Raw genomic sequence first — 48733 nt, 5'->3', positions numbered from 1 at the left:
AACTGGGGGTTTTGTCATGCCTAATCGGCGCACAATAAAAATACACCGCCAGAAAACTGACGGTGTATGGATGTTGCGTATGGTTTCAGCCGGGACCTTCGATCCAGGCTTCGGCATCGAGGATGACGTCGGGGTCAGCCTCTGCGACTTTGTAAGCCGAGGCGGGTGTGCCGCGCTGCTTGAGGTGTTCGATGATGATGGCACCATCCTTGCCTTTCTGCTGTGCGCCGGACTTGGCTGTCTGTTGTGGCGCTGTGGTCTTGCCCGTTTTCTTGCTCAGCGGAGAGAAACGGACGGCAGACAGCTGCACAGTGCCGTCCTGGCTGCGGACGAGCCCGTCTGCTTCCTGAAGGCCGTCGCTGTTGATGACGGTGCCGACGAGTTCACGGACACGCCGCTGCGTCGTGATGACGATGGCATTCTCCGCCTGCAGCGCACTGCGGTTCAGGGTATTTTCCTTGGCGAGTTCTCCGTTGACGCTGATGCCGATCTTGCCGGCGACGTCAGCGGACAGGTGGATGTTTTGCGCATCCGCCAGCGTACTGCCGCCCTCAGGGATTGCCCGCAGGGCGATGAGGCCGCCTTCATCCGAGATTTCCTGGCTGGTCAGCGAGACGTTGCCGATATCAGCGGCCAGGTCTGCCTGGTCCACGCCCGGCACGGATACGAGCAGCCGGCGGTCGTAGAGACGCGGGCGCACCGAGGTCAGGGTTCCTGCATCAACACCGGCTTTTTCCACGGACTCAGGCTCGGCGTGAGAGCCATGAACCTTCGTCAGCGGCATGGCGTCGGCTGAAGTCATCGGGCTGGCTGCCAGCAGGGCGAGTCCTACGGCAGCAGCCAGTCGCAGGCTGCGGAAATCAGATATGAACTTGCCCATTGCTTTCACCTTCTTTACTGGAGGTTTGCCTGGAGCAAACTCCTCGGGAGAGGCCCGGAACTGCCTCGCCGTTTATGATCGTGTAGAATGAGATTCGGGGCTGCGGATCAGAAGTAGACGCCGCCGCGGATCCAGAAGTGGCCGCCCGTATGGCTCGTATCGCTCGTGGGTTCTTCCGAGCCGAGCTTCCACGCATAGTCGAGGCGCAGGAACCAGTCTTCCCAGCGGGACCAGATGAGGCCGAGGCCAATGCCCTGGAGGTTGCGATGGTTCTTCGGGTTACCAATGGCATCATTGTCTTTGTTCATCCAGACACCGCCATGCTCGAGATAGGTCGCGAGATGGAGCTGCTGATCCTGTGCGCCGAGCGGCAGGAGCCAGCGCAGTTCGGCACGCGTCAGATAGCCCATGTCGCCCGAAGCTTCACTCGTCGGATAAGCGCGGACGCCATAGGGGCCGCCGAGGGAGAAATGCTCCGAGGAGTCGAGATTGTTGAACGCGTACTGTCCGCGGGCGGAAAGCAGCAGATAGAGACGATTGTTGAAGTTCTGGCGGCGCAGGATGTTGGCACGGATCTTCTGGTAAGTGCCGAGCGTGGTCGGTGATGCATCAAAAGCGCTGAATTCTGCATCATTGCCAATATGGCCCCATTTGTATTCGACGCGCCAATCCGTGGCGCCCTTGCGGTCCTGTTCGTCGCCGTAGAGCGAGAATACGGCGGCATTGCCCGTCTTGTCCGCATACGTCATGTTCAAAGCACGATATTCATCCTGGATATCGCTGTGCTCGTAGCGCAGGCCCGTGTAAAGGTTGTGGCGCTGGCTGCGCTGGATGGCGTAGTCGAGGCCGAGCGAAGCGATGCGGGAATGACCAACGGCGTCGAGGCCTTCGAATTCATCGCCGAGCTGGTACGTCAGCACGTTGTAGCCGGCCGTGAGGCGCATGCCGTCGCGGATGACCGGGATCGTGTAGTTCGCGCCCCAGTTGAAGAGCTCGTTGCCCGTCGTCGTGATGCCGACGGCCAGATGGTCGCCTTCACGTGCGAGGTTCAGGAAGTCGTAATCGAGACCGTATTCGTTGTAGCCGGTCGAGCGGTTGCCGTAGTTGTCGATGGAGAACAGGCCCTGCTTGCCGTTGTGCGGGTTGAGGTCGAGCGTCACATGGACGGTACCGGGGTTCTCGCCCGTCGTCAGCGTCGCCTTGGCGTCAGCACCCGCGAGGTCGGAGAGCAGCCAAACGGCACGCTCGAGGTTTTCCTTCGTCAGGTAGTCGCCTTTCTTGAGGAACTGGATTTCACGCTGGACGGCGCTGTCGTGGATCTTCGTGTTGTTCCGGACGGTAATTCCGTCGAAACGGCCAACCACCACGGAGTACTCCACGACACCACCGGTGATTTTCTGAACAGGCAGATAGGCGTGCGCGGCGATATATCCCTTATCGCGGAAATATTTCGTCAGTGTATCGGCACCATCCTGCAGGTCCTTGAAGGTCAGGAGTTTGCCTTTCTTGTCGGCCAGCAAGGCTTTGAGGGTGTCTTCGCTGTAGATGTCCTGGCCCGTGATCTTGAAATCGTTGACTTGTACTTTGAGGCTTTCCGGCAGATTGAGGCTCGGACGCTGTTCCTGCTCAACGTTGATATCCGCCGACCCCAGCGATACATCGCCCGGCTTGCCGAAGTCATGTTTATTCTGCTGTTCTCCCATCAGAGTACCAGCGTCCGGCGTAGTGGCAGCTTCAACACTTGCAAAATTGGAACCAGCCAAGCCGATAGCCATGGCTGCGGCAATCAATCCCCACTTCTTTCCCATTTTCTTCATAAGACCACTCCTATCGTTCTACTATTCTACACGTATAGCATAACAAGCCCATTAGATTCTGTCCCTGTCGTTTATGACAGGTCAGATGTTTTTCTAATGTAGGATGCCGTTTTCTTAAAAAACGACGCAATAGAAAAAAATTATTTATAGCATAACTTTTTTTGTTCTTTATTCTGCATGCTTACAGAGAAATCCTGCCTCTTTTGCAAAAACAATTGTTTCTACTAAAAATCTCCCGGTTTTCGCCGGGAGATGGCATGAACCGTAATGCTGTTTAGCGAATTACTTACGGCTGGATATTCGTAATGATGCGGCCGAGGCGCGTGCCCGAGAAGAAGTTCCAAGTCCACTTGAGTGCAACCGTGAAGTTGGCATGTGCACCAGCCAGGCGGAGAAGATGGACAAACATCCATGCGCACCAGGCGATGAAGCCCGTCATCTGCGGGTTGATCTTCGTCTTATCGACGACGGCTTCGCCGCGGCCAATCGTGGCCATGGCACCAAGATCCTTGTAGTGGAAGTCTTCGAGGTTCTTGTCGCCGCGAATCAGGCGCATGATATTGTTGAAGGCAATCTGTGCTTCCTGCATGGCAACCGGCGCAACCGTCGGCAGCGGGCGTTCCGTGCCGTGCTGGAAGTGTGCGCAGTCGCCGATGGCAAAGACGTTCTCGCTGCCTTCGACCTGCAGCTTCTCGTTGACGATGATGCGGCCACCGCGGTCAACTTCGCCGCCGCAATCAGCGATGAACGGCACGGCCTTGACACCGGCTGCCCAGATGACGGTGTTCGTCGGAATCGCAGAGCCATCCTTGAGCTTAAGATCCTTGCCATCGTAATCCACGACCTGCGTGCTCAGCATGACATCGACGCCTTTATGGCGCAGGACCTTGACGGCATGCTCGCGGAGGTTCGGCGCGACCATCGGCAGGACGTTCGGCGTAGCCTCGATGAGCTTGACGCTGACTTCGCTGAAGTCGAGATGATGGAATTCTTTTTTCTGGATCTCGATGAGCTCGGAGAGAGCACCGGATTCCTCGATGCCCGTCGGGCCGCCGCCAACGACAACGAACGTCAGCATGCGGCGGCGTTCTTCCGGATCCTTGCTCTTGTTGGCACGCTCGAACATGTGCAGCACGTGGTTGCGGATGTGCAGGGCTTCCTGCAGCGTCTTCATGCCGTAGGAATTTTCCTCAACGCTCTTCATGCCGAAGAAGTTCGTCGTGGCGCCGGCCGAGAGGATAAGGTAATCGTACGGAATCTCGCCATGGTTCGTCTTGACGACCTTGCGGGCCTGATCAACGCCCTGTGCTTTCGCCATAAAGAATTCAACGTTGTTGTTCTTGCGGAAGAACGTGCGGATCGGATAAGCGATTTCGTCCGTGGAGAGGACAGCCGTCGATACCTGATAGAGCAGCGGCTGGAACAGCTGGAAGTTGTGGCGGTCGATGATTGTGACATTTACATCCTGCTTGGCAAAGAGCTTTGCCGCTTTGACGCCGCCAAAGCCTGCACCGACGATTACGATTCTTGGTTTCTGATCTGCCATGATGATTTCCTCCCTAAGATACCGGAACGAGAATGGTGCAGAGTTTGTGAAAGTGAAAACATGAACTTTTATGTCCAAAAAAAAGGGATGATTCCGTAATTCTCTTTCACGCATTCCCGCTACATACACATACACATAGTCATAGAACGTGCTTTTTTTAACTTACTCGGCTAGACGATGGTCTTAACTTGCCTACGGCTATTATCATATCACTTTTCTGATGGTTTTCAAGCCTTTTCTATCATTTTTGCGAAATTTATTATTGTGTACGGGGTTTTTGATACGTTTTTCACTAGTTCCCTCTATGTTCGTCTTTTGTATGCAGTGCGCGTATATAAGGTATACAGGGTTAGGGTTCGATTTTCATGCCAAGGACCTCTTCCGCCCCTTCGGGGCACCTTCTCCGGGGATGCCACCGGCATCCCGCGCTTCGCGCCCGTGCACGGGGCTGCGCCGCATGCAAAAACTCACAGTCAGGCATTGTTCTTTCCCGCCAGCTCAAGGACCTCTTCCGCCCCTTCGGGGCACCTTCCCCGTGCGCGGGGAAGGCTGCGCGCTTTGCAAGGTTTGCAGGTTCTGCCGAAGGGCTCAAGCCCAAAGCCTTCCCCATTGGGGAAGGGGGACCGCGATAGCGGTGGATGAGGTCCTTGAGCTCAATAACGTTTGCGTTTGACGGAGGAGGCGTAGCCGAGCTGTTCGCGGTATTTCATGACGGTGCGGCGCGAGAGGTCGAGGCCCTGGTTCTTGAGCAGGGTGCAGAGTTTCTGGTCGGACAGGGGCTTTTTTGAGTCTTCTTCCTTGATGAGTTTCTCGATGGCGGCCTTGGCCTGGCTGGCGGCGAATTCTTCGCTGCCGGCACCGGGCAGGCGTGCGGTAAAGAAGCTGCGCAGGGCGGCGATGCCGCCGGGCATCTCGACGTATTTGTTGGCCACGGCGCGGCTGACAGTGGATTCGTGGACGCCGATGGCGTCGGCGACTTCCTTCATCGTCATGGGATGCAGGTATGCCCTCCCCTTTTCAAGATAATCGTGCTGACGGCGCACGATTTCCTCGACGACATGGCAGATCGTCTGGCGGCGCTGCTCGATGCTGTTGATGAGCCAAGCTGCTGCATTGAGGCGTTTCGTGATGTACTTACGCGTCGAGGCATCGAAGTTGTCGGCCTGACGGTAGAGTGCCGAAATCTGCAGATGCGGCACGTACTGATCCTCGATCTCGACCTTGTAGCTGCCATCTTCGGCGCGGTGCACGACGACATCGGGCGTGATGGTGACGGGCGAGCCTTCGCCGTACGCGCTGCCCGGCTTCGGGTCGAGGCGGCGCACGATGTCGATGCCGACCTGCACATCGGCCGGACGGCAGTGCTCAGCTGCTGCGATTTCCTTGATGCGGGCCTCGGCCACCTCGTCAAGATGGCGATCGATGATGGCCGCGACGAGCCCTTCATAGATGCCCTGCCGCTTGGCCTGCAGGCGCAAGCATTCCGCCAGGTCACGGGCCGCGACACCAGCGGGATCAAATTCCTGGACGCGCGCGAGGACCTTTTCCACCAAGGCAACATCCGACTGCGTGGCCCGCGCGATTTCCGCCACGGGTACGGTCAGATAGCCCTGGCTGCTGATGGAGCCGACAATGAACGTCGCGATTGCGCGTTCCGCCTCGTCTTTGAAGGTGAAGTTGACCTGTTCGAGCAGTTCATCCTCAAGCGTCGTGTACTGTGGCGCAGCGGCCTCAAAATTCTTTTCTTTATCGTCGACGAAATACCCGGGCTGCTTGCCGTCGCCGCCGAGATAATCGGAGAGCGCGGCAATGCTCGTATCCTGCGGGGCGTCGGGAGCGGCCTGCATCGCCTCGTCGTGGTAATCCATCTCGAGTACGGGATTTTCCAAATATTCTTTTTCAATGGCAGCACGCAATTCCTGTGCCGAAAATTGCAGGATCTGGATGGCCTGCTGCAGCTGCACCGTCATGGACAGGCGCTGGGACAGGTTCATTTGCAAGGACGTTTCGATGGTAAGCCCCTCCTTTCTCACGCTGCGGGATGCACCGTGAATTTCTCAATTCCGAATACGTCAAAGGACGGCTCACAATATCCTTTCTGATATTGTGGCCGTCCTTTGATTATACCGCATATCGGTGTGTTTTTACACCATTATTTTGTCCGATTTATTTCTGGGACATGGCTGCCGCAATGGCTGCACCGAGTCCGGAGCCGCCGTTTTCGAGGACTGTGTCGACGACGGCAGCGTCTTCACCGAGCAGCTCAGAGAGGGCGCGCATGATGTTTTCCTTGGCCAGCGGCATCTTCTCATAGACGGAGCCGTCGATGGCGATGTGCTGCTTCTCAATCTTCTTGTCGCCGGCAAGCTGCCAGATGATGCCGACGTACGTAGCCGTCACGAGGCGTGCCGAACGGACGACGATGGCGCTGGCAAGCTGCTGCACGAGCTCGCAGTCTGCCGTCTCGAGTTCATGGCCCGTCTTGGCTTTGACGATAGCCTTGACCTCTCCGCGCTCCGGCGTCTCATCGAGGATGGTGTTGCTCATGTCGATGCTCGTGAAGCCGTATTTCTTCCCCTGCTCGCCGAGGAGCTCAGCAATGGCCATGCCAAAAAGCTCGCCCATGTAGCGGCCCGAAACCATCTTCTCGAGGCGCTGCTCGCCCGGTTTCTCGGACTGCGCGTCAAATTCCGCGTCGAAACGGTTCGGTGCGAGCTTCATGAAGCCGCCGGATTCGAGGTTCAGGATCATCGGGCGTTCTGCCTGGTCAGCAAACGGCTCGAAGTAGCAGGTGTTGTGGCCCGTCGCATAAATGGAGCCGATGTAGGTGTCGGCCTGCTTATAGGCCGCTGCGAGCAGGACAGCAACGGTGTCGTTGATAACGGCCGTCGGCTCGACGTTGTCGATGCCCTGACGGTGCAGTGCTTCCTTGAGGAGGTCGTTTACGACCTTGCCCTCAACGCCCTTCGTCGCGAATTCCTTCGTCCAGATGATGAGCTTGGCGTTGTAGAGGTTCGTCTGCTCCGACGGGAAGGAGAAGGTGTGCCCGAGCAGGTATTTCGTCGTATGGTCGCCTTCGATGGCCTCGTCAACGAGCTCGGCGATGAAGTCAAACTGCTGCTCTGCCGTCGAGCCCTCGCCGACGAAGTCGTAGACGCCTTCGACGCGCAGCGGCTTGGCAACTTTCTTGAGCACCTCGAATTTGCCGTGGCCGTCGAGGCGGATGCGCAGCACGCGCACGTTCGTGCCGCCGAAATCGAGTGCCAAGTACTCGCCCGTTTCCTCACCCGTGGGCAGGCCGACGTACGATTTGAGCATGCGCAGGGAGGATTCTGCCGGGTCCTGCAGGCCCTTGCGCAGGTCGTAGCGGAAATCGGCTGCAACCTCGTGCAGGCGGCCGCCGTCGACGGTGAATTCGTTGATGATGCTGTCAAACTGATCCTTGTTGAATGCCATGTCAAACTTCCCCTTTTCCAATTGTTTACCCGGTACCCAAAAGATACCCCGATGAACGTTGATCTGGATGTATCAGAATCCCCCTGCGGGGAATATCTTACTCATTTTCGGCAATCTCCTCGAGGTACGCCCAGCGCTCCATGAGGTGGTCGAGCTCTGCAGCCAGGCGTGTCTCCTCGCGGCCGAGCTCAGAAAGTCGCGTGTAGTCGGAGGCGTTCTGCTGCATCTCGAGGCGCACGACCTTGAGCTCGCCTTCCTTGCTGGCAATAACGCCCTCGATTTCTGCATACTCCTTCTGCTCGCTAAAGCTCAGCTTCTTCTTCGCGGCGCGTTCCGGGCGGTCCCGGCGCGCGGCCCTCTCCGCCTCCTCTTTATCACCCGAAGGCTTGGCCGCCTTGGGCGCGGCTTCGGCGCGTGCCGCCTCTTCCTCGGCTTCCCTGGTCTTGTAGTAGCTGTAGCCCCCGGCATACATGCGCAGGCTGCCATCCGGCTGGTAAACGAAGACTTTGTCAGCCAGGCGGTCGACGAAGAAACGGTCGTGCGAGACGAAGAGGATGGCGCCGCTGAAATCGTCGATGAACGATTCGAGCACGGACATCGTCTCGAGGTCGAGATCGTTCGTCGGCTCATCGAGCAGCAGCACGTTTGGCTCCTCCATGAGAATGCGCAGGAGGTAGAGGCGGCGCTTCTCACCGCCTGACAGGCGGGCGATTGGCGTCCACTGCAGGCTGCCCGGGAACAGGAAGCGTTCCATGAGCTCGCTCGCGGAGATGCGCGACCCATCGGCCAGCGTGATGGCGCGCGCGGCCTCCTGGATGTACTCGATGGCCCGCAGGCGCTCATCCATCTTGACGGCACGCTGCGTGAAGTAGCCGATTTTGACAGTCTGGCCAATGGTGACCGTGCCGCTCGTCGGCTGGCGGCGTCCGGCGAAGAGGTCCAGGAGCGTCGTCTTGCCCGTGCCGTTGCGGCCGAGGATGGCCACACGGTCATGGCGCAGCACCGTGTAGGAAAAATCTCTGACGATGGTGCGCCCGCCCGCCTCGTACGTCACGTGGTCGAGCTCGATGACGGTACGGCCGAGGCGGCTGCCCGCGAGACCGATTTCCACCGTGCTGCGGTCAAGGTCGACCTTCCTGTTCTTGACTTCCTCGTAGCGCTCGATGCGGGCTTTCTGCTTCGTCGAGCGGGCCTGAGCGCCGCGGCGCAGCCACTTGAGCTCGTTGCGCAGGAAGTTCTGACGCTTCTGCTCGCTGGCCGTCTCGCGCTCGATGCGCGCTTCCTTCTGTTCGAGGAACGAGGTGTAATTGCCCGTATACGTATAGGCAGTGCCCTTGTCGAGCTCGAGGATCTTCGTGGCCGTATTGTCGAGAAAATAGCGGTCGTGCGTGACCATGAGCAGGGCGCCTTTCTGCGCCTTGAGGTATTCCTCGAGCCAGGCGATTGTCTCGCTGTCGAGATGGTTGGTCGGCTCGTCGAGCAGCAGCAGATCGCAGGGCTGGATGAGCGCCGTCGCGAGAGCCAGGCGTTTCTGCTGGCCGCCTGAGAGCGTCCCCACCTTCGCCGTGTAATCGCCGATGCCGAGCTTCGTCAGGACGGTCTTGGCCGTGCTCTCAACCTGCCAGCCGTCAAGCGCGTCGATCTTTTCGGCATACTGCATGATGCGGCGCTGCACATCCTCGTCATCGGGCGCCTTGGCTGCGGCCGAGAGAGCCAGCTCATAGCCGCGCAGGGCATCCATCAGCGGCGTCATGCCGCGAAAGACCTCCATGAGCACGGTGTTCTCGGGCTCAAAGACCTTGTCCTGCGCGAGGTACTCGATGCGCAGGCCGCGCATGGTGACCATCGTGCCGTCGTCGACGGGCACGAGGCCTGCAATGGCCTTGAGAAAGGTTGATTTGCCCGTGCCGTTGATGCCGACGATGCCGACCTTGTCGCCCTCATCCATGCTGAGGTTGACGCCGGAAAACAGGCATTTCTCCCCGTAGCTCTTGGTGAAATTTTCAAGGGTTATAATCATGCTTCTCTTCCTATTCGTATCCGACGTTGTATTTATTATAACGTCTTTTTATCAAGAATCATAGTACAGGAGATGAAACGATATACAATCGTTCGAATCCTTACGAACAACAAACAAGCCGCCGCACGAAAAAGGTGCAGCGGCCCGCCTGACGGCAGCAGAGCGCCCGTACGCCCCGGCTGCCGTCAGCAATATCAGAAGGTCAGACGATCTCGTCATGTTCTTCCTTGAGGTCCTGGCCGAGATGGATGAGCACGCGCGTGATGCGCACGCCGTCAATTTCCTCGACGTAGAAGGTGTTGCCGCCGCTTGCGGCCATCTGGCCGACGCGCGGAGCCGTGCCGATCTGATCGTAGAGCCAGCCACCCACGGAGTCGACGTCTTCATCTTCAATGCAGACCTCCAGAATATCGTCGAGTTCCTCGAGAAGCATCTTGGCGTCGACGGAGAAAACGCGGCGGCCACGGCGCTCAGCCGTCGGACGCTCTTCATCGAACTCGTCCTGGATGTCGCCGACGATTTCCTCGACGATATCCTCGATGGTCACCATGCCCGAAGTGCCGCCGTACTCATCGACGACAATGGCCATCTGCGAGCGCTGCTTCTGCATGGTCTTGAGCAGCACGCTGACATCCATGCTTTCCGGCACGACGAGAGCCTTGCGGGCCAGGCGGCGCAGATTGGGCTTGCGGCCTTCCGCCATGACCTTCATGAGGTCCTTGACGTGCAGGAAGCCGACGATGTGGTCCTTGTCCTCGTGACAGATTGGGTAACGCGTGAGCTGTTCCTCAAGGATGGTCTTGAGATTTTCCTCCATGGTATCTTCGAGGTAAACGCAGACCATGTCCGTGCGCGGCGTCATGATTTCGCGCACATTGAGATCCGTGAAATCAAAGACATTGTCGACAAAGTCAACTTCGGTATCATCGATGAGGCCCTTGCGATGACTTTCCTCCATGAGCAGGCGGATTTCCTCCTCGGTGTGTGCCTCCTCACCTTCCGAGGCCACCTCAAAGCCCAGCTGGCGTGCCACCCAGTTGGCCACATGGTTGAGCAGCCAGACGAAGGGATACATGACGCGATGGAAAATGAGCATCGGCAGCGCCACCGTCAGCATGATTTTCTCGACATTCTGGATGGCCATGGTCTTTGGCGTGAGCTCACCGAGGATGATGTGCATAGCCGTGATGATGGAAAATGCCACTGCCAGTGAGACCGTGTGACCAATGGTGTCGTCAAGGCCGAAGAAGCGCGTGACAGGCAGGATCAGCGTCGCGACGGCCGGTTCGCCGACCCAGCCCAAGCCCAGCGAAGCCAGCGTGATGCCGAGCTGCGTCACGGAAAGCGAGGCGTCGAGATGATCCGTGAGGCGCTTGGCGTATTTGGCCTGGCGGCTGCCTTCCTGGATGAGCGTCTCAAGGCGCGAGGGCCGGATCTTGACGCAGGAAAACTCCGCGGCCACGAAAAAGCCATTCATGAAAATCAAGAAGAGCACGAGTAAAAGCTGAAATAATATGGGGACAATGTCCACGATTCAAGAACCTCCTATAAATCAATGCGAATGCTGCGGTCTGGGCTTGGACTTTGGCTGCTTCTTCACAGCCTTTGCTGCCTTGCCGGCCGGGGATTTCTGGCGCGGCAGCCGCTCGAAATGGATGCCCAGCTTACGTTCGAGCTGTTCGAGCTTGTAAGCCTCTTTCAGGTCAATCAGGGTGATGACGGCGCCCGTCGCGCCGGCTCTGGCCGTGCGGCCCGCGCGGTGCTGGTAGACCTGCGCGCTTTCCGGCAGATCGAGGTTGATGACGTAGTCGATCTGCGGAATGTCGAGGCCGCGCGCCGCGAGATCGGTCGAGAGCAGAAGCTGTGCCGCCCCCTTTCTGAAGTCGGCGATGGCCGACTGACGGGCCTGCTTGCCGTCGCGGCCGAGCAGGGATTCGACGCGCAGGCCCTCGTAGCGGAGCTTCGCGAGCGTCTGCTCCGCGGCAAACGTCTTGTTGATGAAGACGAGGCCGCGCTTGATGGGCAGCGTGCGCGTGAGCTTGCGCAGCCGCTCTATTTTCTCGCGGAAGGGTACGGTGACGAAGTAGTGCTCGCAGGCGGCAAGGCCGGCGGCATCCTGCTCCACCCGGATTTCCACGGGGCTGCCGAGGAAAGAGGCACGATCGCGCGCTTTTTTCGGCGCCGTCGCCGAAACCATCGCGACCTGGCGTTCTGCCGGCAGCAGCTTGACAACATCGGCCGTGCTTTCGGCATTCTGGTCATCGAGCAGCCGGTCGAATTCGTCGAGGACGAGGAAGCGAATGCCACCGAGCTTGAGCTTGCCCTTGTGCGCAAGCTCGAGGATGCGGCCGGCGGAGCCGACGATGAGCTGCGGCTTTTCCTTGAGCTTGTCAATCTGGCGCGCGATGTTGGCGCCGCCGATGAGCCCCTGGATCTTGAGGCCGAGAGACGCGTCTGCGTTCAGCTGGCGCGCTTCGCCGGCAATCTGCATGGCGAGCTCATACGTCGGCGCGAGGATCAGGGCCTGCGCTTCGCGGCGGCTGGCCTCGAGCCCCATGAGGATGGGCAGCAGGTAAGCAAGCGTCTTGCCCGTGCCTGTCGGAGCCTGTCCGATGATATCATGGCCGGCCAGAAGCTCGGGGATGGCTTTTTCTTGGATGGGCGTCGGCGCCGCAATGCCTTTGGCCGCCAGTGCGGCGGCCAGGGATTCAGCGATACCGAGGTCTTGAAAACTGGTCATAAAAACTCCTTTTATCCGTTACTTGACTTAAATCTTGTCCATGGACCTCTTCCACCGCTGACGCGGTCCCCCTTCTCCCTGCGGAGAGAAGGCTGGAGCTCGCGCCCTTCGGTAGAGCGTACGAATGTAGCAAGTCGCGCAGCCTTCCCCGCGCACGGGGAAGGTGCCCCGAAGGGGCGGAAGAGGTCCAGGACCTCAGTTCAAAGAAGAGGTCTGCCCTTTTCGTCGTCGAAGGTGGCGGTGCAGCGAGGGTAATTCGAGCAGCCCCAGAAGACACCGTTGCGGCCCTGGATGCGGCGCAGGTGACCTTCGCGGCAGCGCGGGCACAAGTATTTCTTCTCCTTCGCCTCTGCGCCTTCCTTCTGCAGATGCTCCATCGGGCTCGCGGAAAACTTCGGCTTGTCGCTCCAGGAAGACGGCGCCTGACGGCGTTCCGGCACGTAGCTGGCCATGTCGGCAGCCAGATTGGCCTCGTAGTCCGCCGCGGAAAAGAGCTGGTTGAGCGCCGCGATCTCATCGCCGACCGAAACGGAACGTTCTTCATTGCGGTAAACGGCAGCGGGCTGTGCCGGCCGGTACGGGGCAGCTCCCGGCGAAGCATTTTCTGCAGCACCGGCCGCCATGTCGCGCGGCGCACGTGCGAGGCGGCGTTTGGCATCTTCAAGATCCGGCTTGCCGTTCTTGTCGTTGCAGGTCATGCGGCACTTCGGATAATTCGAGCAGCCCCAGAAGAGGCCGTTGCGTCCCTTGCGCTGCAGCAGGACGCCCTTGTGGCAGCGCGGGCAGATATTTTCGCCCGTGACCTTGATTTCCGCCTGATAGGCCTTCTGGCAGAGGGTGCGTGTAAAGTCAATCTGTCCCTTGAGGAACTCCTCGAGCGTCCCCTCTCCTTCCGACATGGAATGCAGCTTATCCTCCCAGATAGCCGTGGAATCGGGGTACGTCATCTCATCCGGCAGGGCATCGACGAGGAGATACGCGGCCGGCGTCGGCACGAGGTACTTTTTCTTTCCCTGTGTCTTCATGAATTTGCGCCGGATGAGGTCGTCGATGATCGTCGCGCGCGTGGCTTCCGTGCCGATGCCATAGACATCCTTGAGCTGTTTCTTGGCCTCGGGATTCTTGACGTATTTATGGATTTCCTTCATGCCGGCCAGGAGCGACGAAGGCGTGAAGCGCACGGGCGGCTTCGTGACGCGGCTGACGATGCGGCCGCGTTTCCAGCTGGCCGGGTCGTGCTTCTTCATGGCAGGCAGCGTCTTGCCCGACTCGTCATCCTTCTCCTCCTTGTCATCCTTGTCGTCGTCATCGGCTTCCTGGCGCCGCTTTGACTGATACATGACTTTCCAGCCGAGATCGCGCTCCGTACGGCCGCTGGCCGTGAAGAGCTCATCCTTGTAGGTGACCTCGACTTTCGTCTGGTCATACGTATGCACGGGATAGAACTGCGCGATGTAGCCGCGGCCGATCAGGTGGTAGAGATTGCGCTCCTCCTCCGTCATCTTCGTGACATCGGCCTGCACCGTCGTCGGAATGATGGCATGATGTGCCGAAATCTTCTTGTCGTTCCAGGCCCGGCTTTTCTGCTGCGGCTTCGCGGCCGGCACCCACGCGGCGAGTTCGGAATCGCCGGCCTTTGAGAGGTGCGAGAGGATTTTTGCCGCATCGCCGTGCTGGTTCAGCGGCAGGTATTCGCAGTCGGAGCGCGGGTACGTCGTGAGTTTCTTCTCGTAGAGTTTCTGCGCGGTATCGAGGACGAGCTGCGGTGCGTAGCCGTACATCTTGCCGGCGAGGACCTGCAGCGTCGACAGAGAGAACGGCAGCGGCTGCGGCTCCTGCTTCTTTGCCTTCTGGTAAGCTGTGATCTCACCGTCATGCGGTGCCGCGGAAAATTCCCTGAGCTTCGTTTCGGCGAGGGACTTGTCGATGAGGCGGTTCTCGCTGTCGAGGCCAGCCATCGTGTCCTTCGGCTTCCACTGCGCCGTAAAGCTGCCGTTCTCATGCTGGAATGTCGCCTTGATGTTGTAGTAGTCAACGGGCTTGAAATGTTCGATCTCGCGCTCGCGGCGCACGACGAGCGAAAGCGTCGGCGTCTTGACGCGGCCGATGGGCAGCACGAGGCCCTCGTGTCCGGCACGGCGTGCAGCCAGCGTGTAGGCACGCGAGAGATTCATGCCGATGAGCCAGTCCGCCCGCGCGCGGGCCAGTGCCGACTGCTTGAGGTTAAAGAAATCCTTGTTGTCCCGCAGATGCGCGTTGGCCTTCTTGATGCTCGTCTCATCAAGGGCATTCAGGAGGATGCGCCGCACGGGCTTCTTGTTCCCGAGATAGTCGAGGACTTCGTCGACGAGCAGCTGGCCTTCGCGGTCCGGATCGCCGCCATGGACGATCTCATCGGCCTTCGCGATGAGGGATTTGACGATACCGAACTGCTTCTCGCAGTCCTTGTCCACGTAAAGTTTCCACTGAGCGGGAATGATGGGCAAGTCTTCGGCCCGCCAGCGCTTGTACTTCGGGTCGTATTCCTCCGGCTCCGCCTGACGCAGGATATGGCCGAAGAGCCAGGTGACGACACCGTCCTGGGTCGTCAGATAGCCGTCATGGCGTGCAACGGGCCCCCTCAGGCATTTGGCCAGTTCCCGGCCCACACTCGGTTTCTCGGCAATATATAAACGCAATGTATCTGGCACTCCTTATATTATGCAATCAATTTATAGATTCCCCAGACCAGCAGAACGGCCCAGCAGATGACGAAAACAGTCACGAGTGCGCCGAAGAGCTTGGCATGGCGCAGGACGTAGTCTGCCTGCTGTTCACTGCGGCTGCGCACATGCGGCGGCAGCAGATGCATGAGGCCGCAAATGGCCGTCGGCACGATGACGGCGTCGTCAAGAAAGCCGAAGAACGGCACAGCGTCGGGGATGATGTCAATCGGGCTGATGAGGTACAGGATGGAGAGTAAGAGAAGGCCTTTTACCTTGCCCGGCGTATCGCGTTCCTTGAGCGCCATGAGCATGACGATGATATCGCGCCGGAACAGGCGCAGGAGTCCTAAGATTCTTCCCATGTGGTTTCCTCATTTTTCTTCATAATACAACAGTAAAACAGGATAGAAAATAGATTTCGTTTCTATTCTATCATATTCTTCCAAACAGCGTCATGAAATCCTACTGGATGGCAAAATATTTTTATTCATTTTCTTTATAGTAATTGACAGTAGTATTCCTGTTTGTTATAATTTACTTACCTTTTTAAAGATAATAATTCTCTCTGCATGAACAAGCATTACAGGAGGCAATTTTATGAGTCAAAAGACCTTCCCACTCAACAAGGAACAGCTTGAAGCTGTCATCGCAAAATATCCGACCCCGTTCCATATCTATGACGAAAAGGCCATCCGCGCCAATATCCGCGCTCTGCAGCAGGCGTTTGCCTGGGCACCGCGTTTCCGCGAGCAGTTTGCCGTCAAGGCCCTGCCAAATCCGCGCATCCTGCAGATTCTCCATGAGGAGGGTGCTGGCACGGACAACAGCAGCCTCGCTGAGCTCGTGCTCTCCGAAGCGGCGGGCTTCAAAGGAGAGGAGATTCTTCTGACCTCGAATGATACACCAGCCGATGAGTTCCAGAAGGCCATCGAACTCGGTGCGATCATCAACCTCGACGATCTCTCCCATCTCGATTACCTCGAGCAGAACGCCGGCCTGCCGCAGGTGCTCTGCTTCCGCTACAATCCGGGCGACCTCATGGAAGGCAACGATATCATCGGCAAGCCGACCGAGGCAAAGTACGGCCTGACGCGTGAGCAGCTGTTTGAGGGCTATCGCCGCGCACTGGAAAAGGGCGTCAAGCGCTTTGGCCTGCATACGATGGTCGCTTCGAATGAGCGCCGCACGGAGGCCTTTGTTTTCACGGCGAAGCTCATGTTCGAGCTGGCCATCGAGCTCAAGCGCCGCTTCGGCATCCATGTCGAGTTCGTCAACATCGGCGGCGGCATCGGCATCCCGTACCGTCCGGAGGAAGAGCCGGTCGATCTCAAGGCGGTCGGTGAGGGCATCCATGCGCTCTACGACGAGATGATGGTACCGGAGGGCCTCGGCGATGTGGCCATGATGACGGAGAGCGGCCGCGCGATCACGGGTCCTGCCGGCTGGCTCGTTTCTACGGCCATCCACGAGAAGAAGACGTACAAGGATTACATCGGCCTCGATTCCTGCATGGCCAATCTGATGCGTCCGGCGATGTACGGCGCTTACCATCACATCACGATTGCCGGCAAGGAGAACGAGCCGTGCGATCACGTTTATGATGTGACGGGTTCGCTCTGCGAGAATAACGATAAGTTCGCGATTGACCGCAAGCTGCCGAAGATCGATATCGGCGACCGCGTAATCATCCATGATACGGGCGCACACGGCAGTGCGATGGGCTTCAATTACAACGGCAAGCTCTGGTGCGCGGAGCTGCTGCTGCACGAGGACGGCAGTGTGGAACTGATCCGCCGTGCGCAGACGCTCGACGATTATTTTGCGACGCTGAAGTATCCGGGAAGCGTCATGTAACATCCTGCCGTTTAAAAATCAAAAGCGGAGACTGTTGCCAAGTGCGGCTTGGCAACAGTCTCCGCTTATTTTTTTATGTTCAGGATCCCTTAGGCCAGAACGCGGGCGAGGCGCACGAGTTCGGGGTTGAGAGTCTTGGTGTTGTTGACGGCGTCGAAGAGATTGACGCTGACGACTTTGCCTTCGTTGAAGCCGAAGACGACATCGGAAGCACCAGAGATGATGGCAAGGGCTGCCTTTTCACCGAGCATCGAGGCTTTCATGCGGTCTTCGACCGACGGGGAGCCCCCACGCTGGATGTGGCCGAGGACGGATACGCGCGTGTCAATGCCGGTCTTTTCCTCGACGACTTTGCCAATCTCGATGGCCGAGCCTGCGCCTTCAGCAACGACGATGATGCTGTAGCGTTTGCCCTTGGCATACATGTCCTTGATTTCCTGGCACATTTCTTCCATGTCGAATTTGACTTCCGGGACGAGGATGAATTCCGCACCGCCGGCGATGCCGCTCATCATGGCGAGCCAGCCGGAGTTGCGGCCCATGACTTCGACGAGCATGATACGGCGGTGAGCCGAGGCCGTGTCGCGCAGTTTGTTGATGGCGTCGACGATGGTGTTGGCCGCCGTGTCGCAACCGATTGTGTAGTCCATGCCCCAGACATCGTTGTCGATGGTGCCCGGCAGGCCGACGATGGGCAGACCCGTTTCCTTCGAGAGCAGGGAACCGCCCGTGAGGCTGCCGTCGCCGCCGATGATGACGAGGCCTTCAATCCCACGCTTCATGAGGTTGTCGAAGCCTTTTTTGCGGCCTTCCGGCGTCTTGAACTCCGGGCAGCGAGCCGTGCCGAGGAACGTGCCGCCACGCTGAATGAGGTCGCTGACGCTGCGGCTCGTGAGCTGCACGATGTCATCGTCGAGCATGCCCTGGTAGCCGTTGTTGATGCCATAGACTTCTACGCCTTCATAAAGTGCTGTACGAACTACGGCGCGGGCCGCAGCATTCATGCCCGGGCTGTCGCCGCCGGAGGTCATGACAGCAATCGCTTTTTTGATCATGGGAACATCTCTCCTATTCCACGAGAATACTTAATTGATAGTTTCCTATTTCTTTTTTTATTTTACGTAATTCATCAGCAAAAGTAAAGGGTTTCCGCAAAAGAAGAACCGTCAGCACAAAGCTGAAATACAGACTTCCTGCTTTCTTCACCAAACGCGGCGGATGCGCCGCTCCACAACAGAAAAGGACTGCATGCCACAGGGGCTGCAGTCTCTTTCCTGGATGTATGATATGGGATTACTTGACGTTCATGATGCCCAGGCCATAGAAGATGATGCCGATGGCGAAGAGGCCGAAGATGATCCAGATGGCGTTGACCTTGCGTTTGAGCAGTGCCATGCATGCAAACGTCATGAGCAGCGGGATGAGGCCTGGCATGAGCTGATCGAGGATGGTCTGTACCGTCGTCGTGACGACTTCACCTTTGGCATTGGTGATCTGCGAGACGACGACCGGGATGTTGACGCTTGTCCACTTGTTGACCAGGGCGCCCATGACGAAGAGGCCGAGGATGGAAGCACCTTCCGTGAGTTTCTGCAGGCGGTTGCCAGCGACATCCTGGACGATGTCCGTGCCTTTGGCATAGCCGTATTTGATGCCGTACCAGCGTACCCAGAGGCGGACGGCGTTGAAGAGCACGAAGAAGATGATCGGGCCGAGAATGCTGCCGGAGATGGCGAACGAGGCGCCGAGTGCTGCGGTGATTGGGCGCAGCGTGCCCCAGAAGATCGGGTCGCCGACGCCGGCCAGTGGGCCCATCATGCCGACCTTGATGCCGTTGATGACGCTGTCCGGGATTTCTGCACCATTGGCGCGCTTCTCTTCCATGGCTGCCGTGATGCCGATGATCGGAGCCGTGACGAATGGATGCGTGTTGTAGAATTCGAGGTGGCGCTTGATGGCCTGCTTGAGCTCATCGCCCGTATAGAGGCGTTTAAGGATTGGCACCATGCCGAAGCAGAAGCCCAGGGCCTGCATGCGTTCCATGTTCCAGGAGCCCTGCAGGAAATTCGAACGGATAAATGTCCAGAAAAAATCGTTTTTCGTGATTTTCTTTTCCATGATGATCTTCCTCCTCACCAATCAGTCGAGTTCGTCGTCCAAATCGTCATCCTTATCCGAAGAGGAAGCGGCGGCGGGTGCTGCGGCCAGCTCTGCATACTTCGGGTTAAGCTGCAGATAGACGATGGCGAGGACGAGGCCGATAACGCCGAGAGCAACGAGGTTGAACGTCGTAAAAGCTGCAACGACGAAACCAAGGAAGAAGAACGGCATGAGGTATTTTGCGCCCATCATGTTGATGACCATTGCATAACCTACGACGACGATGAAGCCGCCAGCGACCTGCAGGCCGCCCGTGATGACCGGCGGGATGGCGTCGAGCATGGCCTGTACGGCGCCCGTGCCGACGGAAACGGCGACGATGAGAGCCGGGATGCCAACGCGCAGGCCCTGAAGGATCAGTGCGCCGTAGTGGCAGAGGTCGATGCCGCGCAGGTCGCCCTGCTCTGCATAGTGGTCAGCACGATGCTGAAATACGACGGAAATCGTTTTACAGAAAATTGCCAGGACCTGGCCGGCAGCTGCGAGCGGCATGGCGATACCGATACCAGTAGCCACGTCCTGATGGCCGGCGACGACCAGGATGGTGGAAATGACGGAAGCCAGTGCCGCATCCGGTGCAATCGCTGCGCCGATGTTCATCCAGCCGAGAGCCATGAGTTCAAGAGTACCACCAATGATAATACCTGTTGTGATATCACCTAAGATCAGGCCGGTCATCGTACATGCAATAAGCGGGCGATGCGTCTGCAGCTCATCGAGGCAGGATCCCATGCCGGCAATCGTGCCAAAAATAAAAATGAGCAGCACTTGAATTGTACTGAGTTCCATGATTATCCCCTCCATTGTGAATTATTCCATAACCCCCCATGTGAGCGGCCAAAGCCGCTCACTTCCTTTATGAAATGGATTACTGCTTGTTCAGCACATCCATCATCATCACTTTCTTATCGGAGTCCACCTTGCGGATCTCAAGCTCAATCCCCATTTCATTGAGCTTTTTGAATGCCGCAATGTCTTTGTCGTCAACCGATACGGCGCTCGTGATCTGATGCTTGCCCTCGTGGAAGCTCATGCCGCCGATGTTGACACTCTTGATTGGCACGCCGTGCTCGATGAGGTACAGGACACTCGCCGGATTCGTAAAGAGCAGCAGGCAGCGGTCGTTCTCATACTTCGGATTGTTGTAGACACGCACGGCCTTCGCGAGGTCTACAACGTGGCTCTTGATACCAGCCGGTGCAACCTGTTTCAGGAGCGTCGAACGGATCTTGTCCTTGGCGACTTCATCGTCACAGACAATGATGCGCTGGCAGTTCGTTGCCTTCGACCACACGGTTGCGACCTGGCCATGAATCAGGCGGTCATCAATTCTTGCCAATACGATTTTCATTATAAATCATCCTCCTCATCTTCTGCGATCTGACTCGCATGGAATACCTGCAGGCCGCTCTTGCCCGCTTCCACGGCTTTTGCCATGATATCCTGGATCGTAAGGGATTTATCATCCATCATCTGAAGACTGCACATCTCGATGAGCATCGGCAGGTTGACACCCGTCACGATGCCGTACGATTCATTGCTGATGACGAGACGGCAGGCGGCGTTGTACGGGCTGCCGCCGAACAAGTCGTTGAGGAACAGCACGCCATCCGTGCAGTCCAGTTCCTTGATCGCAGCCTCGTACTTCTTGACCACGTCATCTGGTCCTTCACCCGGGACGAGCGTTACGGCGCGAACATTTTTCTGCTCACCGCAAATCATCTCACAGGATTTGACAAGTTCCTCGGAAAAACGGCCATGCGTGCCAACAAGAATAGCAAACATCCAACATTACCTCCTTGAATGACCTCGAATGATTTCATAATATTTTACGCTATGTTCTCACGCCCTTTTATATTGCAAGATTCATACCAACTTTGTGTATCAAGATTTCTGATATTCTCGAACGGCCTGATTTCGTAACTTTTTGCTTTCGATACAGATAAAACAATACTATTACTGTTCAAATAATACTCTTTTCTATTATTTTCTACGCGTTTTGATACAGTATCAAGGATGTTTATGCGAAAAAAATACACTATCGCGCACATCCAAGCGATAGCGTATTCAGTGTATCAAAAGTCAGATCATTTCTGCCATAAAGCAGAGTTCGTCCTCAGGGACATGCAGCTGCAGGCTTTCCTCAAAGACTTTTGCCGCGGCCTGCAGTGCGGCCATTTTTTCGATGGGAAGCTCGCTGCGGTCGGCCGTATACGTCAGGGAACTGCGCGTGACAATGCGTTCAAGCGCGCAGCCGCAGTGAACGAGCAGGCGGATGCGCATTGGGTTCGGCAGTTTCTTCTGCAGGCGTTCCTCCAGCCGCTGGTCAAAGGAGAGCAGCAACGGCAGGACCTTGGCGGGGTTGAGATACGTCAGGAATTTCTGCAGGGATTCCTCGCAGAGTTTCTTGACGACGGGGCTGCGGTTTTCCGGTGAAGGAATCGTATGGCGGCGGCCCGTGACGAGCTCGCGCAGGATGGCTTCGCCTTCGCCGTCGATGAGCTGCTCGAGCGGGATGAAGGGAATGCGCATCTTCGGCTTCTTCATGCCAACGGCCGCCACGATGCGATGGTCTTCAGCGATTTCCGCCAGACGCTCCTCGAGGTTGACGAGACCTACGGGAATGACTTCCATGACGCAGCCGGCCTGACGCAGGATATCCTTGACGAGGGCCTTGAGTTTCAGCGCCGTTCCCTGCCCCGTCGAGCAGATGGTCACGATGACTTCGTGAGCCTGTTCGGCCAGCCGTTCTCCTTCGGCCATGTCGACAGCTTCATAGCCGTGGAAGCTGCGCAGCGAATCATAGACCGTATCAAGATCCATGCCCGCGACATCCACCTTGCGCAGAGCCTCGAGGATCAGCGGCGTCGACACCATGTCGATCGTGCGCACGGGAACCTTGAGGCGTTCGGAGAGCAGCGGGCCGAAGTTGCAGAGCGAGCCCATGTCCGCGAGGATCAGGATGCCCTTCTGGCAGCGCACGGCACGCAGCATGGCCGTGATCTTGTCGAGAACCTCCTGCGGATTGACGTCGAGCGGCATATCGACGGCCAGCGTGCTGTTGTCGGTATTGCCGAAGAGGCGCTGGGCGACCTCGAGCATCGAGCTGGCCGTGCCTTTGCCGTGCGCCAGCACGAGGATGACGATCTTGTCCTCGAGGTCATCGTCTTCGGCTGATTCGAGCAGCAGCGCGATGTATTCGATTTCGACGCGCGGCACCTTGATGTGATAGTGCTGCTCGATGAGGCCACCGATCTCCATCGCCACGGCCAGACACAGGGAATTCTGCGGCACCGCACCTTCAATCTCCGTGTACGGGATGGTTTCCTTGGCTTTGACGCGCTTGAGGAAGGCGGAAAGATGCAGGCTGAACGCATAGAGAAATCGATCCCGGTAACTTCGGTTCATGCGCTTCTGCACATAGAGCGAAATCTGCTCCGAGAAGTCCACGAGCGAAGCATCAACGATCTTCAGCAGGCGTTCCCGCGTCGTCATGTTGACGGAGTTCTTCTTATTGTAGAGATTCTTGACGTAAACGTTGACGTCCGTGGCCACGATCTGCTTGATGAGGTCGCTGCTGATGCCCTCCTCCTTGAGCAGATCGACCTTGTCCTCGACGACCTGGTAAAGATTGAAGGGTTCCCGCGCTTCATCGTCGTCCTCGAGCTGAAGCTTGCGCCCCGGCGGCAGGATGACGAGGAATTGTTCGCCGCCAAGCCGTTTCGTCAGTTCCATCAAGGCCTGGCGGTTGGCCGAGAGCGTCAGGAGGCCCTCCTTGAGCTGCGTCGGCAGGATCTTGAAATCCACCTCCATGCATTTCGGGTTGTCGATGCCGTTGAGGAAGGCCTGCGCGCAGAGCAGCTTGATGTTCGATTTGAGCTGGCCCACATTGCCGTTGCCGATGCTGCCGACAAGCGCCTTGACGGATTCGACGCCGACGCGGATGGGCTTCTTGACGCGCTGCGCTTCATCCTGGAACATCAGCCGAATAATATCGAGCTTTTCATCGAGTGTGCGCTCTGAGAGCGGGTGAATCCGGATGATGTTCGGAATGCGGCGCACGAACGTCTTGGTCAGCGCAGAATTGGGGTCTTCCGTCGTCGCGCCGATGATCAGGACTTTCGCGTGGCGGCTGCGCGTCGTCTCGCCGAGGCGGTTGAAGGTGCCCGTGTCCATGAAGTAGAAGATCATCTCCTGGCCTTCGGGCGGCAGGCGATGGATCTCGTCGAGGAAGAGCACGCCGCCGTCCGCCTCCTCGACAAGGCCGGCCTTGGCCGTATCGGCACCGGTGAACGCGCCCTTCATATGGCCGAAGATGTGTGAGATCAAAAGCTGCGAGTTGTTGTAGTAATCGGCACAGTTGAACGTGACGAACGGCGCATCCTCAGCAAAGCGATGCATGACCTTGCCGTATTCGAACATCAGGTGCGCAAAGAGGGTCTTGCCGACGCCCGTCTGGCCGACAATCAGCGTGTGCAGGCCATCCGGCGGATAGAGGATGGCTGCCTTGGCCTGCTCGACCTGCTTCCTGAGGCTGCGGTCTGCACCGATGAGACGCACAAAGGGGTTGACCGGCTTCGCCTCGTCCGATGGCGCGATTGCCTCGACCGACTCAAACTGGAAGGGCCCCTCTCCGAGCTGCACGCCGAGACGGCTTTCGAGCTCCCCTTTATCAAAATAGCGCACAGGACGCCCGAGGAACTTGACGATCATGCCCTGACGGTAGAGGGAATTGAGTTCCTTCGAGACATTGTTGCGCAGGATGTCGAGCGCCGATGCGATTTCCTGGGCATCAAACCCCACGCGCCCCTTGAAGTCGTCCCCGGCCATATTCTGCGACTGTGTCTGGATGTATTCGTAAATCCGTTCCTCACGCTTCATCTGCTCGCCTCCGATCAGTGAGATACTTCCATTATATCAACATTGAAAAAAGGAAGCAAAACATACTATCGCCACAGCCCTGCGGATTCCTTCCAATCGCAAGAACAGCCTGAGGAAACAAGGAAGCTTATTGACACTCCCCGTGCCTGAAGGCAGGGGATTCTTGGTTCGACAACCACTGCGCCGCCTCCGAAGAATTGGCGTCTTACACGATTTCCCCAAGCGTGAATTCCCGTGTGCCCCACGGTACACTTTATTCCAGTTTATGCCACTGTGGATTTATCTTCCAAAGCCTTGCACAGGATGTTCTTTGCAGCATTCACATCTCTGTCGTGATGCATTCCACACTTCGGGCAATCCCATTCGCGAACACTCAAATCCTTTGTCAGTGGGTTCTGATAGCCACAAGCAGAGCATGTCTGACTCGACGGGTAGAACGTATCGACTTTGAGCAGTTCGCCACCGTGCAGTTCCGCCTTGTATGTGAGCTGGCGGAAGAACTCGCTCCAACTTGCATCGGAAATGGACTTCGCGAGTCTGTGATTTCGCAGCATCCCCTTGATATTCAGATGTTCCACGGCAACCGTTTGGTTTTCACGGGTAAGCCGTGTGGACAACTTGTGCAGGAAATCCCTGCGGATGTTTGCGATGCGTTCATACACACGAGCAACACGAACACGCGTCTTGTCTCGGTTCATGGACTTCGGCAACTTGCGGGAAAGGCGGCGCTGCTCTCGGCAGAGCTTGCGTTTGAGCTTCTTCAGCGGGTGTGGGGATTGCGTCACGTTGCCGTCGCTGTCCGAGCAGAATGCCCTTAACCCTACGTCGATACCAATCTGCTTACCACCGTTCGGACGGAGCAAGGATTCTTTTTCCGTTTCAACGCAAAGGGAAATGAAGTATTTCCCTGATGCCGCACGGCGGACCGTGGCATTCAGAATCCTGCCTCCAAACTTCCGACTCTGCTTGATTTTCACAAAGCCGACCTTCGGCAGCCTAATCCGATTGCCTTCGATACGGATGCCACCACTCTGATTGCGCATCCGGTAAGACTGGCTGTGGCTGCGCTTTGATTTGAAGCGTGGGTATCTTGCCCGCTTTGCAAAGAAATTCTCATAGGCATGGTCAAGATCACGCAGAGCTTCCTGCAACGCCATGCTGTCAACCTCAGACAGCCATGCAGTTTCCTCGCGCTTCTTGAGGTCAGTGAGCAATTTGCTTGTCTTGACGTAAGTCAGCGAATTGTGATTCGCTTTCCATTCGTCGCGACGCACCGCGAGGAAGTGGTTGAATACGAAACGTGCACAGCCCAGCGTGCGATTGATGAGGTTTTCCTGCGTCCTGTTCGGATAGATGCAGAACTTATAGCCGAGCGTGTGCGTTTCCATTTTCCTCACTTCCTTTGCGACGTCTTTTGGTTCTCGATATACTGCTTGACGATTCCAAGCGGCGCACCGCCAACCGTCGAGCAGAAATAGGAATTTGTCCAAAGTGTCGGCAGTTTCGTTGTCAGCCAATGAAATTCCTGTCTTAGTATCCTCGACGTTTTGCCCTTGATTGTCTTCACCGCTTTGTGAATTATTTACAGGAATATACGATGTTACGGTTTGAATGATATACTCTGTTCATATTTGTATTATACTATACTTTAGTAGTTAATACAACAATTAAGGAGGAAAAAGTTGTCCGCCTTCAATTGCTTACGCAAATTCGGCGGACGCGCCTTATATCCCCAGTCCTAAAGGGTGGGGTTTTACGGCGCGTTCGATAAGAAAAAAATCCCAGCAGATACGAAATAAATTCCATATCTGCCAGGATTTTTCCAGTTCAAAATCTCAAAAGTCTCAGCCTACGAGTTCGTAACCAGCCTCTTCGATGACCTTGCGGAAATCTTCCTGCGGAATCTCGCGGCTGGCTTTGACATCGGCCTTGCCGCCCTCGAGGTCGACGGTGACATCCGTGACGCCATCCATCTTGGCGAGTGCATCGTGAACGTGCTTCTGGCAATGTGCACACATCATGCCTTTGATCGTGAGAGTCTTTTCCATGGTATCTTCCTCTTTCTGCTTGATAGAATGATGGTCCGCCGCAGCCGGTACAGCCGGCGCGGCATCTTTATGGACAACGGCGGCCTCCTGGGCTTCGCCGCGATCGGTCTTGAAGAAACGCAGGCGCAGGGCATTCATGACGACGCAGACGCTCGACATGCTCATCGCGGCAGCGCCGACGACTGGCGAGAGCTTGATGCCAAAGGCCGGATACAGGATGCCTGCCGCGACGGGGATGCAGATGACGTTGTAGATGAGCGCCCAGAACAGATTTTCCTTGATGTTGCGCAGCACGGCCTTCGAAAGGCGGATGGCGCTGACGGCATCGAGGAGGTCGCTCTTCATCAGGACGGCATCGGCACTCTCGATGGCCACATCCGTGCCGGCGCCGATGGCCATGCCAAGATCTGCCTGCGCGAGCGCCGGCGCGTCATTGATGCCATCGCCGATCATCGCAACCTTGTGGCCTTCAGACTGAAGCTTCTTGATGTGTTCTGCCTTGTTCTCCGGCAGGACGCCCGCAATGACCTTCGGGATGCCCATGCGGCGGCGGATGGCTTCCGCCGTGCGCTCGTTGTCACCGGTCAGCATGACGACATCGATGCCCATCTCGCGGAAGCGGGCGATAGCCTCTTTGCTCGTCGCTTTCTCGACATCAGCAGCCGCGAGGATGCCGATCACGTGGTCGTCCTCGGCAAAGATCAGCGGCGTGCAGCCGTCATCGGAGAGCGCACCGAGATGGCTTTCATACGGGGCAAGATCAATCTGCTGCTCTGCCATGAGCTTGGCATTGCCCGCATAATATACATGCCCGTCGGCCCTGGCCTCAACACCGCGGCCAAAGAGTGCCCTGAAATCCGTCATGGCTTTTGCCGCGATCTTCTTCTCTTCGGCATAATTCATGACGGCTTCGGCGAGCGGATGCTCGCTGCCCTTCTCAAGGCCTGCCGCAATCGCCAGGAGCTTCTGCTCCGAGAAGGCGTCAGCTGCCAAGACGGACGTGACCTCCGGACGGCCCTCGGTGATCGTGCCCGTCTTGTCCATGACAACCGTATCGACGGACTGCGCGATCTCGAGCGCCTCACCGGATTTTATGAGAATGCCGTTTTCCGCGCCCTTGCCCGTACCGACCATGATGGCCACCGGCGTGGCAAGGCCGAGCGAACACGGACAGGAGATGACGAGGATGCAGATGGCGATGGAGAACGCGAATTCCACGCTCGCGCCCATCGCGAGCCAGGCAGCACCGGCAAGGACGGCCACCGTGATGACAGCCGGCACGAAAACACCGGCAATCTTGTCAGCCATGCGCGCAATCGGCGCCTTCGAAGCACTGGCCTCATCGACGAGCCGGATTATCTGACTGATGGTCGAATCGGCACCGACACGCTCTGCGCGGAAATGGATGAAGCCCTGCTTGTTGATGGTCGCCGAGGTCACCTTATCCCCCTGCTGCTTCTCAACGGGGATGGGCTCACCCGTGATGGCCGATTCATCGATGCTCGTCGTGCCCGAGAGCACGACACCGTCAGCGGGGATGCGCTCGCCGGGGCGCACGACAATCTCATCGCCGACGGCGAGCTGCTCGACAGGAACGACCTGTTCCACACCACCGCGCACAACGGTCGCCTGCTTCGGCGCAAGATCCATGAGCTTCTCAAGGGCCTTGCTCGTCTGCCCCTTCGCGCGGGCCTCGAGGTATTTGCCAACGGTGATCAGCGTGACGATCATGCCGGCTGACTCAAAATAAAGATTCGTGCTGTACTCGGTGACAAGCGCCCAGTCGTTATGGCCAAAGCCCCAGCCCATGCGGAAAATCGCAAAGGCACCGAAGAGCGCGGCAGCCATCGAGCCCATACCGACAAGGCTGTCCATGTTCGGCGCCCCGTGCAGGAGATTGCGGAAGCCTGCGATATAATAGCGGCGGTTCAGGTACATGATGGGCAGCACGAGCAGAAACTGGGAGAACGCAAACGTGATAGCATTCTCGGGGCCGTCGAAGAGCTGGCTGATGAGCTGCGGCACCGGCAGGCCGAAGAGCTTCTGGAAGAGCCCGTGCATCGAGATGTAGAGCGTCGGTATCAGGAAGATGATGGACCAGATGAGGCGATGCTTCATCTCGGCAATATTCTTCCTGACGGGGTCTTCCTCGGGAAGCGCGGCGGCCTTTGCCCTCTCCGCACCTTTGACCGAAGCGCCGTAGCCGGCTTCAACGACGGCCGCAATGATGGCCGGCACATTCGTCTTCGACTCATCATACTCGAGCTGCATGCTGTTCGTCAGCAGATTCACGCTGACATCCTTCGTGCCGTCGACCTTGCTGACGGCTTTTTCCACACGGGCCGAGCAAGCCGAGCACGTCATGCCCGTGATCGTGAATTTTTCTTTTTTCATCTTGGAATTGAGCCTCCTTGGTGGCTGTTGGGAAAACGATGGGATAACTTACTTCATGACCTTCTGGAGCGTCGCGACGAGTTCGTCGACGACCTCATCATGCCCCGCGCGGATATCGTCGACGACGCACGACTTGATGTGCTGCGCGAGCAGCTCTTTATTGAACGCATTGAGCGCTGACTGGATCGCGCTGACCTGCGTGAGGATATCAACGCAGTAGCGGTCGTCCTCGACCATCTTGCAGACGCCGCGGACCTGGCCCTCGATGCGCTTGAGCCGCGAGACGAGGCATTTGTATTCCTTGCTGTCCTTGTCGCGGTATTTATGCTTGACACAGCCGCAGCAGCTCTTTTCCGCATTTTCTGCAGCAGCTGCGCCTTTTGTCCTTTCACATGCACACATAAAATATACCCCCTAACGGTATTTTATACTATACCATCAGGGGGTATCTGTCAAGCAAAAAGATATCCCCCGGCAAGCGAGGGAATCCTGCTCAAACAGGTTCAGCCATTGGAGCCCTTGTCAATCGAATGGATGATGACATCCGTGAGGATCTTCGTCCAGTTGATCCGGCCATTGCCTTCCGATCCGGATTCCTGCTGCGGCTCCGGCGGCGGATTCTTCGCACGTTCGGCGGCCATGCGCGCCGTGCGCAGGTCATCTGCAAGCGCCCGATCCCGTTTATCGGAATAGTTCCAGGCAATCTCGAGCTCACGCACAGCCTCGTCGTAGCGGCCCTCATCGTAATAGATCAAGCCCTCATACTGATGGCAGCGCCAGATGGGATATGTCGTATTGTCATGGTCCGTGTTGTTGGCCATGTTGAAATCCTCGAGGGCATCGTGCGGACGGTTGAGCCCGTAATAGGCCCGGCCGCGCAGATAGTAGGCATAGGCGCGCGGATTACCCTTGACGGACCGGTCTTCGATGAGCGTCGTGAGCTCATCGATGGCCCGCGTGTACTCGCTGCGCTGGATATAGCCCATGCTGCGGTCAAAAATCTTCTCGTAATCGTAGCTCGACTCGAGACGCGTGCCGAGCCGTTTCTTCTCCTGGCCATTGGCCTTCTGGTATTCGGCAAGCAGTTCCTCATTCTGCTTCTTCAGGGCATCGCGCTCCTGCTGCAGCTTCTCGAGCTCCGTCTTCTTGTCCATCATGGCCTTGAGGTCGATGTCATCCGTATCCACTTCGGCGACCAGATGCACCGTGTATTTCCAGGTCGTTCCCGAAAGCTCCGGTACCGAATCCTCCTTGATGACCTTGAGCACGGCACCCGAGATCATCTTGACATCGTCCTCCGTGAGCTGCATGTTTTTCGTGCGTGAATAGCTCTCGACGTAGACGCCGGCTTTCTCCACCGCCACGCGCATGGCCTCCTGGCGCGCGGCATCACGCGCGATCTTCGGGGAGTCGTTATCCCCCATGACGTAGACGCCCGTCGCCTCGATGCGCTGAGGCGCAGCCTCTACAGTTCCGCCCTTCCACAGGCAGCAGACGGCCAGGAACGTCAGCAGCACCAGGCAGGCCGTTCCTATTCTCCTCATATCGAAACACCATCCTTCGTAATAGTGTACCTCGTCAAATACTATTATACGGAACTCCCGTCCGCTTTCCAATTAGAAACGCATAAATTTCCCGCTCCGTAAAATTTTTTAAAAAACCAGTTGACACCGGGCGGCAAAACCGATATACTATATTCTGTCAGTTGCGAAAAGCGACAGATGCTGATTTAGCTCAGTTGGTAGAGCAGCTCATTCGTAATGAGCAGGTCGTAGGTTCAAGTCCTATAATCAGCTCCATATCTTGCTGATTTAGCTCAGTTGGTAGAGCAGCTCATTCGTAATGAGCAGGTCGTAGGTTCAAGTCCTATAATCAGCTCCATTGGAAAAGCAAGGCTTCCGTGTGCGGAAGCCTTTTTTGTATCTTCTGTTTACATGTCAGGAAAAGGCACAACCCCTTCCCCACCGGGAAAGAGATTGTGCCTTTTCTTTATTTCTTCATTTTTTCCGGCGATAGCGGCAGTAGCCGATCCAGAGCACGAACAGCCAGATGGGCAGGAACAGGACTGCCAGCTGCATATCCGGGATCTGTGACACGAAGAAGACGACACCGGCCAGGAAAAGCAGCGACAGGTAGTTGGCCCATGGATACAGGATGGCATGGAATTTCGTCTGCTTGCCATGCGCCTTGCAGTAAGCGCGGAATTTCAGATGCGTGATGCAGATGACCACCCAGCTGATGACGGCCGCACAGGTCGCGATCATCATGAGATACATGAAGACGTGTCCCTGCAGGAAATAATTGAGCGCGACGACAATCAGCGTGATGCCCGAGGAAACCAGGATGCCGCGCACCGGCACGCCGTGCGGCGAGAGCTTGCGGAAGAAGGCCGGAGCCTCGCCCGTGCCCGCCAGGCCGTAGAGCATTCGGCTGTTGCTGTAGATGGCAGAATTGTAGACCGAGATGGCCGCCGTCAGCACGACGAAATTCAGGATGTGTGCCGCAGCCGGGATGCCGACGTTGTTGAAGATTTGGACGAACGGGCTCGCCTCCATACCGACCTTATTCCACGGCCAGAGCGCCATGAGCACGACCATCGTGCCGACATAGAAAATCAGAATACGCCAGATGACCTGGTTGATGGCGCGCGGGATCGTACGGTCCGGATCCTCCGCCTCACCCGCCGTGATGCCGATGAGCTCGATGCCGCCGAACGAGAACATGACGACGGCGATGGAGAGCGCGAGGCCCCAGAGGCCGTTCGGCAGGAAGCCGCCGTTTTTCCAGATGTTGCTGAAGTTCTCGGGGAAGGGCTGCCCGCTCGAGAAGATCAGGCCGAGCCCCAGGAGTATCATGCTGACGATGGCGGCAATCTTGATGAGCGCCATCCAGAATTCGGCCTCGCCGTAGGCCCGGACATTGACGAGATTCAGCGCCGTGATGGCCACAAGGCAGACCAGCGACGAAATCCACTGTGGCAGGTCCGGGAACCAGAAATTCATGTAGATGCCGACAGCCGTGAGTTCCGCCATCGACACGAGCACGTAATTGAACCAATAATTCCAGCCGGAAAGGAAGCCCGGGAACCTGCCCCAGTACTTCGTCGCATAATGGCTGAACGAGCCCGACACCGGCTCATCGACAGCCATTTCCCCCAGCATGCGCATAATGAGGAAAATCACGACGCCACCGATCAGATAGGCGAGCATGACGGACGGTCCCGCCAGCGCAATCGTCGAAGCCGAACCGTAGAACAGGCCCGTGCCGATGGCGCCGCCGAGCGCAATCATCTGCAAGTGGCGGTTCTTGAGTCCGCGCTTCATCGTTATATTCTTTGCATCCTCCATAGATTCATCTCCAATCAAGAAAATATGCTTCCATTATAGCATTATTGGACATCGCTTTACAATTTATCAAAATAAGACAAGGAGCTGCCGACCACAGGGTGTTCCCGTGACCGGCAGCTCCTTTGCTGTCAGTCTGCCGTCAATAACGCTGACGGTCCTTGAGGGCACGCTCAATCTCACGTTTCGCGGCCTTTTCATGAAGGTCCTGACGCTTGTCGTAATTGTGCTTGCCCGAGGCCAGCGCCAGCTCGAGCTTGGCCCGGCCGTGCTTGAAATAGATCTTCAGGGGCACGAGCGTGAAGCCCTTTTCGCGCGTCTTGGCAAAGAGCTTCACGATTTCCGCCTTGTGCATCAGGAGTTTCCTGCGGCGCAGCGGATCGTGGTTGAAGATATTGCCCTGATCATAGGGGCTGATATGCAAGTTCTCGACGAAAAGCTCGTCGTTCTGGATGCTCGCATAACTGTCCTTGAGGTTGGCCCGTCCGGCGCGCAGGGACTTGACTTCCGTTCCCTGAAGGGAAAGGCCAGCCTCAAACGTTTCGTGTATGAAGTAATCGTGACGGGCCTTGCGGTTCTCGCAGACCGTCTTGATTCCTGCATTCTTTCTTCCCATCGTATCACCTGAATGGTTCTTTATCGCTTATTTATTGGGTGCCGTGCCGCCTTCCGTCTTGCGGTGCGGGTGCGGGCGATGCTTCGAGGAAGCCGACGCCGCCTTCTGCTTTTCAGCCTTGGCCTCCTCGCGCATCTTGCGCTCATGGTAGCCCGGCGGATCCGGCCAGACGGCACTGTTGAGCCCCGTCACCCTGACGCGGTGGTAGTCGCGGCTCTCCTCTCCGCGTGCTTCCTCGCGGCGTTCCCGGCGGTTGGGCTTGCGCTCCGGACGGTCGCTGCGCTCCAGGCGCTCATGACCGCGGTTCTCACGGCCCTTTTCCCTGCGTCCTTTCGCCGGTTTATGCTCCGGCTGCGGCAACTTCTCGCCCGAGGCCCCGCGATTCTTCCTGCGGCTGCCGTTCTTCGGGCGCCGCTTCTGCTTCGAGGCATCCTCTGCAGGCGTCAGAGATTCCGCAATGAGGTCGTCTTCCTTGCGGCGCGGCGGACGCGTGCCGCCCTTGCGGTCATCCTTCTTGTCCCGGCCATTGCCGCCTGACTTGCCGCCCTTGCTGCGGCCGCCGCGCACGGCATTCTGCATGGCCTGCGGGTCATAAGCGCCATTGTCCTTGAGTACGAAGTCGAGATTGCGTTCCTCGACATTGGCGCGTACAAGCAGGACTTCCACCTCGTCGCCGAGACGGTATGCCTTTCTCGTGCGCTCGCCGATCATCGCATACTGTTCTTCCACGTATTCGTAATAATCGTTGACCATGGTCGAGACGTGGACGAGGCCCTCGACGCCGTTATCCAGTTCGACGAAGATGCCAAAGGCCGTGACGCCGCTGATGATGCCGGAGAATTCCTCGCCGACGAACTGTGCCATGTACTCGATTTTCTTCATGTCCGTCGTCTCGCGCTCCGCCTCAATGGCAATGCGCTCGCGCTCCGAGGCATGCTCGGCGATGCCCGGCAGGATGGAGCGCAGCTTTTCCTGGCGCTCGCGCGGAATCGTGCCCGTCGCAAAAGTCTCACGCAGCAGGCGATGGACGATGAGGTCCGGATAGCGGCGGATTGGCGACGTGAAATGCGTGTAATAGCGGGCTGCAAGGCCAAAGTGACCGAGGCTCAGGTCGCTGTAACGCGCCTGCTGCATCGAGCGCAGGGCCACCGTGCTGATGATGCGCTCCTCCGGCTTGCCCTCGACCTTCTCGAGTACCTGCTGGACATCCATCGGGACAATCTCGCCATTCTCATTCTGCTTGACGAACAGGCCGAACGTCGAGAGCAGATTGTTGAGGCGTTCGATTTTCTCCGTCGACGGCTGCTCGTGAACGCGGTACATGAACGGCAGGTTCTTCGTATCCATATGACGCGCCACCGTCTCGTTGGCAATCAGCATGCATTCCTCAATGATGGATTCTGCCAGCGAACCCTCGCGCTTGAGGAGTGCGACCGGATGGCCCTGCTCGTCGAGCTTGACCTTGACCTCGGGCAGATCGAAATCGATTGAGCCGCGGCGATGACGCTTGGCCTTGAGCGCATTGCGCAGGTCGGCCAGCGTTTCGAGCATGCCGCGGATATCCTGATTGTCCGAATAGAACGGTTCCTCATGGTCGACGAGGACCTTGTTGACGATGTTGTACGTCAGGCGGCGGTAAACATGGATGACCGTCGGCACGATCTCATAGCTCAGGACTTCGCCGTCTACCGAGATCTGCATCTCGCAGGCCATGGCCAGGCGGTCGACGCCGGCATTGAGGCTGCAGATGCCGTTGCTGAGTTCCTTCGGCAGCATCGGGATGACGCGGTCGACGAGGTACACGCTCGTGCCGCGCTCATACGCCTCGCGGTCAAGCGGCTGGTTCTCACGCACGTACCAGCTGACATCGGCGATGTAGACACCGAGGAAGAAGGAGCCGTCCTCGTTGCGGCGGGCAAAGACGCCGTCGTCGAGGTCCTTGGAATCCTCACCATCGACCGTGACAATCGGGAAATCGCGGCGGTCGCGGCGGCCGCGGTACTCCTCCGGAGCCGGCTCCTGCTCCATGGCAGAAGCGGCTGCCTGTACATCTTCAGGGAACGTCTCGGAAAGATCATACTGACGCATAACCGAGAGGACATCGACACCCGGATCGCCCACCTTGCCGAGTACTTCGATGACCTTGCCCTCCGCATTGCGGCGGCGGTCCGGCCACTTCGTGATCTCAACGACGACCTTGCTGCCCGTCTTCGCACCGTGGAATGCCTTCTTCGGCACGAAAATATCCTGACTGAGCTTCGTGTTGTCCGGCGTCACGAAGCCAAACGTCTTGCTGCTCTCAAACGTGCCGACGATCTTCTCATTGGCACGTTCGAGGATGCGGATGATCTCGCCCTCGCGCGAACGGCCCTCTTCGACGGCCGGCGCCACGCGCGCCACGACACGGTCGCCATGCATGGCCGTATTGAGATCTGCGCCCGGCACGAACACGTCCGTCTCATCCTCGGAAGCACGCACATCGGGGATGATGAAACCAAAGCCCTTGGCCGTCATCGACAGGCGTCCGACCACGAGGTGCATGCGGCTCGGAATGCCATAGAGATCGCTGCGGTTTTTGATGACCGCGCCCTCTTTCTCGAGTTCCTCGAGTGCAGCATCAAACTCCACGAGCTCTTCCTGCGTCAAATGCATGCCTTCTGCCAGGTCTTCCGCCAGCAGCGGTTTATAAGCCTTCTCTTTCATGTAGGCTAAAATACGTTCTTTTAAATCCATGTTCTTCTCTCCACTACTTCCTTTGTGTACGTTCTATGAAATCCTGACCGCTGCCCGTCAGCCGCGAGAGGAAGGCGGCCGCGGCCGCAAAGACCTGATTGCGCTCCTCGCCTACGGGAATCAGATGGCCAGAGGTCTTGAGCCAGACAATCTCTTTTTCACTGCTGCCGAGATGCTCCCGGATGTAGATGGCGCTCTCGGCATCGGCCGTGCGGTCGTTCAGACTGTGCAGGATCAGTGCCGGCACCCGTATGGACGGCAGAGCCTGCTTCGTCCTCTCCATGAGCCCAAGCAGCTCATGGACGCCTGTGAGCGGCATGGAGCGATACGTCTGATTGACAGCCGGAGGTACATTGCGCAACCGACGCCTCGCCTTCGGCACGAAAACTCCAGCACAAAGGCGGCGCGGCGGCAGTTTGGCAATGCCTCGTTCTTCCGCAATGTAGATGGGCGCGGACATCGAGATGACACCCATGACCTCCTGTTCCGCCGCCAGCAACAGGGCGAGCAGACCACCCATGGAGTGACCGCCTGCCACCACGTGATCACAGCAGCCGCGCAGTAGGGCATAGCCATCGCGAACGGAATCAAGCCAATCCTCGCCCGTCATATGGCTCATGTCCTCTGCCGTCGTGCCGTGTCCGGCCAGCCGGACACCGAGCACCGTGCAGCCCTGTGCCTGCAGGTATTTGCCCATGAGCAGAAGTTCCGCCGGCAGGCCCGTAAAACCATGGATGAGGAGCACGCCCGTCCTGCCGCCCGGCAAGAAGAACGGCTCTGCACCGGACATGATCACGGGCAATCCCCCCTTTCAAGAAAAGTACCCCCGCTCAGCAGCAGGGGGTACAGATAAGCCGATATCAATTCGTCATGCGGGCAATCACGAGTGTAATCACTGCAAACAGGATGGCGAAGACAACCGTCACGCGAGCCAGCAGGGCATCCATGCCGCGGGCTTTGCTCGAAAAGACCGTATCGGCGCCACCGCCCATACCGCCCATGCCGGCGGACTTTGCCTCCTGCCCCAGAACGGATGCAATGAGGATGATCGCAATGATGGCGTCCAATATCATCAAAATGGTAAGCAAATGTATGGCCTCCCTTATTTCCTTTACACTTTCTTTCCTATCATACCATAGATGGACCGCCTTCCGCAAGAAAAAGCAAGGCCTGCGCCCTCCAATAAAAATGCGCAGGCCACAACGGGTCTGCGCATCTCAGCAGGGGCAGAATACCCCTTTCCTCTCATAGCCGTCTGCATGTACGATTCATCATGCAGGATTCTGTAAATTTTACTGCTGCTTTTCTGGCATCATAGCAGCTCTCTGCTTGGACAAGGGAATGCCGTTATAGCATTTGCTGACATATTTTGCGGAAAGATACACCGAGTCATCTGCTGTCGTAATCGAATAGATTGACTCATGGACAACAGCCGCATCATCGTCAACATGGAACTCTGCCTGATGCCACTCTCTTTTCGGTTTCGCCGTATCCAGCCAACCCATAGATACGTCCCCCTTTCTATCTAATTCTATCTCAATCATATCATATTCAGGCTTATTTAACAAGATAAAATACGGTTTTATAAAAAATATTCATCACAGAAAGATTTATATATTCTGAAGCAGGACAAAGAAAAACCGCGATGAAACAAAAAATGAGGAGAACCGGACGGTTCTCCTCATAAAAGTGTCAGAATAGAAACAAGATCAAATCTTGTAAACGCGAATCATATTCGTGTTGTTGCCAACGCTCGTCTTGCTCTGGAGCTTGATGCCAGAGGTGATGATCGTCGTATCGCCGCGCTTGACGAAACCGTCCTTGACGGCCGCAGATACGGCGTTCGTGATCATCTCGTCGACGTCGTTCCACTGCGTGCCGAGAATCGGGTATACGCCCCAACGCAGGTTGAGCTGACGGACAACCTTCTCATGCGGCGTGTAAGCAACGATGGCTGCTTTCGGACGGAAGCGGGATACAATCTTCGTCGTGTAGCCGCTGTCGGTCGGCGTGATAATAGCCGGAACATCGAGCTCATAAGCCATCTGTACCGTGGCATGTGCAACGGCACGCGTACGGCTCTCGCTGTGCTCGAAACCACGCTCAACGAAGAGGTTCTTGTACTCGAGAGATTCCTCGATGCGACGAGCAATGCGGTTCATCGTGGAAACAGCCTCGACCGGATAGTCACCGGAAGCCGTCTCACCGGAGAGCATGATGGCATCCGTACCATCGAGGATGGCATTACCGACATCGGAAACCTCTGCGCGCGTCGGACGCGGGTTACGCTCCATGGAATCGAGCATCTGCGTAGCGACGATAACCGGCTTACCGGCCTTGTTGCACTTCTTGATGATCTCTTTCTGGATCAGCGGAACATCCTCGGCCGGAACCTCAACGCCGAGGTCGCCACGAGCGACCATGATGCCGTCGGAGACTTCGAGGATAGCATCGAAATTCTTGACGCCTTCGAGGTTCTCGATCTTCGGCAGGATCTCCATGTGGCCGTTGTGCTCCTCAATGAGCTTGCGGATGGCCAGGACATCTTCCGGACGCTGGATGAAGGAAGCGGCAATGAAGTCCATATCCTGCTCACAGCCGAAGATAATGTCCTTCGCATCCTGCTCGGAAATCGGCGGCAGGCCAAGGGAAACGCCAGGAGCAGCAACGCGCTTCTTCGTGCTCATCTTGCCGCTGTTCTGGATCGTCGTGATAATGTCCTTGCCCTTGATCTCATCGACTTTGAGCGCAACGAGACCATCGGAGAGAAGCAGCGTATCTCCTGGCTTCACTTCCGTATAAAGGCCTTTGTGGTTGACGGATACATGCGTTTCATCGCCCGGCGTATCTTCATACGTCAACGTGAACTTGTTGCCCTTCTCGAGCATGACCTTACCGTCTTTGAACTCGCCAAGACGCATCTCCGGTCCCTTCGTGTCCAGGATCAGGGAAATGACCTTACCTGCCTTCTTGGCTGCTTCACGAACCATTTTGATGCGGCCAAGATGCTCTGCATGATCACCATGGGAGAAGTTGAAGCGTGCGCAGTTCATGCCATTGGCAATCAGCGCATCGACAACGCCCGGTCTCTCCGTGGCAGGTCCCTGCGTGCAGATAATTTTCGTCTTCTTTAACATGTGTGAATCCCCACCTATTCCTTTATTCTACTTATATTTAGACGGATGCTGACTTTGTTGGTCATTGTCGCTGCTCAACCTCCGCCTCGGCCTGTTTTATGAGGAAAACGGTTCCTCGTACACCCCTATTCTACACTGTTTAAACAGAGAAGTAAAACGCTTTCCAGCAAATTTATTCAAAATAAATTTATTCTGAAAAGTCATCGTCATAATCCTTATTTATTGAGTATATTTGCCCTGTCAGAAGGCAAAAATCATAGGAATCCGCACGAAAGCGACAAAAAAAATCCATAATTCTCCTTTTTTGTCTAAACAATTTTGTAAAATTTAATTTGACAAAATTATAAAAGTGCGGTACAATAAATTCACATGAATAAAACAACAACTCGATTATATAGGAGAAAACACATGAATATTTATGATTTCACCGTCAAGACCAACCAGGGCCAGGAAAAATCCCTGGCAGACTACAAAGGTAAAGTACTGCTGATTGTCAATACAGCCAGCAAATGCGGCTTTACGCCGCAGTTCGAGGAGCTGCAGAAACTCTACCTCACCTACAAGGATCAAGGACTCGTGATTCTCGGCTTTCCTTGCAACCAGTTTGCTGAGCAGGATCCGGGCAGCAATGCCGAAATCGAGCAGTTCTGCCGTTACAATTACGGCGTAACGTTCCCAATCTTTGCCAAGGGAGATGTGCGCGGTGAGCACGCCCAGCCCCTCTTCCAGTATCTGACGAAAGAGAAGGGGTTCGCCGGGTTTGACGAGGATCACCCGAACGCCCCGATCCTCAAAGATGTCCTCGAAAAGAATTTCCCGGAAATTCTCGAGGGCGATGGCATCAAATGGAACTTCACGAAATTCCTCATTGACCGTGAAGGCCATGTCGTCAGCCGCTTTGAGCCAACCAGAGTACCGTCGGCCATCGCCAAGGATATCGAAGCACTTCTCTGACGCCTCCAATAAAAACGCCGTTCCGTGCAACCAGCAAGGAACGGCGTTTTTCTATGCGTTCACTTGCTCAATCAATGTATGTGACCGGATTGCCCGTCACATCGAGGATACGGCGATTCGGCAGTCCATCGGGCAGAGCCGAATAGCCGAGGCTCAGGGAAGCGTAGACACGCTCATCCTCAGCCATGCCGAGCTCCCGCAAATAAGACAGCAGCACCGGGTTCTCATTGAGCCAGCGCAGCTGATTGATCCAGCAGCTGCCGAGATCAAGCGCATTGGCCGCGAGCATCATGTTTTCCATGGCGCACGAGGCATCGGCCATATTGTTGCCATAAGATGCCTTGTTGGCCACAATGATGAGCACGGGCGCATTGTAGCGGAACACATAATCCCCCTTCTTCGACCGCTTGATGGCCCCACCGAAATTCGCCTCATTCTCCGGCGTGACCTCCATCTTGGCAAACTCCTCGCGCACGAGCTTCGTCAGGCGCTCCAGCACCTCCGGCTTGCGCACGACGAGGAAATGATTCTGGTTCATATGCTTGCCGCTCGGCGCCAGCCGCCCAGCCTCAATGACCTGATGCAGCAGCTCATCCGGCACCATATCGGGTTTAAAGTTGCGCGTGCTGTGACGCGTGGCAATGCAGGATAACGTATCCATGAAAATCCCTCCAGTCCACTTTCCTTTGTACCTTTGTATATTCAGTTTTATTTTATACCATTCGCCAATGAAAAGGAATTATCCTATGAAAAGCACTGCTGGAGAAAGTAAATTTTCTTATGCTATAATGATGACAAGAACGAATCAAGACACAATACCCCACGACTTGGGAATACGAGGTGACCGAATTGGCAGAATCACGAGAAGAAATCCTGATCTACACGCTTCTCCAGCAATCATCATTTGTACCAGTGGCAGATGTAGCCAATCAGATGGATGTATCTACCAAGACAATCTATCGTCTGGTCAAAAAATTAAATCAAGAAGAAGATGCCATTCTTATTGAAGCTGAAAAAGGCAAAGGCATCCGCATTAACTATCAGGTCTATCTGGAAAGTCATTACAACAAATCTCGCGGGAAAAAGCCTGCAATCAACGATTTTCATTATAATTTTTCCCCTATCGAACGTCGCCTGCATATCATGAAAGAGCTTCTTTTTCACGCACCACTCTCTTTGAGAGAAGACGATTTGTTCGACCAATACTATCTGAGCCAATCTGCTATCTATCTGGATGAGGACATTATCAGCAAAGGATTGGCAAAATACGGCCTGAGCCTGCAGAAAAAGAATGCCCGGCTATCCATTTCGGGACCGGAACATCAAATTCGCCAAGCCTTGATTTATCTTCTGACCAAGTTGAATCTAATTGATTTCAATGATTTAAAAAATATGGACGTCAATGTTAATCAACGAGATCTGCATTTTATCATCAGCCAGCTGGAACTCATCGAAAAGGAAATCAACAGCATTATCCCTGCGCCCTATAATGTCAATCTCTTAACCCATCTCTACATCTTGTTGTACCGGGCTGGAAAAGGTGATTTTGACCAGATACAGGCCGATAACCACAGTTCAGCCAGTTCCAGCATCTATTACCCATTGGCACAAAAAGTTACTCAAAATATAGAAGGATATATTTGCAAACAACTGCCGGATACGGAAACCGTCAATATCTGCAACTACCTGGCCAGTTCACGCATCGAATCGGAACGGGATACGGCCAATGATCAACACATTCAGTTTTCACCATTGACCCGCCAAGTCACACAGTATTATATCGATGAGTTTTCACGGAAATCCCGCATCCTGATTCAAAGCACTTCTCTGAAAGCCGAATTAGCCAGCCATATTTCTCCTATGCTGCATCGCCTGACTACAAAAGTATCCGTCGTCAACCCGATGCTCGATGACATTCAGCAGGAATACCAGGAAATCTACCAGTTCATCCGAGAAATTTCAGACCAGCTCCCCGATAAATTCGGACTGCCTGTCATCAACGATGATGAAGCCGGATTCATCACACTATACTTTGCCCGTTACATGGAAGAACATCCACGCAAAATTCGTATCGTTATTGTATGCACCACAGGCTTGGGCACTTCTGAGCTCCTGCGCACAAAAGTAGAGCGCTTCTTCCCGGAACTGGATATCATTGGCACAGCATCGCTCCGTTCCTTGACGCCAGAATGGATTACAGAAAAACGAATCGATCTGATTCTTACCACCATCCAGCCGCCAGAGGAATGGCCCGTACCGAGTGTTCTGGTCAATACACTGTTCATCAGCCGAGATCGGCAGAATGTGCGAAACATGCTGAATGAAATCTGGAACAAGCCTTCATCCCAGGAAGGATTTATCCCGGCCAACCGCATTCCAATCCTGCAGAGCAAATTGTCTTCTCGCGAAAAAAAAGACAGCTTCTTTCGAGAGATGTTAAAGGATGCTCCTGATGATGTCCGAAAAAATATGGATAAAATCCTCATATCACTCGACGAACGAGAAAAAATCGGCGATACATGCATCGCTTCTCACCTTGCACTGGCGCATACCCAGCTGCCATTTCTGTCCCAGCCGTATTTTGCCGTCAGTCTTCTAAAAAAAGATATTATCTGGGACACCGACCATAACATGGTAAATATCATCCTCATGATTTTACTGCCTACCGTCCCTGGCAGTAAAACCGTCGAACAATTGCACAACATCATGCGGCGGCTAGCCAATGATGATATTGTCCAGCAACTTCAAATGCATAAATCGCCAGAAGAAATCCGCAATATTTTATTTGCATAATAGAAAAGCCCTGTCTTTTATACAGACAGGACTTTTTCTATTATGCAAATTTCTGACCAGTCGTCTCTTCAAACTCTTGTTTCATCTGTTCCCAAGAATTTTCAATGTGATTCGTCAAGCCGAACAACCCGCTCTTGCCGATGACGTAAACATCCGGTTTAGCATCATGAATCGCTTTCCAATGGCTCTTATTGGTCGAACCATCGAGTTCAATTTCATAATGATAGGAATTTTGTTCTCTCAATGTTCTGAGCTCGCGAATCCGATCCAGCATCTTGTGGAGGAAACGCTGCCCGGCAAAGCCTGGGTCTACGGTCATAACCGTGATCTTATCCAGGATATCGATATACGGCATGATAGTGTCGAGCGGCGTTTCCGGATTCAATACAACGCCTGCTTTCAAACCAGCAGCATGGATTTGGTCAATCAAGCGAAAAGCAATGCCGTTAATCCGCTCCGCCGGCAGGCAGATGATTTCACACCGAATGTCAATCAGCTGCTGTACCCAGAAGCTGGGATCCATGACCATCAAATGGGCAGACATTGGTTTTGACGTCAGCTTCCTTGTTTCTTGAATAAACCAGGGAGACAAGCTGAGATTCGGGACGAAACGGCCGTCCATGATATCGACGTGGAACGAATCAATGTGCTGATCTAAAAAAGTAATTTCTTCTTTGAATTTATCGAGATTCATCGTCATCAGTGACGGGGATATACGTATGTGTTCCATGATTAAAAGACCTCTCTTTCTTCAAGATCTCTTCAGCTGATCTTGATATCGTCCATATTGATGTCTTCTTCTTCGTCCATACCAAAGTCATCTGCTGGAACTTCCACCGGAACATCTTTTTTAATCAGAGCATATACGGTACCCGTTACCACGATGTTAACGGCAAGTGCCATGATGCCGGCCATAGGATGAGACATCGTCGGAATCATGAGGAAACCGCCAAACGGTACGGTTGCATCTGCACCATAAACCATCGTGACTGCACCGCCGCAAGCACCACCGATTGCAGCTGCTGCAATACCACGAACAATATCATTCATGACAATTGGAATAGAGCCTTCTACGATATTTACAACACCCATCGGCACAGCGGATTTGAGCGTCTCAATTTCAGCTTCATTATAGATATTCTTGCGGAAAAGCTTTCCCATAAAATAAGCCAGGCCAAAACCGATTGGCGTTGCCGTATTGACGAGCTGCAAAGCCGTTACAGGCTCATTGACGCCCTGTGCCTGTAAGGTCAGTACGAAAGCAAAGCAAGTTTTGTTGATTGGTCCGCCAAAGTCAACGATGCAAAGTGCACCGAGTACCGCGCCAAGAATCAGATTCGAGGAAGTACCCATATTCTTCAAGAATCCCGTCAGCGCATCCGTGAAGGCGCCAACCGGCGTACCAATAATGTAAATCATGACAAGGCCACTGATCAGGGATGCAAGAAATGGAACAATAAGCGTCGGCATCAAGCCGCGTGCCCAATTTGGTACTTTAACCTTCTTGATAATACCAAGAGCCAGATAGCCAGCCATGTAGCCACCAATGATGCCACCAATGAAGCCTGCGCTGATTGCATTCGCCGCCAAGCCAACAACAAAGCCCGGTGCAATACCTGGTTTGCCAGCGATAGAACCAGAAATACCAGTAGCGATAATAACCGGCAACAGTCCCAGCGCCTTACCGCCCATGGTCGCCATAGCCTGCCAGAGCGTAAATTGGCCGGCTATCAATGTATCTTTTGCCGTTCCACCCAATGCCATGCCAATGGCAATGATAAAGCCTGCACCACAGACAATTGGAATCAGAAATGAAATGGCCGTTAAAAGATGCCCCTTTGGATTAGCCGCTTTCCATACCTCTTTCATCGACATGATGATATTCCCCCTACAATCCTATTTCTTTCAAAATCAACCGACTAATTCATGAAGCTTCGCAATCAGCTTATTCGGAGATTTAATGGCTACCTGGGTCGGAACTTTTACAACCTTCTTATTCGCAAAACGTTCCTCACCGGCAATTTTGACATCCACTGCCAGCAGAACAATATCCGCCTTGGCAATCTCATCTTCTGTCAAAGCATTTTCGATACCAATCGTCCCCTGCGTTTCAATCTTGACCTGATCTCCTGCTTTCTGTGCGGCAGCTTCAATTTTTTCCTGAGCGATATACGTATGTGCGATACCAACCGTGCAAGCAGAAACTCCAACGATATTCATGATGATTCCTCCCATGTTGTTAATAAAACGTATCAATGCTTGAATGCATTGCGGACATCAACCGGTGTATCCGCATGTAGCAATGCCTCGACAACAGAATCCCGGCCAAGTTTGCGGGCAAAAAGAGATAAGAGTTTTAAATGCTCCCGGGCAGATGCATCATCACTGCCAACTGCAAACAGGACAATCACACGCACGCCATGGTCATCCAAGGTTTCCCAATCGATTTCGTGATCGAGGACTGCAATTGAAACACCTATCTTCTGAACACCTTCGCTCTTGCCATGGGGAATGGCGATATATCCGCCGATTCCTGTTGCACCTTCTGATTCCCGTTGATAAACATCTTTCAAATACGTATCTGTATCTTTAAGATATCCCGCATGTGCCAGGCAATCTGTCATCTCCTGTAATGCTTCCTTCTTATCATTCGCCTTCAAGTGCGTAAGCACTGTATTTGGATCAATCACATCCAAAACATTTAACCCTTCCATGTTTCGCACCACCCTTTCGTCTATGTTTATATTATATCAATCGATTTTTATTACGATTTCTATTGGTTGTCCACTGCTGTGGTCATTTTATCCTGTCCACTGCAATGGACAGGATTTTCCAAGTACATCCCATCATCATGAGATCGTGTCAAAACTCGCTTCATCTTGCACTCTTGTAGTACAATGGTATCATAGCAATATAAAACGACTCATGCATATCGAAACTGCCTGAGCCGTAAAATCACCCCATATAAATACAGGAAAGAAAGGTGTCATCATCATGAAAATCGCAATGGCAAACGATCATGCCGGTACGAAGCTTAAGGAAGAAATCAAGGCATACCTTGAGAGCGAGGGACATGAAGTCAAGGACTTCGGCACGTATGACGAGGAGTCGTGCGACCTGTCGGATTTCGTTTATCCGGCGGCCAAGGCTGTAGCTACGGGAGAATGCGACCGCGGCATCTTTGTCGATGGCGTCGGCTATGGCAGTGCGATGATTGCCAACAAGCTGCAGGGCATCTTCGCCGTGGTCTGCCAGGATCCATTCTGCGCCGCACTTGCCCGTCAGCACAATGACAGCAATGTACTCTGCCTCGGCGGCAAGATCATCGGACCGGCAATTGCCATGGAAATCGTCAAGACCTGGATGCACACGGAACCCCTGACGGCTGAAAAATACCAGCGCCGCATCCAGAAGGTCAAGGCCATCGATGCCGCTCACTGCGTCCCGGTGAAATAAAGCATCATGAACGAACAGACTTTACACATCGGCTGCCATCTGTCTTCGGCCAAGGGCTTCCTCGCCATGGGCAGAGAGGCTGTCGCACTTGGAGCTGATGTCTTTGCCTTTTTCACGCGCAATCCGCGCGGCGGCCGAGCCAAAGAGCTCGATCCCGCGGATATCGAGGGCTTCCTCGCCTTTCAACAGGAACACGGCATCGGCACGCTTGTCGCCCATGCACCGTATACCATGAATGCCTGTGCCGCCAAGGAGAATCTGCGGACCTTCGCGCGTGAGACCATGGACGACGACTTAAACCGGCTCGACCATCTGCCGGGCAACCTCTACAATTTCCATCCCGGCAGCCACGTCAAGCAGGGCGCCGAAACTGGCATCGAATTGATTGCGCAACAGCTCAACGAAGTCCTGCACCCGGAGCAAAGGACCACGGTGCTGCTTGAGACCATGGCCGGCAAAGGCACGGAAGTGGGACGAAGCTTCGAAGAACTCCGCGCCATCATCGACCGCGTGGAACACGCGGAGCTGCTCGGCATCTGTCTCGATACCTGCCACGTCTGGGATGCCGGCTATGATATCCAGAACCATCTCGATGAGGTACTCACGGAATTTGACCGCATCATAGGGCTTTCACGCCTGCGCGCCATCCATCTCAATGACAGCCAGAATGGGCTCGGCAGCCACAAGGACCGCCACGCCCGCCTCGGAGAGGGCGAGATCGGCCTCGAAGCCCTGACCCGCGTCGTGCGCCATCCGGCGTTATGCCACCTCCCCTTCATTCTCGAGACACCAAACGATGCCGCTGGCTACGCCCGCGAAATCGCCATGATGCGCGAGTTTGCCTCAAAATAGAACGTACAAACGAACACATTGCCGTTACATCAGGCCTGACGTCCTTCTTTATATTCAGAAGGTGTCAGGCCTGTTATGCGTCGAAATACCATACTGAAATAACGAGTATCTTTATAGCCACAAAGCTCCGCAATTTCATAAATCTTGCGGTCACCGTCATGAAGCAGACGTATTGCCCGCCGTATACGGCACATGGTCAGATATTCTCCAAACGTATAATTCGTATATTTAACAAAAAGACGATGAAGATACGACGGACTGATTTTTACTATGTCGGCTACGTCACGGATCGTCATATTGTTTTGACACTCAGTTTCCATATAACAGATAGCTTTTTCCAGATATTGATTTTTACTCTTACCTTCTCCAAAGTTACGAAATATATCCAGCTGGCTTCCATTTGCCAGCTCTATTTTCTTGCGCCTTTTTTCTTCATCCACGTAAGAAGCCGCTTTCCGAACAGCTTCAAGCAACTCATCATCATCAACGGGTTTTAACAGATAGTTACGCACCCCTAAACGAATCGCCTGCTGTGCATAGGAAAATTCTCCATACCCCGATAAGATAATATATTCAACATGCATCTCTCTTTGCATCTTTTCGATTAGTTCCAGGCCCGATTCACCCGGCATGCGTATATCGACGATTACAATATCCGGCTGTAATTTCCGCATGATTTCCATGCCTTCCTGTGCATTGGCAGCTTCTCCTACAACCTGACATCCCACTTCTTCCCAGGGCGTCATAGAAACCAGCCCCTGTCGCTGGATCTGCTCATCATCAATCACAACAACTCGTTTCAAGACTGCGGTACCGTTACTGAAAACTTATAAAAAGCCATAGTCTATTGATGAAAAACTGACTTTTACGTTTCATTCCTCGTTCATCGCATTCGTTTTTGCCATCCCGAAGGACAAGCTACTCACGTTTGATATAATGCTCCGGAGGCTTTGACATGACACTCCTTACCATCGCAAGAAGGCACGTCTGTTCCCGACTAACGAATCGGTACATATCTGCATGGACTTCTTTCTAGTAGTTTGCCAATTTCACTTGCTCTGCTTCCCCATAACGTTTGAGGTTCAGCGCTGCCTGGAAGTCACGATCGATTATATTGCCACATGCAGGACAAATATACGTCCTTTCCAATAGGTTCAGTTCTTTCTTTACATGACCGCAGATAACACAAGTTTTGGAGCTCGGATACCATCTATCTGCTATGACAACGGGTATCTTGGCCCAGTGTGCCTTGTATTCAATCTGTCTGCGGAATTCATAAAGATTCTGTTCCTGAATCTTCTCGGATAAATATCGATTCTTCATCATACCACGGACATTCAAGCCTTCGAGGCATACAAAGCTTGGTTTTCGCTTTATGATTGCCGCCGTAGCCTGATGAACGTGATTCTGGCGGATGCATGCCAGCCTGTGATTGATCCGCAAAAGCTGCTTTTCACTTTTTATAAGGTTGCTCGTTTTGCAGTAACTATCTCCTTTCTTATTCATCTGGTATTTTCAAGAAAAAAAGACGCTGCAACCGGCGTCTTTTTTTCTTGAGTCTTCTTATTGCACGGGTCTTGTTGATATTCTTGACCTTAGTGGCGTCAGAGAGTATCGCCAAGTCCTTGATGCCTAAATCAATGCCAATTCCTTCTGAGCGAGCATATCGCCATTTCTTGCAAACAAACGACAGTCCGCGCAAAGGTTCCAGCTTTCGGGCTGTCTGTATCCCTACCGAGAGCCACCAGCGCTCACCATCGAACGCAATCCGCGGGTTCGTGTATTTCGCTCGGACAGGAATCCTGTTCCTTTCAGCAAGCCGGATCCAGTTCAAACGCTGACGGTTCTTCCGCCTGCTTCCTGCAAGGCTTTCCAGCTTGACATGTGTCCCTGTGAATTGGATCTTGACATTGTCCTGATAGAAGCGGAAGTCCCCGTTCTTCTTGCTCCTGAACTTGGGATGCCCGTTCATGTCATAGACGGTCAATCTCTTGCCGATGCGAGTATAATGAGTAACTTTCTTCGAGAAATACTTAATGTAGCCGGGCTGCTTCTGCTTGCAGAAGAAATTCTTGTAGGCAATACATAAATCTTTGATGGCCTGCTTCGTGACGTTATTTGATACATTCAGGAGCCACTTGTTTTCCTCTGAATGGCGCAGAATCGTGAATGCTTTTCGAAGCTCACTGTCCGTCTGGATTTTGCGTTCTTCACGGAAATTATCCATCTGCTTGTCCAATGCCCAATTGTAAGCACATCTTGCAGCACCAGCGAACTGGAATAGCTTAGTTCTCTGTTTGTTGTTCGGCAACAGCTGTACTCGGATTGACTTGATCATCTGAATCAT

The 48733-nt window shown here is 55.1% G+C and carries 40 protein-coding genes, 2 tRNA genes and 1 pseudogene; 7 read left to right on the top strand and 36 right to left on the bottom strand.

Annotated features, from left to right (window positions below; genetic code table 11):
- Nucleotides 1-85: 85 nt before the first annotated feature.
- The 10 genes from DWX75_RS08560 to DWX75_RS08515 form a co-directional block, all read right to left on the bottom strand.
- Nucleotides 86-880, bottom strand: coding sequence for a hypothetical protein (locus DWX75_RS08560; protein ID WP_118015913.1), 795 nt, complete (start codon nucleotides 878-880; stop codon nucleotides 86-88).
- Between the two features lie 107 nt (nucleotides 881-987).
- A complete protein-coding gene (locus DWX75_RS08555) occupies nucleotides 988-2697 on the bottom strand; it encodes a ShlB/FhaC/HecB family hemolysin secretion/activation protein (protein ID WP_233519543.1) in 1710 nt (569 codons plus the stop codon).
- A 286-nt stretch (nucleotides 2698-2983) separates the two neighbouring features.
- The gene (locus DWX75_RS08550; RefSeq protein ID WP_118015912.1) at nucleotides 2984-4243 is read right to left on the bottom strand and encodes an NAD(P)/FAD-dependent oxidoreductase; all 1260 of its coding nucleotides are present in this window, start codon (nucleotides 4241-4243) and stop codon (nucleotides 2984-2986) included.
- 653 nt (nucleotides 4244-4896) lie between these two features.
- A complete protein-coding gene (rpoN, locus tag DWX75_RS08545) occupies nucleotides 4897-6237 on the bottom strand; it encodes an RNA polymerase factor sigma-54 (protein WP_118015911.1) in 1341 nt (446 codons plus the stop codon).
- A gap of 172 nt (nucleotides 6238-6409) precedes the next feature.
- Nucleotides 6410-7699: a hexokinase family protein gene (locus tag DWX75_RS08540; protein ID WP_118015910.1), complete on the bottom strand. Its 1290-nt coding sequence runs from the start codon at nucleotides 7697-7699 to the stop codon at nucleotides 6410-6412.
- A gap of 97 nt (nucleotides 7700-7796) precedes the next feature.
- Nucleotides 7797-9719, bottom strand: a complete 1923-nt coding sequence (locus DWX75_RS08535; protein ID WP_118015909.1) for an ABC-F family ATP-binding cassette domain-containing protein — start codon at nucleotides 9717-9719, stop codon at nucleotides 7797-7799.
- 202 nt (nucleotides 9720-9921) lie between these two features.
- Complete coding sequence (locus DWX75_RS08530) at nucleotides 9922-11250, bottom strand: hemolysin family protein (protein ID WP_118015908.1); 1329 nt, start codon at nucleotides 11248-11250, stop codon at nucleotides 9922-9924.
- 21 nt (nucleotides 11251-11271) lie between these two features.
- Entirely contained in the window at nucleotides 11272-12459 is a 1188-nt protein-coding gene (locus DWX75_RS08525; RefSeq protein ID WP_118015907.1) for a DEAD/DEAH box helicase, read from the bottom strand.
- A gap of 200 nt (nucleotides 12460-12659) precedes the next feature.
- A complete protein-coding gene (locus DWX75_RS08520; protein ID WP_118015906.1) occupies nucleotides 12660-15137 on the bottom strand; it encodes a DNA topoisomerase 3 in 2478 nt (825 codons plus the stop codon).
- Nucleotides 15138-15157: 20 nt separating this feature from the next.
- Nucleotides 15158-15526, bottom strand: coding sequence for a YkvA family protein (locus DWX75_RS08515; protein WP_118015905.1), 369 nt, complete (start codon nucleotides 15524-15526; stop codon nucleotides 15158-15160).
- 235 nt (nucleotides 15527-15761) lie between these two features.
- Here DWX75_RS08515 and DWX75_RS08510 point away from each other — a divergent pair, with 235 nt between their 5' ends.
- Nucleotides 15762-17018, top strand: a complete 1257-nt coding sequence (locus tag DWX75_RS08510) for a diaminopimelate decarboxylase (RefSeq protein ID WP_118015904.1) — start codon at nucleotides 15762-15764, stop codon at nucleotides 17016-17018.
- An 89-nt stretch (nucleotides 17019-17107) separates the two neighbouring features.
- Here the strand turns inward: DWX75_RS08510 and pfkA are convergent, their stop codons facing one another.
- The 11 genes and pseudogenes from pfkA to DWX75_RS08455 all read right to left on the bottom strand — a co-directional run bounded on the left by pfkA (nucleotide 17108) and on the right by DWX75_RS08455 (nucleotide 30045).
- Nucleotides 17108-18073 (bottom strand): 6-phosphofructokinase, encoded by a 966-nt coding sequence (gene pfkA / locus DWX75_RS08505; protein ID WP_118015903.1) that lies wholly within the window; start codon nucleotides 18071-18073, stop codon nucleotides 17108-17110.
- A 238-nt stretch (nucleotides 18074-18311) separates the two neighbouring features.
- Nucleotides 18312-19136, bottom strand: coding sequence for a PTS mannose transporter subunit IID (manZ, locus tag DWX75_RS08500; RefSeq protein ID WP_118015902.1), 825 nt, complete (start codon nucleotides 19134-19136; stop codon nucleotides 18312-18314).
- A gap of 21 nt (nucleotides 19137-19157) precedes the next feature.
- Nucleotides 19158-19967, bottom strand: coding sequence for a PTS mannose/fructose/sorbose transporter subunit IIC (locus tag DWX75_RS08495; protein WP_118015901.1), 810 nt, complete (start codon nucleotides 19965-19967; stop codon nucleotides 19158-19160).
- Between the two features lie 79 nt (nucleotides 19968-20046).
- Nucleotides 20047-20529, bottom strand: a complete 483-nt coding sequence (locus tag DWX75_RS08490) for a mannose/fructose/sorbose PTS transporter subunit IIB (RefSeq protein WP_118015900.1) — start codon at nucleotides 20527-20529, stop codon at nucleotides 20047-20049.
- On the bottom strand, nucleotides 20529-20963 hold the full coding sequence (locus DWX75_RS08485; RefSeq protein WP_118015899.1) for a PTS sugar transporter subunit IIA: 435 nt from the start codon (nucleotides 20961-20963) through the stop codon (nucleotides 20529-20531). Before DWX75_RS08485 ends, DWX75_RS08490 begins: the two co-directional genes overlap by 1 nt.
- A 297-nt stretch (nucleotides 20964-21260) precedes the next feature.
- A complete protein-coding gene (locus tag DWX75_RS08480; protein WP_118015898.1) occupies nucleotides 21261-24059 on the bottom strand; it encodes a sigma 54-interacting transcriptional regulator in 2799 nt (932 codons plus the stop codon).
- 263 nt (nucleotides 24060-24322) lie between these two features.
- Entirely contained in the window at nucleotides 24323-25447 is a 1125-nt protein-coding gene (gene tnpB, locus DWX75_RS08475; protein ID WP_118015897.1) for an IS200/IS605 family element RNA-guided endonuclease TnpB, read from the bottom strand.
- A 5-nt stretch (nucleotides 25448-25452) separates the two neighbouring features.
- Nucleotides 25453-25638, bottom strand: a pseudogene (locus DWX75_RS08470) (transposase); the annotation flags it as partial.
- A gap of 265 nt (nucleotides 25639-25903) precedes the next feature.
- On the bottom strand, nucleotides 25904-28501 hold the full coding sequence (locus DWX75_RS08465; protein WP_118015896.1) for a heavy metal translocating P-type ATPase: 2598 nt from the start codon (nucleotides 28499-28501) through the stop codon (nucleotides 25904-25906).
- Nucleotides 28502-28549: 48 nt separating this feature from the next.
- Nucleotides 28550-28903 carry a metal-sensing transcriptional repressor gene (locus tag DWX75_RS08460; protein WP_118015895.1) on the bottom strand — a complete coding sequence of 118 codons (354 nt, stop codon included), beginning with the start codon at nucleotides 28901-28903 and terminating at the stop codon, nucleotides 28550-28552.
- Nucleotides 28904-29004: 101 nt separating this feature from the next.
- Entirely contained in the window at nucleotides 29005-30045 is a 1041-nt protein-coding gene (locus DWX75_RS08455; RefSeq protein WP_118015894.1) for a tetratricopeptide repeat protein, read from the bottom strand.
- A 179-nt stretch (nucleotides 30046-30224) separates the two neighbouring features.
- Between DWX75_RS08455 and DWX75_RS08450 the strand changes: the two genes are divergently transcribed.
- Both DWX75_RS08450 and DWX75_RS08445 read left to right on the top strand, forming a co-directional pair.
- Nucleotides 30225-30300, top strand: a tRNA-Thr gene (locus DWX75_RS08450).
- A gap of 6 nt (nucleotides 30301-30306) precedes the next feature.
- Nucleotides 30307-30382 (top strand) — tRNA-Thr (locus DWX75_RS08445).
- A 116-nt stretch (nucleotides 30383-30498) separates the two neighbouring features.
- Here DWX75_RS08445 and DWX75_RS08440 read toward each other — a convergent pair.
- The 7 genes from DWX75_RS08440 to pyk form a co-directional block, all read right to left on the bottom strand.
- Nucleotides 30499-31848: an amino acid permease gene (locus DWX75_RS08440; RefSeq protein ID WP_118015893.1), complete on the bottom strand. Its 1350-nt coding sequence runs from the start codon at nucleotides 31846-31848 to the stop codon at nucleotides 30499-30501.
- Between the two features lie 139 nt (nucleotides 31849-31987).
- The gene (gene smpB / locus DWX75_RS08435) at nucleotides 31988-32461 is read right to left on the bottom strand and encodes an SsrA-binding protein SmpB (protein ID WP_118015892.1); all 474 of its coding nucleotides are present in this window, start codon (nucleotides 32459-32461) and stop codon (nucleotides 31988-31990) included.
- Nucleotides 32462-32488: 27 nt separating this feature from the next.
- A complete protein-coding gene (gene rnr / locus DWX75_RS08430; protein ID WP_118015891.1) occupies nucleotides 32489-35194 on the bottom strand; it encodes a ribonuclease R in 2706 nt (901 codons plus the stop codon).
- Between the two features lie 13 nt (nucleotides 35195-35207).
- A complete protein-coding gene (locus DWX75_RS08425; RefSeq protein WP_368483815.1) occupies nucleotides 35208-35984 on the bottom strand; it encodes an alpha/beta hydrolase in 777 nt (258 codons plus the stop codon).
- A 70-nt stretch (nucleotides 35985-36054) separates the two neighbouring features.
- On the bottom strand, nucleotides 36055-36267 hold the full coding sequence (secG, locus tag DWX75_RS08420; protein WP_118015889.1) for a preprotein translocase subunit SecG: 213 nt from the start codon (nucleotides 36265-36267) through the stop codon (nucleotides 36055-36057).
- Between the two features lie 219 nt (nucleotides 36268-36486).
- Nucleotides 36487-36699: a hypothetical protein gene (locus tag DWX75_RS08415; RefSeq protein WP_118015888.1), complete on the bottom strand. Its 213-nt coding sequence runs from the start codon at nucleotides 36697-36699 to the stop codon at nucleotides 36487-36489.
- 204 nt (nucleotides 36700-36903) lie between these two features.
- Complete coding sequence (gene pyk / locus DWX75_RS08410; RefSeq protein WP_118015887.1) at nucleotides 36904-38331, bottom strand: pyruvate kinase; 1428 nt, start codon at nucleotides 38329-38331, stop codon at nucleotides 36904-36906.
- Nucleotides 38332-38739: 408 nt separating this feature from the next.
- Here pyk and DWX75_RS08405 point away from each other — a divergent pair, with 408 nt between their 5' ends.
- Nucleotides 38740-39285, top strand: coding sequence for a glutathione peroxidase (locus DWX75_RS08405; RefSeq protein WP_118015886.1), 546 nt, complete (start codon nucleotides 38740-38742; stop codon nucleotides 39283-39285).
- 67 nt (nucleotides 39286-39352) lie between these two features.
- Here DWX75_RS08405 and DWX75_RS08400 read toward each other — a convergent pair whose 3' ends face one another.
- Nucleotides 39353-39946 (bottom strand): nitroreductase, encoded by a 594-nt coding sequence (locus DWX75_RS08400; protein ID WP_118015885.1) that lies wholly within the window; start codon nucleotides 39944-39946, stop codon nucleotides 39353-39355.
- Nucleotides 39947-40134: 188 nt separating this feature from the next.
- On the opposite strand from DWX75_RS08400, the gene DWX75_RS08395 reads away from it, so the two are divergent.
- Entirely contained in the window at nucleotides 40135-42078 is a 1944-nt protein-coding gene (locus DWX75_RS08395) for a transcription antiterminator (protein WP_147671568.1), read from the top strand.
- A 40-nt stretch (nucleotides 42079-42118) separates the two neighbouring features.
- On the opposite strand, the gene alsE is transcribed toward DWX75_RS08395, so the two are convergent.
- From alsE to DWX75_RS08375, 4 genes are read right to left on the bottom strand one after another with little or no spacing between them, the layout of a single operon-like run.
- Nucleotides 42119-42808, bottom strand: coding sequence for a D-allulose 6-phosphate 3-epimerase (alsE, locus tag DWX75_RS08390; protein ID WP_118015883.1), 690 nt, complete (start codon nucleotides 42806-42808; stop codon nucleotides 42119-42121).
- Between the two features lie 32 nt (nucleotides 42809-42840).
- On the bottom strand, nucleotides 42841-43953 hold the full coding sequence (locus DWX75_RS08385; protein ID WP_118015882.1) for a PTS fructose transporter subunit IIC: 1113 nt from the start codon (nucleotides 43951-43953) through the stop codon (nucleotides 42841-42843).
- Nucleotides 43954-43989: 36 nt separating this feature from the next.
- The gene (locus DWX75_RS08380; protein ID WP_118015881.1) at nucleotides 43990-44298 is read right to left on the bottom strand and encodes a PTS fructose transporter subunit IIB; all 309 of its coding nucleotides are present in this window, start codon (nucleotides 44296-44298) and stop codon (nucleotides 43990-43992) included.
- A gap of 32 nt (nucleotides 44299-44330) precedes the next feature.
- Complete coding sequence (locus tag DWX75_RS08375; RefSeq protein ID WP_118015880.1) at nucleotides 44331-44792, bottom strand: PTS sugar transporter subunit IIA; 462 nt, start codon at nucleotides 44790-44792, stop codon at nucleotides 44331-44333.
- A 280-nt stretch (nucleotides 44793-45072) separates the two neighbouring features.
- On the opposite strand from DWX75_RS08375, the gene rpiB reads away from it, so the two are divergent.
- Both rpiB and DWX75_RS08365 read left to right on the top strand, forming a co-directional pair.
- Nucleotides 45073-45534: a ribose 5-phosphate isomerase B gene (gene rpiB / locus DWX75_RS08370; RefSeq protein ID WP_118015879.1), complete on the top strand. Its 462-nt coding sequence runs from the start codon at nucleotides 45073-45075 to the stop codon at nucleotides 45532-45534.
- A 6-nt stretch (nucleotides 45535-45540) separates the two neighbouring features.
- Complete coding sequence (locus DWX75_RS08365) at nucleotides 45541-46386, top strand: deoxyribonuclease IV (protein WP_118015878.1); 846 nt, start codon at nucleotides 45541-45543, stop codon at nucleotides 46384-46386.
- A gap of 29 nt (nucleotides 46387-46415) precedes the next feature.
- Here DWX75_RS08365 and DWX75_RS08360 read toward each other — a convergent pair whose 3' ends face one another.
- The 3 genes from DWX75_RS08360 to DWX75_RS12220 all read right to left on the bottom strand — a co-directional run.
- A complete protein-coding gene (locus DWX75_RS08360) occupies nucleotides 46416-47189 on the bottom strand; it encodes a response regulator (RefSeq protein WP_118015877.1) in 774 nt (257 codons plus the stop codon).
- 229 nt (nucleotides 47190-47418) lie between these two features.
- Entirely contained in the window at nucleotides 47419-47892 is a 474-nt protein-coding gene (locus tag DWX75_RS12225; RefSeq protein ID WP_233519541.1) for an RNA-guided endonuclease TnpB family protein, read from the bottom strand.
- A partial coding sequence (locus DWX75_RS12220) for a helix-turn-helix domain-containing protein (protein ID WP_233519539.1) occupies nucleotides 47885-48733 on the bottom strand: 849 nt, incomplete at its 5' end. The genes DWX75_RS12220 and DWX75_RS12225, both read right to left, overlap by 8 nt.

This window comes from Mitsuokella sp. AF21-1AC (assembly GCF_003458855.1).
Classification (GTDB): Bacteria; Bacillota; Negativicutes; order Selenomonadales; family Selenomonadaceae; genus Mitsuokella.
Note: the sequence above shows the minus strand (reverse complement) of the source record. Positions and strands in the feature narration are given on the sequence as shown.

Excerpts from the sequence above, each read along its gene's own strand:
- DWX75_RS08560 (WP_118015913.1), bottom strand. The coding sequence starts at position 880 with ATGGGCAAGTTCATATCTGATTTCCGCAGCCTGCGACTGGCTGCTGCC.
- DWX75_RS08555 (WP_233519543.1), bottom strand. The coding sequence starts at position 2,697 with ATGAAGAAAATGGGAAAGAAGTGGGGATTGATTGCCGCAGCCATGGCT.
- DWX75_RS08550 (WP_118015912.1), bottom strand. The coding sequence starts at position 4,243 with ATGGCAGATCAGAAACCAAGAATCGTAATCGTCGGTGCAGGCTTTGGC.
- rpoN (WP_118015911.1), bottom strand. The coding sequence starts at position 6,237 with ATGAACCTGTCCCAGCGCCTGTCCATGACGGTGCAGCTGCAGCAGGCC.
- DWX75_RS08540 (WP_118015910.1), bottom strand. The coding sequence starts at position 7,699 with ATGGCATTCAACAAGGATCAGTTTGACAGCATCATCAACGAATTCACC.
- DWX75_RS08535 (WP_118015909.1), bottom strand. The coding sequence starts at position 9,719 with ATGATTATAACCCTTGAAAATTTCACCAAGAGCTACGGGGAGAAATGC.
- DWX75_RS08525 (WP_118015907.1), bottom strand. The coding sequence starts at position 12,459 with ATGACCAGTTTTCAAGACCTCGGTATCGCTGAATCCCTGGCCGCCGCA.
- DWX75_RS08515 (WP_118015905.1), bottom strand. The coding sequence starts at position 15,526 with ATGGGAAGAATCTTAGGACTCCTGCGCCTGTTCCGGCGCGATATCATC.
- DWX75_RS08510 (WP_118015904.1), top strand. The coding sequence starts at position 15,762 with ATGAGTCAAAAGACCTTCCCACTCAACAAGGAACAGCTTGAAGCTGTC.
- pfkA (WP_118015903.1), bottom strand. The coding sequence starts at position 18,073 with ATGATCAAAAAAGCGATTGCTGTCATGACCTCCGGCGGCGACAGCCCG.
- manZ (WP_118015902.1), bottom strand. The coding sequence starts at position 19,136 with ATGGAAAAGAAAATCACGAAAAACGATTTTTTCTGGACATTTATCCGT.
- DWX75_RS08495 (WP_118015901.1), bottom strand. The coding sequence starts at position 19,967 with ATGGAACTCAGTACAATTCAAGTGCTGCTCATTTTTATTTTTGGCACG.
- DWX75_RS08490 (WP_118015900.1), bottom strand. The coding sequence starts at position 20,529 with ATGAAAATCGTATTGGCAAGAATTGATGACCGCCTGATTCATGGCCAG.
- DWX75_RS08485 (WP_118015899.1), bottom strand. The coding sequence starts at position 20,963 with ATGTTTGCTATTCTTGTTGGCACGCATGGCCGTTTTTCCGAGGAACTT.
- DWX75_RS08480 (WP_118015898.1), bottom strand. The coding sequence starts at position 24,059 with ATGAAGCGTGAGGAACGGATTTACGAATACATCCAGACACAGTCGCAG.
- tnpB (WP_118015897.1), bottom strand. The coding sequence starts at position 25,447 with ATGGAAACGCACACGCTCGGCTATAAGTTCTGCATCTATCCGAACAGG.
- DWX75_RS08465 (WP_118015896.1), bottom strand. The coding sequence starts at position 28,501 with ATGAAAAAAGAAAAATTCACGATCACGGGCATGACGTGCTCGGCTTGC.
- DWX75_RS08460 (WP_118015895.1), bottom strand. The coding sequence starts at position 28,903 with ATGTGTGCATGTGAAAGGACAAAAGGCGCAGCTGCTGCAGAAAATGCG.
- DWX75_RS08455 (WP_118015894.1), bottom strand. The coding sequence starts at position 30,045 with ATGAGGAGAATAGGAACGGCCTGCCTGGTGCTGCTGACGTTCCTGGCC.
- DWX75_RS08440 (WP_118015893.1), bottom strand. The coding sequence starts at position 31,848 with ATGGAGGATGCAAAGAATATAACGATGAAGCGCGGACTCAAGAACCGC.
- smpB (WP_118015892.1), bottom strand. The coding sequence starts at position 32,461 with ATGGGAAGAAAGAATGCAGGAATCAAGACGGTCTGCGAGAACCGCAAG.
- rnr (WP_118015891.1), bottom strand. The coding sequence starts at position 35,194 with ATGGATTTAAAAGAACGTATTTTAGCCTACATGAAAGAGAAGGCTTAT.
- DWX75_RS08425 (WP_368483815.1), bottom strand. The coding sequence starts at position 35,984 with ATGTCCGGTGCAGAGCCGTTCTTCTTGCCGGGCGGCAGGACGGGCGTG.
- secG (WP_118015889.1), bottom strand. The coding sequence starts at position 36,267 with ATGATATTGGACGCCATCATTGCGATCATCCTCATTGCATCCGTTCTG.
- DWX75_RS08415 (WP_118015888.1), bottom strand. The coding sequence starts at position 36,699 with ATGGGTTGGCTGGATACGGCGAAACCGAAAAGAGAGTGGCATCAGGCA.
- pyk (WP_118015887.1), bottom strand. The coding sequence starts at position 38,331 with ATGTTAAAGAAGACGAAAATTATCTGCACGCAGGGACCTGCCACGGAG.
- DWX75_RS08405 (WP_118015886.1), top strand. The coding sequence starts at position 38,740 with ATGAATATTTATGATTTCACCGTCAAGACCAACCAGGGCCAGGAAAAA.
- DWX75_RS08400 (WP_118015885.1), bottom strand. The coding sequence starts at position 39,946 with ATGGATACGTTATCCTGCATTGCCACGCGTCACAGCACGCGCAACTTT.
- alsE (WP_118015883.1), bottom strand. The coding sequence starts at position 42,808 with ATGGAACACATACGTATATCCCCGTCACTGATGACGATGAATCTCGAT.
- DWX75_RS08385 (WP_118015882.1), bottom strand. The coding sequence starts at position 43,953 with ATGTCGATGAAAGAGGTATGGAAAGCGGCTAATCCAAAGGGGCATCTT.
- DWX75_RS08380 (WP_118015881.1), bottom strand. The coding sequence starts at position 44,298 with ATGAATATCGTTGGAGTTTCTGCTTGCACGGTTGGTATCGCACATACG.
- DWX75_RS08375 (WP_118015880.1), bottom strand. The coding sequence starts at position 44,792 with ATGGAAGGGTTAAATGTTTTGGATGTGATTGATCCAAATACAGTGCTT.
- rpiB (WP_118015879.1), top strand. The coding sequence starts at position 45,073 with ATGAAAATCGCAATGGCAAACGATCATGCCGGTACGAAGCTTAAGGAA.
- DWX75_RS08365 (WP_118015878.1), top strand. The coding sequence starts at position 45,541 with ATGAACGAACAGACTTTACACATCGGCTGCCATCTGTCTTCGGCCAAG.
- DWX75_RS12225 (WP_233519541.1), bottom strand. The coding sequence starts at position 47,892 with ATGAATAAGAAAGGAGATAGTTACTGCAAAACGAGCAACCTTATAAAA.